The organism is Flavimaricola marinus (assembly GCF_900184895.1).
GTDB lineage: Bacteria > Pseudomonadota > Alphaproteobacteria > Rhodobacterales > Rhodobacteraceae > Flavimaricola > Flavimaricola marinus.
Map to the genome: position 1 here is coordinate 1 of NZ_FXZK01000007.1, position 56,633 is coordinate 56,633.

Here is a 56,633-nt window from a genome sequence, read left to right on the forward strand (position 1 = left end):
CGCACCAACGCAAGTCATTGCGATTGATGAAAATTATGCCGCTCAACACGCGCAAATCATCAACACGCGGCTTGCCATGGCTCTTCGGAAAGAACGGCTTCAACCGCTCAATCTGCTCGTCGGTCAGCCAGAAAAGGTTGCTCATCATCACCCCCGTCAGTTCGGGAGCTTGATTCACGCAGGCCGGGCGGCCTCAAGCCGATTTATGGGTCCTGACACTAGGGAGTCGATGGCTAAACCCAACGGATCGGTTGAAGTCACGAACATAGCACCTTTGCGGAAATGATGGTCGGACTGGCTGCCGGACACTGCGAGAAGCTTAGCGTATTCATCGATGCTATCAACCCGAAGGTACACCGCTCGGCGTCCAGTATGAGCGTCAAAAAGGGAAGCGCGGCCGCCTGATCGGAAGGATTAAAGGCGGCATGTACCGAAACTGCATGCCATCTGCGACAACCCAAGGACGCCCTCACAAGCTGTTGGCATCTGCAGGACAGGTCAGCGACTACTTTGGTGCGCGGGCGCTTTGCGACAGTTTGCCGGATGCCAACTGGTTACTCGGGGATCGCGGCTACGACGCCGACCGGTTCAAACTAGCATTGAGACATAGGGCGCACGGGCCAACATCCCGGGTGGGAGGCAACGTAAGAAACCTGTGGAGTACGACATGAGGCTAGCCAATCGACGCAAATGGATTGAGATCATGTTAGGCAGACTGAAAGACTGGAGGCGCGTGCAACCCGATATGACAGATACCCAAAGGTCTTTTCTCAGCCATCGCTTTGGCGGCAAAAATCAACTGCTGGCCATGAGCCATGACTCTGGTTTTCGATGGTGAAGGGGGCATCTGACAAATTCCCAAATTTGCACTATGTCGCCGAGGACATACCACATCGATGTGCCGTCATCATGCTCGATTTCGCTCTGAGGAACGGCTATTGAAAGGGGATTATTATGCACTCCGGGAAGACTTGGTAAGTTATGGCGATTTTCTGATCGCTGCAGGGGGTCTGTACCTATATTAAGAATTCACTCTCTTGGCAGTCAAAGTTCTGACCACCGACGCCAGAGGCGACACCTGACGGATCACCGTCTCCACCAGACCACCGCCCTGGTTGACCTCCGCCACGGGTCGCTCCGCGTCGTGACGCTCAAAGGCAGCCACAGCGGCCTCGGCCCAGACCGAGGGCGACGACGACGTTACCGTAGCATCCTCCAGCACCCAGACACGCCAATCCTGCACCGGACCACTGGTCTGGGCGCCCACGACCACAATGCCGCATTAGTCAGACTTGCCATGCGCGCTGACGGCTGGGTCGACCGCCACGACGATCCGATCAAGTTCAGGGACAGCGGCGCGTTGACAGCGCGAGATCATCTCGCCGGTCCAGAGCGCGCCCTCCGCATCGGACAGCAAGATCCCATCCATTTCCTGCAATCCCTGCCGAGTGCCGGCATAGCGACGCTGCACTTCCGCCAGAAAGCTGGGTGGCAGATTGGCGGCATTGTCCATCGTGGTGGCGTGAGTGGTCACCGTGGTGGGCTGGGCCAGCAATGATTTCAAAGCCGGTGCATTGCGAGGGGTGGTGGTGACACAGGCCTGCGGATTGTCGCCCAGACGAAGGCAGAACTGGATCATGTCCCATGTCTCCTCGCCCTTCTTCCACTTGGCCATCTCATCGGCCCAGACCAGATCGAACTGAGGACCGCGCAGCGTCTCGGGTTCGTGCGCCGAAAATACCTGAGCGACGGCCCCGTTCGGCCAAAGCAACATCTTTCGGCCTGCAATCCATTCCGGGCGACGATCGGGGGGCGAACTGGCCATGATGCCGCTCTCGCCAAAGATCATGACCTCTCGGACCTGATCGACGGTCTCTCCGATCAAGGCGACCCGTTTGGCTTGCCCCGGATCGGTCGGGCCGGCACCCTCCACCTTGCTGCGAACCCACTCCGCACCGGCGCGGGTCTTGCCTGCGCCGCGTCCGCCCATCAGCACCCAGCTGTGCCAATCGCCGTCGGGCGGCAATTGGTGGTCGAACGCCCAGAAATCAAAGATATAGGGCAGCGCCATCAGCTCCCGCGCCGACAAGTTTTCGAGGAATTCAGTCTGAACGACAGCAGGCGCGGAGGCGAGCCAAGCGGCACCCGATCTCGTTTCGGACGCTGTCGAGGTCAACTGCGTCTGCAGCGGGCTCGCCGTTCTCTTTCTGTTGCCACTCATTGAATGTCCGCTCCATTTCAAACGCGTGTTTCAAAGCGATTTCGAGTTCGAGTTGTTTTGTCGCAATGTCCGGGATGGCATTGAGGCGACCATTTCTGAGGTCCAGTACAAGCGCCGCAAGGGCATCGCGCAGGCTGGTCAAGAGAATGAGGCTGTCCTCGAAGTGCGACTGAGGATCAGGAGACTGGGGTGTCTCGTCAGTGGGGGTTCTGTTCATGGTGCTTTGCCTTCCAAGGGCCATACAGGCTGGGGACGGGAAACAGAAAACGGCCAAAGGGTCGCCCCCATGGCCGTTTCAGGAATACGTCCTGCAAGTCAAAGTTTGCACATCAGACCGTGCGTATGGGACTAGCAAACCGCAAGGCTCGCGCCCGCAACATTATGGCGCCATTAAGAAACCGGCGTTGACACTCTAGTTCGCCGCAGCCTCCAGCGCCCGGTAGGCCGCCACGTTCTCGTTGTGCTCGGCAAGCGTGACTGCAAAGTTGTGCCCGTCTCGGGGATCGAGCGTCTTGGCCACGAAAAACACGTAGTCCGTGTCCTCCGGGTCCATGACCGCCTGAATGCTGGCAAGTCCGGGATTAGCGATCGGCGTCGGCGGCAGGCCGTCGATGACATAGGTGTTGTAGGGAGTCTCCGCCCTCAACTCGCTCTGACGCAGACCGCGGCCCAAGATGCCTTCGCCACCGGTGACGCCGTAGATGACCGTCGGGTCCGTCTGCAGACGCATGCCAGTCCGTAAGCGGTTTTCAAACACGCTTGCGACTGTGCGGACCTCGTCGATCCCACCGGTTTCCTTCTCGACGATCGAGGCGAGGATCAAGGCTTCTTCGGGCGTATCGAATGGCAATCCGTCGACGCGGCTTGCCCAGGCCTCGGCCAACCGTGCCGATTGCGCAGATCGCATCCGGGCCACGAGGGCGGTAACGTCGGTGCCGGGCGACACGTCATAGCTATCGGGCGCCAACGATCCCTCCGGAGGCAACTCGTCAAGGCTGCCCTCGAGCACATCCAACGAATTGAGCGCCGTCACCACCTGCCAGACCGTCGTGCCTTCGATGACGAGGATCGAATACTGAGTATCAGGCGCGTTGCGGACTTCGGTATATTCGGCTGGCGCCTCTTCTGTCAGCGGATCGAACCGGACGATCTCGACGAAACGGTTAGAAGCCGGGTCCAGTTCGCGGACACGGACCGTCGTGGACGTGACACCGACTGAATACACCACTTGCGTGCCGCAGGTGCTCGCACCGCCACGCGTGATGACGTCGACGATCTCCTCCATCGAGGTTTCGGGCGGCACCAGATAGCTCCCGGCCTTCAGTTGCGCCGCCTTTTCGGAATAGTCCGCGCCCATCCGGAACAGCGCAGGCGAGGTAATCGCCCCCTGCTCGGCTAGATCTTCGCTGACACGGCGCATATTCGAACCACTTTCGACGCGCAGGCAAATTGCCTGCTGCAACGGACCGGTTGCCGAATAGGCATTGACGCCCCAGGTCACGAGACCGGCAAGCAGAAACAATGCGACGATGAAGAACGTCAAAGCATTAGAGGCGATATGTCGCCACATTACTGGGCCTTTCGAAAGACGACGCTGGCGTTCGTTCCGCCAAAGCCAAAGGAATTCGACAGGGCGATGTTGATCTCACGCTCTTGCTTGGCGTTCGGCGCCAGAAAGATCGGGCTATCCACAGCCGGATTGTCGAGATTGATGGTCGGCGGAGCGACCTGATCGCGCAAGGCTAGGATCGAAAAGATCGCTTCGATGGCGCCGGCGGCGCCAAGCAGATGGCCCGTCGCGGATTTTGTGGACGACATCGTCACCTTGCTGGCGGCATCGCCCATCATCCGCTCGACCGCGCCCAATTCGATCACGTCCGCCATTGTCGATGTGCCGTGGGCATTGATGTAGTCGACCGCGTCGGGCTCTACCCCGGCATCCGCAAGAGCGGCACGCATGGAGCGTTCGGCACCGTCACCATCCTCGGCAGGTGCGGTGATGTGATAGGCATCGCCCGACATGCCATAACCGATGACTTCGCCATAGATCTTTGCCCCGCGGGCCACGGCGTGCTCGTATTCCTCCAGCACGACGATCCCTGCCCCCTCACCCATGACAAATCCATCACGATCTGAATCGTAAGGGCGGCTGGCTTTCGTCGGGTCGTCAGCGCGTTTGGTCGACAAGGCTTTGCAAGCATTGAAGCCAGCGATGCCGATTTCGCAGATCGCCGCCTCTGCGCCGCCTGCGACCATGACTTCGGCAGCCCCGTATTTGATCAACCGGGCCGCGTCGCCAATCGCATGGGCGCCGGTCGAACAAGCCGTCACGACCGAATGGTTCGGACCCTTGAAGCCGTAGCGGATTCCCACGTGCCCCGAGATCAGGTTGATCAGGGCGCCCGGAATGAAGAAGGGCGAAACACGGCGCGGGCCCTTTTCTTTCAGCAGCAAGGCGGTGTCCTGGATGGATTTCAGCCCACCGATACCCGAACCGATCAACACGCCGGTGCGGATGCGATCGGCCTCGTCCTCGGGCATCCAACCCGAATCCTCGACTGCTTGCTGAGCGGCAGCAACGCCGTAGAGGATGAAGTCATCGACCTTTCGGGCGTCCTTTGGCTCCATGTAGGTATCGGCCAGAAAGCTGCCGTCCGTCCCGTCGCCACGGGGCACTTCGCAGGCGTAGGTGGTGGCCAGATGGCTGGCGTCGAACTGGGTGATCGGCCCGGCGCCCGATTGCCCTGCCAGGAGGCGTTTCCAGGTTTCCTCGACCCCGTCTGCCAAGGGTGTGACAAGACCCAGGCCCGTAACAACTACACGTCTCATGTGACGCCTCCCACTCTGCTCGTTTCTCGGCTCCTGATACCGCGCAAGCACCTGTCGGGGCAAGGGCGGCGAATACCACTCCCGGGCCCTGATCCCCGTGCTAGCGTTCGGCGGGCGGGACCGAGCGTTGTGCATTATGCAGAAAAGTCAGCGCAATCAAGGCAATAAATCCGGTACAGAGGCCGATCCAGCCAAAGTACCAGAACCGCCCGGCAAGGCCGTTTTCCGCAAATGACGCAGCAAAGATTTGCTTGCCGAACCTTGCCGATACGGCCCCAGCGAGAAGGCTTGTAACAGCACCCCCCCAAGCGAGGCTGCGGGACCGCAACGCCAGCGCCGTGAGACAGAGCGCCAGTGCCAACCCGATCCAGACCACCGTTTCGGACCACAAGGGATGTGCCCCGAAGCGACTGGCGATATCGAACGAGACCGCAACAGCGGCGACGACGGCAGCGGCCGCAAAGGCGGTCATGAAGGCAAAAAGCAATCTGGACATCGCGTCGGTCTCCCGTCGGTATCAGGTCGGTGCGGTCGTCGAACCGTCTGCCTCACGAAACGCCCGTGAGAGCGCCGGGGTCAATCCCGCAGCGCCGGGATCACGCAACCGTCAGACGCAAAAACGGCGCTCTCCGTATCGGAGAACGCCGTTCAGCGAGCCCATGGGGCCGATCTCGATCGAGCTTACTGAGCGCTCGAGATAAACTTCACTGCGTCGCCAAACGTCTGGATCGTTTCGGCGGCGTCATCGGGGATCTCGATCCCGAACTCTTCTTCAAAGGCCATGACCAATTCGACGGTGTCGAGGCTGTCAGCGCCCAGGTCGTCGATGAACGAGGCGTTTTCGACCACTTTGGCCTCTTCCACCCCAAGGTGCTCTACAACGATCTTGCGCACACGATCTGCGACGTCGCTCATATCAGGTCCTCACGTTCTTTCGGGACTTTCGCCCGCTAATTGTTGCCCCGAAGGGCGGCTCACCTGCCCCCACCATGGAGGCTTAACCGATCCACAGCCAGTTGGGCTGCAATCGGAAAATCTTGCTGGGCTATAGCAGAGATTTCAGGCAAGGCAAACGCTTTCAAACTGCAATTCGCCTCTGGCCGTTGGCGCTATCACGCATCTCGGATGCCGATCCGACGACACGAATGGCCCGCCCTGTCATCTCTGTGCCGCCCAACGCTTCGTCTCAGAGCATCGCCATGCCGCCATTGACGTGGAGCGTCGCGCCGGTGACGTAGGCGGCCTCCGGGCTGGCCAGATACAGCACCGCCGCGCCGATCTCTTGGGCATCGCCCATCCGACCGGCGGGGATCTGGCCGAGAATCGCGGCCTTCTGCTCGTCGTTGAGCTTTTCCGTCATTGCGGTGGCGATAAAGCCCGGCGCGATGCAGTTTACAGTAATGCCACGGCTGGCGACCTCGTAGGCGATGGATTTCGACATGCCGACCATCCCGGCCTTCGACGCCGCATAGTTGGCCTGTCCGGGATTGCCCGTAGCCCCGACGACGGAGGAAATATTGACGATTCGACCCCAACGCGCCTTCATCATCCCGCGCATCACCCCCTTGCACAGCCGCATGGTGGACGTGAGGTTCACGTCCAGGACGCTGGACCATTCCTCCTCCGACATCCGCATGAAGATATTGTCGCGGGTGATCCCGGCGTTGTTCACCAGAATATCCACACTGCCCATCGCCTCGGCGGCTTGTTTGGGAAGCGCGGTGACGGCCTCGGCGTCACTAAGATTGCAGGGCAAGACGTGGGCCCGGCTGCCCAACTCGGCGGCCAGCGCCTCCAGCGGCTCGACCCGCGTGCCAGAAAGGGCAACAGTCGCGCCCGCGCCGTGCAACGCATGGGCAATACTGCCGCCAATGCCCCCTGATGCGCCGGTGATGAGCGCGTTCTTTCCAGTCAGATCGAACATCTGAGATCTCCTTGTCTTCCGTTAGGAATCGGCCTTTGCCGCTGTGATATCGTCGGGAACGCCGATGTTGCGGCAGACGATGGATTTTTCGATCCGCCGGATCATGCCTGAGAGCGCCTTGCCGGAGCCGATTTCCCACACTTCAGTGACGCCTGCGTCGGCCATCCACAGGACGCTTTCACGCCAGCGAACAGAGCCAGTGACCTGTTCGACAAGCAGATCCCGTATTCTTGCCGGTTCGGAGACCGCCTCGGCCACGACGTTGGCGACCAGCGGAACCGAGGGCGCCTGAATGTCGACACCGTCGAGGGCATCGGCCATGACCTTGGCGGCCGGCTCCATCAGTGCGGAGTGGAAAGGCGCGCTGACCGGCAGGAGCATGGCCCGCTTTGCCCCTTTGGCCTTGGCGATATCGAGCGCGCGCTCGACGGCGGCGCGATGCCCGGAGATCACCACCTGGCTGGGATCGTTGTCGTTGGCGGCCTGACAGACGTCGCCCTGCGCGGCCTCTTCGGCCACCTCCTTGGCTGCGTCGAAGCCAAGCCCGAGAAGCGCGGCCATCGCGCCGACACCGACCGGCACCGCATCTTGCATCGCGGTTCCCCTGATCCGCAGCAGGCGGGCGGTGTCCGACAGGCTGAGAGCCCCGGCCGCACAAAGCGCGGAGTATTCACCCAGAGAATGCCCTGCCACGAAGTACGCCTGATCGATGGTGATGCCCTCGGCCTCGAGCGCGCGCATCGCGGCGATCGAGGTCGCCATCAGAGCGGGTTGAGCGTTCCGGGTGAGGGTAAGCGCATCCGCGTCCTCGCCCCAGATCACATCGGAGAGCGCCTCGCCCAAAGCGTCGTCGACCTCTTGGAACACCGCCCGCGCAGCCGGATAGGCATCGGCCAATGCCTTGCCCATTCCGGGCACCTGTGCGCCCTGCCCCGGAAATACAAATGCCTTCACGAATGTCCCCTCCGCTTGAGATCCAGTTCATCCCGTCTAACGGGTCGGCAGCGTCGGGACAAGAATCGTCAGGGACGAAGTGCAAATTTGCAATTGCTCAGGACAGAATCGGCGGCATACGAAAACGCGACCCTCAGAGAGGGCCGCGCTTGTCGGAAATAGCGTCGTGTCGTGGGGTCAGGCGGCTTGGCCGGCTTCTCCGCCAGACGCCCCTTGCGGGTTCTTCGGCATGATCATCAGATCGCGGCCGAGACGATCCCGCAGCGGTGCGAGCCCCATCAGGCCGCCGGATGCAACGTGCAGAGTCTGCGCCGTATTCCGATACCGCAGGACCAGATTGCCCTTGGACAGGCCGTTGCTCGCGCCGGAGCGGTCGATGAACACGCCCCCGATGGCATCGAACCCATAGCGGCCGACCAGCGAGGCCTTGCCGGCCTTGTTGCGGATCACTTCGCGAACTTCGCCCAAACGGGTGTCGATCTGGATTTCGCTCTGCGTGCCACGGCTTGCATACCACAGCGTCAGCGCCGCGATCGAAGACGTCACGACCGTCGCGCCCAGCTTCAGCCCCAGAGCCGGTCCGTGCGTCACCGTCGACGGCAATACCCAAAGGCCCAAGGTGGCCACGACAAAGGCGATGCCGATCATCCATGCGATGCCCTGTATCAGGACGACATGGACCGGGGTCTGTTCGGACGAACGAACGATATAGCCCCAGTATGTTTCGTCGACTTCAAACAAATTGGTCTCGGCACGCACTGACGAGGCGGCGCCGGCACGGGTAAAACCAGTCATTTCAGGAAGTGCTGTCATAGCTCTGATCCAATTTCCGATTTCGTTAAGTTAAGAAGTGCTTAAAGATCGCGGCACAATCTGGGCGGGAACGAGACAATACCGCGCCGCCTGACGGCTCCAACCACGCCCAAAGCCACAATTGAGAGCGACGATCAGGGTGCGCAGCCCCCGTTTGGCGACGAAAACGGCAATGAATTCCGTGAGTAAGGGTTTGTTAACCATTGTGACGCAGAGCGCGGTTTCAGGCGGCGGCACGGCGAAATTACCCAAGGTCAGCGGGGAAGATCTCCTCGGCTGGCGGGCTCGAAATTCAATCCGGGCCTCGCCCGATCCGGATGATCGCGCAGCAGACTCGGCAAAACGCCGCGGAAATCACCCCGGGCCTTGCACCACGGCGCACACTCTGTATAAGGCCGCATCCTTCCGCGACGTTGAAAACCGCGCAGTCTCTCGTGGATGGGGTGCGGAAGGTCTTACGCCCCGTTCTTTGAAATGCGCCGAGAACAGAAATGGAGCCGACATGCCGCTTTATGAGCATGTGTTTATCTCGCGTCAGGACTTGTCCAGCGCGCAGGCCGAATCCCTCGTAGAACATTTCTCGACAGTGCTTGCCGACAATGGCGGCAAAGTCGTTGAGAATGAATACTGGGGCGTCAAGACGATGGCCTACAAGATCAACAAGAACCGCAAGGGTCACTACGCCTATCTGCGCACCGATGCACCCGCACCGGCCGTGCAGGAGATGGAGCGCCTGATGCGTTTGCACGACGACGTGATGCGCGTCCTGACCATCAAGGTCGACGCCCACGAAGAGGGCCCCTCGGTCCAGATGCAAAAGCGCGACGAGCGTGACCGTGGCGACCGCGGCCCCCGCGAACGTCGCTGATCTGTAGGAAAGGACATACACAATGGCTACCAAACCGTTTTTCCGCCGTCGCAAGTCTGATCCGTTCGAGGGCGATAACGCCCCCAAGATCGACTACAAAGACACCCGCACACTGCAGCGCTACATCTCTGAGCGTGGCAAGATCGTGCCATCCCGCATCACCGCCGTCGGTGCCAAGAACCAGCGTGCGCTGGCCCGTGCCATCAAGCGCGCTCGGTTTCTGGCCCTTCTGCCTTACGCCGTGAAATAAGGAGAACACCCAATGGACGTTATCCTTCTGGAACGCGTGGCAAAACTTGGCCAGATGGGCGAAGTGGTCAAAGTCAAAGACGGCTATGCCCGCAACTTCCTTCTGCCCCAAGGCAAAGCCATGCGCGTCAACGCCGCCAACATGGCGCGCTTTGAAGAGCAAAAGGCCCAGCTCGAGGCGAAGAACCTCGAGACACGCAAAGAAGCCGAATCGATGGCTGAAAAGCTTGGCGGTCAGACCTTCATCATCATCCGGTCGGCTTCCGACTCGGGTGCGCTGTATGGCTCTGTCAGCCCGCGCGACGCCGCCGAGGCCGCTCAGGCCGAAGGCTTTACCTTTGACCGCAAGCAGGTGATCAACCTGTCGCCGATCAAGGAGCTTGGCCTGCACGATCTGACCGTTCGGCTTCACCCCGAAGTCGATTGCACGATCACTCTGAACGTGGCCCGTTCGCCCGAAGAGGCAGAGCTGCAAGCCGCCGGCAAATCGATCCAAGAGCTGGCCGCCGAAGAAGAGGCCGCCGCCGAATTTGAAATCGAGCAGTTGTTCGACGACATGGGCTCCGCCGCGACGGAAGACGACGACCGCGACTGATCGCGCCGTCTGCCACCGAAACAAGAAGGCCGTCCCTCGGGGCGGCCTTTTTCGTTTGGGACCGAACGTCAACCGCCCTGCCCCCTGGGGCCGGAACGCGCGGGGGTTTTGGGTTCTACCATAGCCAAATCGCGCCAAAGCAAGCCGGCAACGAAAAAGGCCGCCCCGAAGGGCGGCCTCTTGTTTGTCAGAACACCGAGGGGTGAACTTATTCGTCTTCGAGTGCTTCGACAGCTTTCTGAAGGTCTTCTTTCGACACTTCTTTCTCTGTCACATCAGCCAGAGAGAAGATGTGGTCGATGACCTTGTCCTCGAAGATCGGTGCTTGGATCTGCTGACGCATCTGGGCGTTTTGCTGCACGAATTCAAAGAACTGGCGCTCTTGGCCGCGATACTGACGGGCTTGGTTCATGATCGCCTGGGTCAGTTCCTGATCGGTCACCTGCACTTCGGCCTTCTGTCCGATCTCTGCCAGGAGCAGGCCCAGCTTCACCCGACGCACCGCCAGAGTGGTGTGCTCTTCCGTGGTTTCGATTTCGGGATGATCGTGACCCTGAACGTCAGGGTTTTCCTCGTGCCACAGCTGGTGCGCGATCTGGCCGGCCTCTGCCTCGACGAGGCTGGGGGGCAGCTCGAACGTCACGGCGGAATCGAGCGCATCAAGCAAGCTGCGCTTGGCGACGGCACGGGCGGCGCCGGCGTATTCGGCCTCGAGACGCTCGGAAATCTGGGATTTCAAAGCCTCCAGATCTTCGGCACCGAACTGCTTTGCCAATTCATCATTGATCTCGGCGGGCTTGGGCTCCTTGACCGCCTTGACGGTGCAGGAGAAGACGGCCGTCTTACCGGCGAGGTTTGGCGCCTGGTAGTCTTCGGGGAAGGTGACTTCGACGTCTTTCTCTTCACCGGCCTTTACGCCGACCAGACCGTCCTCGAAGCCGGGGATGAAGGAGTTCGAGCCGAGGACGAGCGGGTAGTCCTCTGCGGCACCGCCTTCAAAGGCTTCGCCGTCGACCTTGCCGAGGAAGTCGATAACCACCTGATCGCCGTCCTTGGCCTTGGAGCCCTTCTTGCGATCTTCGAAGTTCTGGGCGCTGCCAGCGAGGTTGTCGAGCGCCTCGGTCACCGAAGCTTCGTCCGCCTTGACGGTCATCCGCTCCAGCTTGATCGCGGAGAAATCGACCTCCGGCACTGCGGGCAGAGCCTCGTAGGACACGGATACTTCGACGTCGTCGCCCTCTTTCCAGTCCTCGTTGGTCATCTTGACCTCGGGCTGCATGGCCGGACGATCACCTGATTCCTCGAGATGCTTGTTCAGCGCACCGTCGATGCTTTCCTGCATCGCTTCGCCCATCAGGCGAGGGCCGTGCTGCTTCTTCAGCAGGCTGAGCGGCACCTTGCCCTTGCGAAATCCCTTCATGGCGATCTCGGGCTGTGCTTCTGTCAGCTTTTCCATCACCTTGGCGTCCAGTTCGGAGGCGGGCAGATTGATGGTATAGCCGCGCTTGAGGCCGTCATTGAGGGTCTCGGTGACCTGCATTCGATGTTTCCTTTTCAACGTATCTTGGTGCGGGTGAAGGGACTCGAACCCCCACGCCTTGCGGCGCCAGAACCTAAATCTGGTGCGTCTACCAGTTCCGCCACACCCGCATGATTATAGAGAGCAGTGATCCCGCCCCCCGTGTTGGAGCGCTGTCTAGCAAAGGTCAAAGCCGGATGCGAGCGGAAAAATATCGCAGAAAGGGCGCGACAGTAACGCTTTCTTGCCATATTCTCGCTTCAAGAGTTGAGGCAGACATCAGCAAGAGCGGGAAACACGCCATGCACCAGGGAACAGACATCCGTTTTGCGGACAAGACAACCGTCGACACCGGCCTTGCGGGCCTGACGGCCGGCACGATCGTGCTGACCCTCGACGGCGAACTCCCCGTGGAGCACCTGTCTCCCGGCGACCGCGTCATCACCCGCGACACCGGCGTCGCCGTTCTGCGCGAGATCAAGGTCGAGACCGCGACCGTCGCCCCGGTGCGGATCAAGGCAGGCTCGCTCGGACATACCCGTCCCGATACCGACGTGATCGTCGCCCCCGGAGCCCGCGTCCACATCCGCGATTGGCGCGCCGAGGCACTCTATGGTCAGCCGCAGGCCAATGTGCCCGCCCACCGACTGATCGACCGCGAATTCATCTCTGAGCTTCCTGCGGCACAGATGACCGTCTATTCGCTGGTCTTTGACCACAGCCACATCATCTATGCCGACGGTCTGGAGATCTTCACTGCCTGAGCCGATCCGAATTCGGCTGTTGAAGCACACGGTCTATGGATAATCGCCGCCCTTTCGGGCGGCGTTTTGCCTCCGGCGGGGATATTTAAAACCCAAAGAAGATTACAGACCGAGATCCCGGAAGACCTTCGGGAGTTGTTCGGCCAAATCTTCGGCGATCAGCCCCGGTCCAAACCGTCGGGCGCAGGCCGCATGGAGCCAGGCACCGACCTTGGCAGCCTCTATCGTGCTGAACCCGCGCGCCAACAGACCGGTGACGATGCCCGCCAGCACGTCTCCCGAGCCGGCTGTGGCCAGCCAGGGCGCGGCGTCATGATATTGCGCCGAGTGGATCGCACAAGCGCCGGTTTGATCTGCGATCACTGTGTCGGGCCCTTTCAGCAGGATGGTGCAGCCGGCCCTTTTGGCGGCGTCCCGGACGGCGTCGACCTTTGAATAGGCCGGGCCTGTCGTCGCGGGGCCGGAGAGCTTGTCGGCCAAATCCGGGAACAGCCGGGCAAATTCGCCGCCGTGGGGCGTGAGAACGCAGCCGGCGTGCAGCAGTTTCATCAAAGCCGGGTCTTGGGCGATCAGCGTCAAAGCGTCGGCATCCAGACAGACCGCGAGCGGCTCCGGCTCCGACCCGCCCGGTCTGGTGCGTGCCGGGGCAGTCAACGTCGCGCGGACGAGATCGGATTCGCGAGACGTCGTGCCAAGCCCCGGCCCGACGCAGACGGAAACCACCCGACGATCATCGAGGATGTCTGCCCAACTGGCCCCATCGGGGACAGGGTGCAGCATGATCGCATCGAGCCGGGCGGCATCTTCGGCGAGTGCTGCCAGCGGGCATCCCACGGTGACGAGCCCTGCCCCTGCACGCAGCGCAGCCCGCGCGGCCAGCCGGACTGCTCCACCGCGACCGACACCGCCCGACAGCAGCCATGCGTGCCCATGATCGAACTTGTGACCGTTGGACTTGCCCAGAAGGCTCGAATCCGGCGGCTCGACCAGACCGACGGCTTGTTCAGACGTGGGCTCCTCTTGGGCAAGACCGATGTCGACGATCCCGACCTCGCCGCAGAAAGACGGGCCTTCGGCCAGATAATGGCCGCGTTTTGCCCGGTGAAAGATGACCGTGAGATCGCAGCGCAAGGTCGCGCCGAGGCTACGGCCGCTATCCGCGCAAAGCCCTGACGGCATGTCCACCGCGACCACCGGAATGGCACGTTCGCTCCGGCCCCGCATATTCGCAACGCCGGACAGGACCGTCATCACGTCATCGCTCAGGCGACGGGCGAGCCCGGTTCCGAATAGCGCATCGACAATGAGAGCGGGAGCCTCCCCGCTCGCCCCTTCGGCCCATTCGCCGAAACGACGCGTCGGGCCGGCCTCGCTCCAGCGATCATACATCCTGCGGGCATCCGGCGGCATTCGGGCGGGATCACCCAGAAGACATACCTCGACCCGCCAGCCCAGATCGTGCAGCAGACGCGCAATGACGAAACCATCGCCGCCGTTGTTTCCGGGCCCGCAAAGGACGAGAACCTGCCCCGGTGCGGTGGCGAGATCGGGCCAGCGGGCCAGAACCGCGTCGACCACGCCCTGTCCGGCCCGTTGCATCAACGTCAGCCCACTGACCGCTCCCGTCGCTATTGCCTCGGTTTCGATGGCGCGCATCTGTGCGGCGGATAATAAAGTCGTCATTCCCGGATCACCCTGAATTTTCATTTCGCACAATTTCTCGGCATTCTGCACATTTCTTAATCGCTCTCTCTGGATTCCCGGTGCGGCACATGCGATCCCTTTCCTACTGAATTGTGAAGGCCCCTCAGAAGTGGTCTCACGCCCCATAAGTGTGATGCAAGGGAGACGGCGCATGAAGAAGATCGAGGCTATCATCAAGCCCTTCAAACTCGATGAAGTGAAAGAGGCGCTGCAGGACGTTGGAGTTCAGGGGCTCTCGGTGATCGAGGTCAAGGGCTTTGGACGTCAGAAGGGTCATACCGAATTGTATCGCGGTGCCGAGTATGTCGTCGATTTTCTGCCCAAGGTGAAAATCGAGGTCATCCTCTCTGACGATCAGGCGGAAGCCGCGATCGAAGCGATCATGGGCGCCGCCAAGACCGACAAGATTGGCGACGGAAAGATCTTCGTCTCCAACATCGACCAAGCCATCCGCATTCGCACGGGCGAAACGGGCGAAGACGCGCTCTGACGTTCGCCGCCGACCAACAACTGCTTATCTGCAAGGGGAAGAGACCACTATGAGCAAAGAAAATGTCCTTAAAATGATCAGTGATGAGGGCGTCGAATACGTTGACATCCGCTTTACTGATCCGCGCGGCAAGTTGCAGCACGTCACCGTGATGGCCGATCAGGTGGACGAGGATTTCCTCGAAGAGGGCTTCATGTTCGACGGCTCGTCGATCGCCGGCTGGAAATCCATCGACCAGTCCGACATGAAACTGATGCCGGATACCAACAGCGTCTATGTCGATCCGTTCTATGCCGAGAAAACGATCTGCCTGCATTGCACCGTGGTCGAGCCCGACACCGGCGAGAGCTATGACCGTGACCCGCGCGGCACGGCCGAGCGCGCCGAGGCCTATCTGAAATCGACCGGCATCGGCGACACCTCCTACTGGGGTCCGGAAGCCGAATTCTTCATCTTTGACGACGTTCGTTTCAGCGTGTCGATGAACAAGGTTTCCTATCAGGTCGACGCCATCGACGGCGCGTGGAACTCGGACACCGAGTACGAAATGGGCAACACCGGCCACCGCCCGGGCATCAAGGGTGGATACTTCCCGGTCAACCCGATCGACGATGCACAAGACATGCGCTCCGAGATGCTCTCCACCATGAAGCGCATTGGGATGAAAGTCGACAAGCACCACCACGAAGTGGCGTCCTGCCAGCACGAGCTGGGCTTGATCTTTGGTTCGTTGACCCATCAGGCCGACGAGATCCAGAAGTACAAGTATGTGATCCACAACGTGGCGCAGGCCTACGGCAAGTCGGCGACTTTCATGCCCAAGCCGATCGCCGGCGACAACGGCACCGGCATGCACGTGAACATGTCGATCTTCAAAGACGGCAAGCCGCTCTTTGCAGGCGACAAATATGCTGATCTGAGCCAGGAAGCGCTGTATTTCATCGGTGGTATCCTCAAGCACGCCAAGGCGCTGAACGCGATCACCAACCCGTCGACCAACAGCTACAAGCGTCTGATCCCCGGATTCGAAGCCCCTGTGCTGCGCGCCTATTCGGCTCGTAACCGGTCTGGTTGTGTGCGTATTCCGTGGGCAGAGAACCCAAAGGCAAAGCGCGTCGAGGCTCGTTTCCCCGACCCGGCCGCAAACCCCTATCTGGCGTTCTCCGCGCTGCTGATGGCTGGCCTCGACGGCATCAAGAACAAGATCGATCCCGGCGCCGCTTCGGACAAGGACCTCTACGATCTGCCCCCCGAAGAGCTGGCGTCGATCCCGACGGTCTGTGGCTCGCTCCGCGAGGCGCTCGAAGAACTCGAGAAAGATCACGAGTTCCTGCTGGCCGGCGACGTGTTCACCAAGAGCCAACTCGAGGGCTACATGGCGCTCAAGTGGGAAGAGGTCTACGCCTACGAGCACACGCCACACCCGATCGAGTACAAGATGTACTACAGCTGCTGATCGGCACACATCAAAGGGCGCCCCAACGGGCGCCCTTTTTCGTTCGGACAAGAGGCCCGGTTGATGGACGGGCGTGTCTTCGGTATCATCGAGCGGCAAGTTTCGAATAGCCCTGTCGATGTCATGATGTCTCGTGCCCCTACCGTCCTTCGCGTTTTCCTCTGTCTGGCCCTGCTGATCGTGCTGGTGCTGCCTCTCGGGGCCGCCGCGCAGGACTATCCACGCGGCATGTCCGAAGGACGCAACAGCGCCCGCAGCCCGACCGTCAGTGGCGGGGTCGTCAGCTTCACCGTTCTGCCCGGCGACTGCCAGTCGCGCACCTACGGCGATGGCCGCGGTGAAAGCGACTGCAGCAATCTGAACTCGAAATCCTATCTCACCTCCCGCGATGTGCCGGTGGGCACCTCGATGCTGTATGCGTTCGACGTGCGGGTCGCAGGCGGGCTGACCCACGATGCCTTTCGCAACCCCCACGTGACCTACGCCCCCGGCGGCGCCGATAGCCGCCTCAGCGTCGCGATCTGGCAAGGGGAGTTGATCAAGAATCATCTCCTGACCCTCGATCTCGACAGAACCCGGGGACTGACGGTGTTTGGCCGGACCTGCGCCCCCGCCTCCAGCCTCGGCGACTGGACACAGGTGCAGTTGCTCTTGCGCTGGTCGGCCGGCAGCGACGGGCTGCTGCAACTGAGCTGCAATGACCGCCCGGTCTATGCGGTGAGCGGACAACCGACCGATCAACAGCCTTACTGCATCATCTCCAACCACTGCGAGCCCGGTGTGGAAAAGCATCCACGCATGATCAACGCGGGCTTCGGCATCTTTTTCGATGCGGAAGTCGTCAACGGCGTCCCGACAAGGCCCCGGGTCCCCGCGTCCGGGCTCTCGGTCCAGATGCGCGACTTCGATATCCGTCGGGTTCAGCTTCGCTGATTGGTTGGGAGCCGATCAACAATCCTGCGGCCTGAGCCGAATTGTAACTGTGGCGGAAACAGGGCGCCGCAGTGTGGATTTTCCCTGATCTGATCACAATCCGCCCCAATACGCGCCACAATCGCCATGCAGGCTACAATGGTCTCTGAACTGGATCATCTTATGACCTGCACACGCAAAGCCGCGCCGACAAGCACCATCGTTCAACTGCTCTACGCAGACGCTCCGCCGATCAGCTTTCCCAGCCTGCTGGGGCATCTGTGCGAAACACTTTGCAGCCGCATGGGGCAGAAAGCCCGGTTGGCGGTGGTCAATGACGATACCGCTCATCTGGATATGACCCACCACCGGCTGACGATCGCGCTGCACGTCGATCTTCCGGGTGCTGCCAAAACCTGCCTGACGCTGGGTATCGGTCCACGCCCACAGGCTCCGGAGCATGAGCACGACCTCAACGATGCCCAGAATATCGCCTATCAGACCGACATCGCGCGCAAGCTGTCCGACGTGATCACCAGCCGGCTCCCGGCGGATCAGGTGCTTTGGCACATTGCGCCGAGGACCCTGACAAGCGCCATGATCGAGGACCTGCTGGAGCACCTGCCCCATTCCCTGCCCAAACCGTCCGACAACAGCTCCGACATGGTCGATCTGTCCCGTGTGATGGATCAGGTGCAGGTCACGCTGTCCGGTCGCAAACCGGCGCGCGCCAAGGCCCCGGTGCGCCAGCACGGCAATCTGCCGGGGTTCTCAGGGCGCGTGTCCGCTGGCCAAATGGCCGTCGGCACCCGCGCCGTGCAGGAACGCCGCCGGTCCAACATCGCGACGCTCCGGCCAATGGCGCCCATCGCGCCGCCCGCCAACGATATTCCCGCTGTCCCGCAGCCGAACGAGAAGGGATTGCTCCGCGCCCATTCGGCTCTGCATCACGGCCGGACCCGTCCGGCCACGCGGTTGATCCTCAGCGCGGGTCAGTCCTCAGAGCGGGTGATTGCGTTTCTCTCTCACGCCTGCTGATCGCGCCGCACCACGCTGGTGTGAATGGTGAAGGCGATCGCACCGCTGCGCGGCAACCGCCGCAAGGTTTGCCGTTCGCTCCGCAGATACGGGCTGCCCGGATGGCCCACTGGCCGGGGCGCGGCTTCGCTATGCGGCTGATAGAGCGTCGGATCATCGTATCGCAGCAGGTTGGCCCGCAACAGCACCCGCCCCACCGGCAGATGGTCAAACATCCGCTGCACCCGCACAGCGACGCCCGTGTCATAGGGCGGCACAGGACTGTGGATACGTCGCATCGGGTGGCCGATCTTTTCGGCCAGGGTCCATCCGGCAGGAAAACAGAGCAGCGCCGCGGTGAGCACCGCCTCACCATTCATGGTCTGCAGGATGCAGATGTCTTCCTGAACCAGCTGCGCGACACGGGCAAAGCCATGTTTGCCGGCCTCTGCCACCACACGCCCGTCCGGGCAACGAATGCCACCCGCGACCGCGCCGAACTCCGGACGCGCCAGAACCGCGGCCTCGATCATCTCGGACAGTTCCGCCACAGCAGCCTCGGCCGACGGCAAGACCGCCACGACATCCCTGGGCCGCAGCGCCATCAATCGGGCCTTCTCGGCGAGCTGTTCGGGGTAGGCGTCGTCGACGTGCAGCCAGTCCTCCACCGGGATCGACCGCATCGCAGGCAAGCGGGCACCGGCCAGTTCGGCCTGCCCTTCCGGCAAAGCATGCTGCAAAATCGGTTTCACGCGCGTCCCGTTCCCGTCGGTCGGATATTGGGGCCCGACCCGTTTCCTCCTGAATAGTGCATCCTGCCAAGACGCGGAACAGGTCGCGGCCGCCAAACCGACGTCGTTGACGAAAACGATGATTTCGGCCCGCCAAGTCCCCGATTTGCCGAAACCGGCCGTCGAAAACGACGCCTTTTCATGTCGGCAACAGACAGGAATCGCCCTTGGACCGGGCGCAGGCTCCTCTCACATCAGGTTGAAGAGCCATGCCATGAACACCCATTACAGCCAGACCCGCAAGATCGACCCAGCCCAAGGCGCCACCCTCGGGGACGGCAGCCCAAACGACAATGACCGGCTCGAGATAGGTCCAACCCGGCTGGCCTTTGCCGAATGGGAGGCGGCAGGGCTGATCCTTCCCGACCTACCCGCCATGCGGGCCTTTCGGCACCAGCGGCTGACCAACGCGGTCAACGCCCGTGACTGGGGCGGCATCCTGATGTTCGACCCACTCAACATCCGCTACGCCACCGACAGCACGAACATGCAGCTCTGGAACACCCACAATGCGTTCCGCGCCTGCCTTGTCTGCGCCGATGGCTACATGGTGATGTGGGATTACAAGAACGGCATGTTCCTCAGCGAATTCAATCCGCTGGTGCGCGAGCAACGCTCCGGCGCGGACCTGTTCTACTTTGACAGAGGCGACAAGGTCGGCGTGGCGGCGGATGTCTTTGCAGCCGAGGTGCGTGATCTGATCGTCAGCCACTCTGGCGGCAACATGCGGCTCGGCGTCGACAAGATCATGCTGCACGGATTGCGGTCGCTCGAACGGATCGGGTTCGAGGTGATGGAGGGCGAGGAACTCACCGAAAAGACCCGCGCCATCAAGGGCCCTGACGAAATCCTCGCCATGCGATGCGCCAGCCACGCCTGCGAGGTGGCCTGCGCCGAGATGGAGCGTTTTGCGCGGGAAAACGTGCCGCTCGGGCAAACCTGCGAGGATGACATCTGGGCCGTTCTGCATGCCGAAAACATACGGCGCGGCGGCGAATGGATCGAAACCCGGCTGCTCTCCTCCGGCCCCCGGACGAACCCTTGGTTTCAGGAATGCGGCCCGAGAATCGTGCAAAACAACGAGATCGTCGCCTTCGACACCGATCTCGTCGGCGCCTACGGTATCTGCGTCGACATCAGCCGAACATGGTGGATCGGCGATCGGGCGCCGCGGCCCGACATGATCGACACGATGAAGATCGCCCGCGAGCACATCGACACCAACATGCAGATGCTCAAGCCCGGCGTGCACATGCACGACCTGACGTTCAACACGCATGTCCTGCCACCACATCTGCAAAAGCTCAAATACGGCTGCCTGATGCACGGCGTCGGGCTCTGCGACGAGTGGCCGTTGATCGCCTACCCCGACAAATTCGTCGAAGGCGCCTATGACTACGTGCTCGAACCCGGCATGTGCCTCTGCGTCGAAGTGCTGGCCAGCCCCGAAGACGGCGACTTCTCGATCAAGCTCGAAGATCAGGTGCTGATCACCGAGGACGGTTTCGAGAACCTCACGCGCTATCCCTTTGATCCGGTGCTGTCGGGGGAAGTGCACTAGGTTTCAATCCGTCAACAAGCCGCGACCGCCCCGCCCCGCGCCTTGTCTATCGGGCCGCAAAGGATCAGGTTGGCCAGACCTCACATCAACCCAAGGTCGCCGCCATGCCCACAGAACGCTTTACTTTTCCCGGTCATGCGGGCGACGCCCTCGCCGCACGGCTCGACCTGCCCGAAGGGCCGCATCTGGCAACGGCGATTTTTGCGCATTGCTTCACCTGCGGCAAGGATATCACCGCGGCACGGCGGATCGCTGCACGGCTCGCCGGTATGGGAATCGCGGTGCTGCGGTTCGATTTCACCGGGCTCGGGCATTCCGATGGCGAGTTTGGCAACACCGATTTCACCAGCAACGTCAGCGATTTGGAAAGTGCCGCCGCGGCTCTGCGGGAAAAAGGCATGGAGCCGTCCCTCCTGATCGGTCACTCCCTTGGCGGCTCTGCGGTGCTCAAGGCGGCCGGCACGATCCCCGGCATCAAGGCCGTCGCCACCATCGGTGCGCCCTTCGACCCCGGCCACGTCACCCACCACTTCGCCGAGGCCGTGCCGCGTATCCGGGCCGAGGGCAGCGCGACGGTGGACCTCGGGGGCCGACCGTTCCAGATCGGCCGGCAATTCCTCGACGATGTGGCTCAGTCGGCCCTCGCGCCCGCGATCCGCGGGCTGAAAGCCTCCCTTCTGGTGATGCACGCGCCGCGCGACATGACGGTCGCCGTCTCGAACGCCTCCGACATCTTCGGAGCCGCCAGACACCCCAAGAGCTTTGTCACCCTCGACGGCGCCGATCACCTGCTCTCGAACGCAGCCGATGCGGAATACGCGGCAACCGTCATCGCCACATGGGCGGGGCGCTACCTCGACCTGCGGCCGCCGGCGCCGCCCCCCGGCGCTCCCGAAGGGATCGTCCGCGTCTCCGAGGCCGACCCGAACGGCTTTCTGCAAGATGTCCAATCCGGGCCCAAACACCACACCTATGCCGACGAACCGCTCGCCTACGGCGGCACCGACAAGGGCATGTCACCCTACGGTTTTCTCGCCGCCGGTCTCGGGGCCTGCACGGCAATGACCATCCGGATGTATGCCCGGCGCAAGGGCTGGCCCCTTTCGGACGTCAGCGTCGACGTGAGCCACGACAAGGTCCACGCTCAGGACGCCGGCGGTCGAACGGCCAAGGCCGACCGGTTCCAGCGTCAGATCAGGCTCACCGGCCCGCTCGACGCCGAGCAACGGCAAAAACTGCTCGAAATCGCCGACAAATGCCCGGTTCACCGGACCCTCGAAGGCGCATCCGAGGTCGAAACCACGCTGGTCGCCCTCTAACTTCATCTTGGCCAGAAAACTCCCCCCGGAGGGCCGCTCCAGCAAGGGTCCGACCGACAGCCAATCTGGCTCACAATCGTTAAACAGCACCAGAAAAGAAACGAGGCGCGCCCCGCAAGGGACGCGCCTCTCAATGTCGAAAACCTGTTTCGGATCAGGTGCGGGCCGATCCGATCAGCTTCCACAGCGCGGGCAGGAGCAGAGCGGCGAGCGCGAGCTTCAGCGCGTCGCCGATGAGGAACGGATACAGGCCCCACTGCAGGATCGGCTGATCGAAGCCATAGAGCTGACCAAGCCACAGAACACCGGGGATATACATCACCGCATTGGCGGCGAGCATGGCCAGTGCCATCTTGCCGACCGAACGGTCCCAGCCAGCGCGCGCGGCATAGCCCATGAGCACCACAGCCAGCACATAGCCGACCAGATATCCACCGGTGCCGCCCATCATGTAGGTCAGGCCATTGACCTCGGCCGAGGAGTTCTGGAACAGGTCCATCCCAAGCGCGCCGAGGATCATGTAGCCCATGATCGTCACGAGGCCCAAACGCGGCCCGTATGCAGCGCCGATGGTCAGGACGGCAAAAGTGCCCATCGAAATCGCGACCGGCCACATCGGGATCTTGATCTTGGCCATCACCGCCAAAAGCGCGATACCGGCGACCACCAGAGCCGCCTGCTTGATCAGCCGGACGGTGCCTTCTGCCGGAGCGTAGGCTTCGACGAGAACCTTGTTGTTGGATGATACTAGGGCCATGCGGGCCTCCACTGCTCAAATTCAGATGAAATTGTTTTGCCCCAAGCAACCGGTCAGCGCAAGGCCGCAGCGTCAAGCCCGCTGATAACGGCTGTGCATCGCATAGTTTTTGCGCGGTCCGGTAACTGTCCATACCGTGGTCCAGATCGGCCAGCCCGTCAGGTCATAGGCCACCTGATAATAGTCTGCGCCGCACGGGTGATCCGTCCCCGGCCCCGCCCCGTCGGCGACAAAGCTGTGAAAGGGCCGACCATCGTCGAAGCTGACGGCAACTCGGGTAGGCTCGAAGCGCCAGAGATAGGTGCGGGTCGCTTGCATCGGCGGCCCTCCGGCCAGCCGCAGCAGGCCGGACTCGGAATAGCGCAGACCGTCCGGTCCGTCCGTTGTCAGTCGTGCCACGCCGTCGAACCGGCCTTCCGCCGACGCGAGGCGATCCTCGATCCGCCGCGCGATCTGCCAGTCCCCAGCAAAGTCCGCCGGCCCCATCATCGCCCTGTCTCCCCGCCACTGGACCGACCGTTGACGTCGGGTCTCTTGCCCCCCGGCCAGCATCGGCCTAAACCGCAGCCGAACCCCGCTGCCATATCCCTGCCTGAAAGGTGCCTGCTCATGATCCCTCGTTATTCCCGTCCAGACATGGTGTCCATCTGGTCGCCCGAGAGCAAGTTCCGTATCTGGTACGAAATCGAAGCGCACGCCTGCGACGCTCAAGCCGCCATCGGAGTGATCCCTGCCGAAAACGCCGCCGCAGTCTGGAAGGCCAAGGACGTTCCGTTCGACGTGGCCCGCATCGACGAGATCGAAGCCGTCACCAAACACGACGTCATCGCCTTTCTCACGCATCTGGCCGAGATCATCGGCCAGGACACCGCCCGCTTCGTGCATCAGGGGATGACGAGCTCGGACGTGCTCGACACCACGTTCAACGTTCAATTGGTCCGCGCTTCCGATCTGCTTTTGTCGGGCATGGATCGCGTTCTGGCCGCGCTCAAGACACGCGCCTACGAGCACAAGGACACCGTTCGCATCGGCCGCAGCCACGGCATCCACGCCGAGCCTACGACGATGGGCCTCACCTTCGCGCGCTTCTACGCGGAGATGGACCGCAACAAGAACCGGCTCGAAAAGGCCAAGTGGGAGATCGCGACGGGTGCGATCTCTGGCGCCGTCGGCACGTTTGCCAATATCGATCCTTCCGTCGAAGAGCACGTCTGCGAACAGATGGGGCTGCGGGCCGAGCCGATTTCGAATCAAGTCATCCCTCGCGACCGGCATGCGATGTTCTTTGCCACTCTGGGGGTCATCGCGTCGAGCATCGAGAATATCGCCACCGAGATCCGGCACATGCAACGGACCGAGGTGCTTGAGGCCGAAGAGTTCTTTTCCCCCGGCCAAAAGGGCTCCTCCGCGATGCCGCACAAGCGCAACCCGGTGCTGACTGAGAACCTGACCGGCCTCGCCCGTCTGGTTCGGATGTCCGTCACACCGGCGCTGGAGAACGTGACGCTCTGGCACGAGCGCGACATCTCGCATTCCTCGGTGGAGCGGACGATCGGCCCCGATACCACGATCACGCTGGATTTCGCGCTGCACCGGCTCGCCGGGGTCATCGAAAAGCTGGTGATCTATCCCGAAAACATGCTCGCCAACATGAACAAGTTCCGCGGCCTCGTGATGAGCCAGCGCGTGCTTTTGGCGCTGACTCAAGCCGGGGTGAACCGCGAGGATTCCTATCGGCTCGTCCAGCGCAACGCGATGAAAGTCTGGGAGCAAGGCGCGGATTTCAAAACCGAGTTGCTGGCCGATCCCGAAGTCACGGCAGCGCTCTCGGTCGAGGAAATCGAAGAGAAATTCGATCTGGGCTATCACACCAAACACGTGGACACGATCTTTGCCCGTGTCTTCGGCGAAAGCGCCTGATCGTCCGGTCGGGTGGTGAGGTGAAGGGGGTGGCGCCTGCGTGCGGTTAACGTTCTGTTAACCTTTTGCCGCAGGATACGCGGATGGGGTTCCAGCGGCAGCGTTCGCTGGACCGGGTATCCGTTCCCCGGTTATGGCCTCGAAAGGCCGGTCGGCTAGGCCTAGGCGACGGCGGGCGCGTGCAGGGCCGCCGGCTGGGTCAGATGCGTCGTGCGTGGCAGACGTGGCGTGGCACGTGCGGCCGGCATCGACAGCACGGCATATTGGCGACCGTCATCGTTGCGATAGGGCTCGCCGATCCGATCCGCCGCAAAACCCAGCTGGCGCAGAGCGCGCATCAAGGCGAGCGGTGACAGAGACATCAACTGGTCGGCCCCGTTCTCTGCTGCGACCTCGACCAATCCGCCCACGATCAGAGACAGGCAGGTGGAGCGTTCGGCATGGGTCTTAAGATCGTCGGACATCACCAGACGGGTGCATTCCCACATGTTCGACTGGCTGACTTCGACGGCCATGATATCGGCAGGGATATCACGGAGCTTGCCGCAAACGGCATCGCGCAACATGTAGGTGTGTTCGCCCCACTTGGTCGTGGTCGCCATGGCGCGTGCGCCGCCGATCACCACGCCGTCGCGCAAGACCAGAGAGTAGTGCGCTTCGGGGTTGTCGTATTGATCCATCTCGACCGAATCGTTGTGCGGGATATCCCACCCAAGCTGGTCGACGAAGAACTTCTTTCGCAGGGCCAAGAAATCAAAGAATGCAGACCCGTAAAGGTGCATGTTGGCAAGGGTAAAGGTGACGTTTTCCATGGTGCTCTCCTTATTGGAGAGTCCATCTAGCGGCATTTCCCTGAGGTTGTTAATGCACTGTAAACCATGTTTTTTTGCATGGATCTGTGCATAACTTCTCAAATCTACATTCAGATCAGACCGTAATCGCTTGCTTTCGTTGACGCTTGTGCACTCGTCGAGGCGCCCAGCTTCAGCTTTGCATTCTTGAGCCTTTGTTTGATCGCACCTTCGCTGACACCCAAAAGATGTGCCATTTGTTTAAGCCGCATGCCATCCTTGACCATCCGCAACGCCTCGAGCTCCGCCATGGTGAGATTCGTCGGTGGGGCCTTGTCGTGGTGTAGCCGGGTGACATGGCGGATGAGAATATCTATTTCTTTCTCTTCGAATTCGCGGTCACTTCGCGCGAAGGTCCCGAAGGAGCGCTGCCCCTCAGGGTTGTTGTCAAAGCAGCAGACAGCCACGCCATGATGCAAACCGTAGGCCTTTGCCTGGTTGAGTATGTCCAGCGGATCGGCAATATCGATTTCGCTCCAGCGCGCGGCACCTGTGTTGGCGTAAATCCATTGAATGACGGGGTCATAGAGCATAAATCGTTGCAGGGTATAGTGCTCGACCCAAGGGGCTGGAAGGGCGTTGAATTCCTCCATCGGAAAGGCGAAACCGACCCGCAAGGCAATATAGTAACCAGCCGGTGCAAGCGCCTTCACTGCCTCTGAGTCTAGACTGACGGTCATCCGTGACGAGGACCCCTTGGATGTGGCCTAACTATTTTGCATTTTGCAGTTCGGTACATCGAGACTTGATCCATACTAAGACTGCAGACACACTAGTGTTTGCGGACCTGATCTAGCAACCATAAAGCGAGTAAACAAGACAATGGCCCCAAAAACGGAGATCCAGACAAGGCTGGAATCGCTCAAGGAATTGGCGCCTGCTGGCTTCGCGATGGCACTACATGTTCGGTTCACAACGCCCGCATACCTGTTTCAAACATACCCTAAAGCGTGGATCGATTACTACAACAAGAATGGTCTGGTGATGCGCGACCCGACTGTCCGCTGGGGTTTTCAGAATGTCGGTCTTGCCCATTGGCGGGATCTGATGGCCGAGGATGCCGACGGCGTCATCGAAGCGGCCGCAAAACACGGCATGAAGCACGGCATAACCTACGTTCTGGAACGTGGAGAAAGCCGTTCCCTATCAAGTTTTACGCGTTCGGACCGTGAATTCACCCCAGCGGAGATCGCCGAGGTCTCGGCCCACGTGGACGCGCTCCACGATCAGACCGCGTCGCTGGAAAGCCTCCCGCCGGAAACCCGCGAGGAGCTGGTGCGGATGTCGATCATGTTCACGCACCCGTGAGGGCCGATACGGGCCAAGAACGTTGACGCAACGTCAAACACGTCTACGATCAAGGCAGCGACACTGTTCGCATCCAAAAGGAGGACAGCAAGATGACCTTGAAGACCTTCGTTGCGGCGATGATTCTCTCGCTTTCGCCCCTCGCGGCCATTGCCGAATGCGGACACAGCGCCGCGCAACAACAAGCCATGTCTTGTATGGAAGGCAGTCAGTTCGATACCGCCACCGGGACATGTGTTCCGATCGCGTCGACCTGACGCGACCGCCAGTAAGTGCAATAGTGAAACGGGCGATCCATCGGGTCGCCTGTTTTTCTGTCTGCATATGATCAGACGCGGCGCACCATTCGGACACTAAGTATCGAGCATTTTAGTGGTTTTGGACCTAGCGAGCTAACCTGCTGTTCACCTTTCGGACCGATGACTGAGTCAACAGCCGCAGAAGGGGTCCCGACACCATGACAACCTCCGCCGTTCCGGTATCTGGCAATTCACCGGCCGAGCAGGCCCGCCCGCCCGGCCTCTCGCGGCGGCGCAAGGCCGCCGTGGTCTTGCAGATGCTGCTTGCGGATGGAAAGAAGCTGTCTTTGACCAGCCTTCCCGAAGACGTGCAGTTGAACCTCACGCGGGAGCTGGCCAGTCTGCGCCTTGTCGACCGGGACACGCTCTATGCGGTCGCGACCGAATTCGCCGACGATCTGGAACGGGTCGGGCTCACGACCCCCGGCGGGGTCGACAGCACGCTCAAGGCGCTGGCCGATCAGATCAGCCCGGAAACCGCCTCTCGGTTCAAGTCCGAGGCGGGCTCCCGTCGTGGCGCGGTCGATCCCTGGGCGCAGATCGTCTCGATGGAATGCAAGGACCTCGTGCCGATCATGACGCAGGAAAGCACCGAAGTCGCCGCCGTCGTCCTGTCCAAACTCCCGGTCGCCAAGGCGGCCGAACTGCTGGGTCTTCTGCCCGGCGAAACAGCCCGCCGGATCACCTATGCCGTGTCTCAAACCGGCGCGGTCAAGCCCGAGGCGGTGAAACGGATCGGCGTGGCTCTCGCCGCGGCCCATTGCTCAAAACCCGTGCCCGCCTTCGCCCACCCGCCCGTCCAACGTGTCGGCGCAATACTGAATTCCAGCCTCGCCGCCACGCGCGACGCCGTGCTCGAGGGGCTGGGCAGCGACGATCCCGCCTTTGCCGAAGAGGTGCGCAAAGCCATCTTCACCTTCCCCGACATCCCCGAGCGTCTTGAAAAAGTCGACGTGCCTAAGGTGATCCGCGCCGTCGACAACGATGTCCTCGTCACTGGGTTGACCTTTGCTCTGGCCGCTGGTGGCGGCGATGCGGAGGCTGGAGAGTTCATTCTGTCCAACATGTCTCAGCGCATGGCCGACAGCCTTCGCGAGGAAATCGGCGAGCGGGGCCGCGTTCGCAAGGCCGATGGTGAGGGCGCTCTGGGTCAGGTCGTCACGGCAATCCGATCGGCGGTCGACAGCGGTGAGATCACGCTCGTCGTGGCCGAGGAGGACGAGGAGGATTACTGATCCCGAGCTTGCTGGGGCTGGACGATGGCAGCCGTGGGCAATAGCTTGCGCACATGAACAGAACACCCGCCTCCGCCGGTCAGACATACGGACAGGTCCGGTCGACGGACCAGCCCGTCCAAAGCGAAAATCGTCCCCTCGCACGGTCTCCGGCGACGGCGGTTCCACGCAATAGCGAACCGACCCCGGCCGGCAACAGGCCCGAAACCGCCGTCTTGCCGCGTGCCAATGTGTCCTTCGGCCCCTCGTCGAACGTGGCTGAAGATCGGACGACGCCTAAGTCGCCTGGTTCCCCCTCTGCCCAATTCAACGCGGCCGCGCGGTCACTTTCCGCCACTCGCGTCAGCAGGCCCCTGCCCGCTCCGGCACGACGGCCGAGCTGAGAGACGATGGCGAAACCTCGCGAAAAGGGCACCGCCACCGACTGGCTATCGGACAAGGCGATCAAGGCGCTCTTGGCGATTGCGATGGCGCGCCCTTATGAAAAACGCATTCCGCTCATGGCGCAAATGGCGCAACGGATCGTCGCCCCTCTGGCCGGGTTCAATCGTCGGGTCCGCAGTGGTCTCGCCCATGTCCGCCCCGATCTGAGCGAGGCGGAGATACAATCGATTTGCCGTGAGGTGGCGGACAATTTCGGGCGCACCGTGGCCGAAATCTATTCCGGTCAGGAATTTGTCCGGCGTGTCGCCGCCTCCAATGCACTCACCGGGCCCGGTCTGGCGGTCTTGAAGGACACGCAAGCGCAGGGCAAACCGGTGATCCTCGCCGTTGCGCATTTTGGAAATTACGACGCCATGCGCGCCGCCCTTGTCGCCGAGGGGCTGACCGTGGGCGCGGTCTACCGCCCCATGGACAACCCCTATTTCAATGCCCACTACGCCGACGCGATCCACAAGATCGCGGAACCTCTGTTCCCCCGCGATCGCGCCGGAACAGTCGGGTTGGTCCGGTTCATCCGATCCGGCGGGATGGTGGCGCTCGGGTTTGACCAATACAGCCATCAGGGGGCGGATCTGACGTTCTTCGGCAAATCCGCTCCGACGATCCTGAGCCCAGCGGAATTCGCGCTGAAATACGACGCCCCGCTTATCCCGATCCATGCGATCCGGCAATCCGATGGGCTGTCATTTCAGGTGTTGGTCGATGCGCCGATCCCGCCGGGCCGCCCCGAGGAGATGATGCAGGCGGCCAACGATCGTTTGGAACAGATCGTGCGCGCACATATGGGTCAGTGGTTCTGGGTGCACAGACGCTGGAAGCCGGACCTGCCGCGCAAGTCTACCGCAGACGCGCCGCCGCCAGAATAGCGCCGGCCCCGGCCTCTTGGACGATCACCGCGCCGGGCTGCGAACCGCTCAGCGTGGCGTTGAGTTGCAGCGGCGCAGCACCGTCCCAACTGGCGACCTGATCCCAAGCCGTGACGATGTTGGCATAGACTATGGTGCGCCCCGCGTTCTCGCCGCGCAGCACGTCCACGGTTGCCTGCGGATCGAACCGGACGATCTGCACCACCATGTTCTGGCGGCGTGGCGCCGTGGCCGAAATCCGCAGCGACGCCCCGCTCTGGTCGACCGTCAGGTCGACGCCGCTGTCGGACTGCGCGTGATCCCGGATATGGGCCAGCACATCCATCGGCTTGGCGCCGACCACGTGATCGACCCCGCCAATGATGAATTGCGGCGTATAGACCGTGCGCGACCCCGCGGCGCGGGCATAGGCATTCTGCCGGGCGGTAAAGGCTGGCGAGCCGAATTCGTCCCGCCATCCGAGGTAATCCCAGTAGTCCACGTGCAACGCCAGCGGCAGGACGTCGTCGTTGGCGACCAGATCGCGCAAAAGCATGTCTGCCGGCGGACAGGACGAACAGCCCTGCGATGTGAACAGCTCGACAACCACCGGGCCATCGTCGGCCAAAGCCTGTTCCGCGCCTGCAAATGAGGCAGCCAAACTTATAGCAGCGATGAAATTGCGCATCCCGATCTCCGAATTTCTGACCTTTCCGGTCTAGAGGGATCGCGGCATAATAGCCAATCAACCAATTGCGAGACGTCCGCAACAAACCTGCTAGACTGTCGCAAAGGTCACACCGATTCAGGGCTTGGAAAGTATTGTGTGCAATGGTATACCGCGCCCCAAATCGTTGACCGTTCGCGGCAACGCTTCGCCAATTTCTTCGCCAACCTAAGGGATCTTATCCATGCCCATTACCGTCGGACACGACAGCGCCAAGACCCGCAAGACGCTTACCGTAGGCAGCTCCAGCCTCGCGTATTATTCGATCCCGGCCGCAGAGGCCGCGGGCCTGGGCGATTTCGCCCGCCTGCCCGCCGCTCTCAAGGTCGTGCTTGAGAACATGTTGCGCTTCGAGGATGGCAAAACCGTCAGCGTCGACGACATCAAGGCCTTCTCCGAATGGGCCGACAATGGTGGCCAGAACCCGCGTGAAATCGCGTATCGCCCTGCCCGCGTGCTGATGCAGGATTTCACTGGCGTCCCCGCCGTGGTCGACCTTGCCGCCATGCGCGACGGGATCGTGGCCCTCGGTGGCGATCCGCAAAAGATCAACCCGCTGAACCCCGTCGATCTCGTCATCGACCACTCGGTGATGATCGACGAATTCGGCAACCCCCGCGCGTTTCAGATGAACGTCGACCGCGAATACGAACGCAACATGGAGCGTTACGTCTTCCTCAAGTGGGGCCAGAACGCCTTCAACAACTTCCGCGTCGTGCCGCCCGGCACCGGCATCTGCCACCAGGTCAACCTTGAGTATCTGGCGCAGGTCGTCTGGTCCGACAAAGACCAGAACGGTGAAGAGGTCGCATACCCCGATACGCTCGTCGGCACCGACAGCCACACCACCATGGTCAACGGCGCAGCCGTCCTTGGCTGGGGCGTCGGCGGGATCGAGGCCGAGGCCGCGATGCTCGGCCAGCCGATCTCCATGCTGATCCCCGAGGTCGTAGGCTTCAAGCTCACCGGCCAGATGGTCGAAGGCACGACCGCCACCGACCTCGTGCTCAAGGTCGTCGAGATGCTCCGCGCCCACGGCGTCGTGGGCAAATTCGTCGAATTCTACGGCGAAGGGCTGGATCACCTGCCGCTGGCCGACCGTGCCACCATCGGCAACATGGCCCCGGAATACGGTGCCACCTGCGGCTTCTTCCCGATCGACGCCGAGACGCTGCGCTACATGCGCACGACCGGCCGCGACGAAGAGCGGATCGCTCTGGTCGAAGCCTATGCCAAGGAAAACGGCTTCTGGCGTGGCGCGGACTACAACCCGGTCTACACCTCGACGCTGGAGCTCGACATGGGCACCATCGTGCCCGCCATCTCCGGCCCGAAGCGGCCGCAGGACTACGTCGCCCTCGACGTCGCCGCACCGACCTTTGCCCAATGGGTCGAGGGTCAGCGCAGCGCCAAGGATGCGAGCCCGAAAGAGGAAGTGCGCTGGGAAGGCGAAGGTGGTCAGCCAGAGCCGGCCGACATTCCCGGCGATACCGGCCACCACAAGCGCGGCTACGTCAAGACGGACGAGGGTCACTACCAGCTGCACGACGGCTCCATCGTGATTGCCTCGATCACCTCCTGCACCAACACGTCGAACCCCTACGTGATGATCGGCGCCGGCCTCGTGGCGCGCAAGGCGCGTGCCTTGGGCCTGACCCGCAAGCCTTGGGTCAAGACCTCGCTCGCTCCTGGATCTCAGGTCGTCAGCGCCTATCTCGAAGCGGCCAACCTGCAAGAGGATCTGGATGCCATCGGCTTCAACCTCGTCGGCTACGGCTGCACCACCTGCATCGGCAACTCCGGCCCGCTAGAGCCCGAGATTTCCAAGGCAATCAACGACTACGACCTGATCGCCACGTCGATCCTGTCGGGCAACCGGAACTTCGAGGGCCGGATTTCGCCGGACGTTCGGGCCAACTACCTCGCCTCCCCGCCGCTCGTCGTGGCCTATTCGCTGGTCGGTGACATGAACGTCGACATCACCCGCGAACCGCTTGGGCAGGATCAGAACGGCAAGGATGTCTACCTCAAGGACATCTGGCCATCTCAGGCCGAAATCGCCGAACTCGTCGAAGCCACCGTCACCCGCGAAGCCTTCATGTCGAAATATGCCGACGTGTTCAAAGGCGACGAGAAATGGCAGGGCGTCGAAGTCACCGACAGCCAGACCTACGACTGGCCGCCCTCCTCGACCTACGTGCAGAACCCGCCCTATTTCAAAGGGATGAGCAAAGACCCCGGTGTCATCACCAACCTTGAGAACGCAAAGGTTCTGGCGATCCTCGGTGATATGGTCACCACCGACCACATCTCTCCGGCCGGCTCGTTCAAGGAAAGCACCCCTGCCGGGCGCTATCTGGTCGAGCGGCAAGTGCCGGTGCGTGAGTTCAACTCCTACGGCTCACGGCGCGGCAACCACGAAGTGATGATGCGCGGCACCTTCGCCAACATCCGGATCAAGAACGAGATGCTGGACGGCGTCGAAGGCGGCTACACCAAGGGCCCCGACGGCGAGCAGGCCGCGATCTATGACGCCGCCATGGCGCATCAGGAAAACGGCACGCCACTGGTGATCTTTGCTGGCGAGCAATACGGCGCAGGCTCCTCGCGCGACTGGGCCGCCAAAGGCACGGCGCTTCTGGGCGTCAAGGCCGTCATCGCCGAGAGCTTCGAGCGTATCCACCGCTCCAACCTCGTCGGCATGGGCGTCATCCCGTTCGAGTTCACCGGTGGCGACAGCCGCAAATCGCTTGGCCTGACAGGGGACGAGACGGTGTCCATCTCCGGTCTCGACACGATCCAGCCGCTGCAAGAGGTGCCCTGCACCATCACCATGGGTGACGGCTCGGTCAAAGAGATCATGATCAAGTGCCGGATCGATACCGCGATCGAGATCGAATACATCGAGCACGGCGGCGTTCTGCACTACGTGCTGCGCAACCTCGCAAAGGCCTCTTAATGTAAACGCCCCTGCCCGCCCCCGGTGGTGGGCGGGGGCTTATCCACCAATTCGGGCGAGATCAACTGCGTTGTCTTCATGCCCAGATGCTTGTGCAGCGCATCGACTGACAGACGCTCGCCCTTGCGAGCCGAATCGAATTCCATTTGCATCAAAGAGCCTTCGGCCTCGTCGCTCACGAACTGGGTTTGGTTCTTGACCACCAGATTGACCTTCGGGCGCATCCACGCGGTAATGATCGGATTGGCCTGCGGGTCAAATTCTTCTCCCATGATCCCGGCGGCATAGGTGCGATACCCCCAACGCAGATCGTGGTCGCGCATCAACGGGAGCTGCCTGGATTGGCGTCTCCGGTTTTCAGACCAATAGGACTTCAGCATCCGCTCGACAGCCGGCGCAAATGTCGGGGCCAGGGGATCCGCAGGCACGTTGAAATATTTCATAACCTGCGCGTAGAGCTTTGGATCGCGGCCATCGGTCGTCTGATCCTTCGCCACGTCCCGCCAGAGCCGCTTGAGGACCATCGTCTTATAGCAGGCCCCGAGCACCACGAATTGCAGGATAAAACCCGGTATGACGATGAGCGCGATCAACCATCCCGGCAATGCAGACGACAACACAGCCACAAGCAGCGCAGTCACCGCCACCGCAATCAACACAAGCATAAATCACCTCAGTTCTTACTCTTGGCCGGGTCGATTAGACCCCTGAACTGAGACGATTTCTTGGCAGCGCCGCGACGAAAAGAGGTTGTGTTCCTACGGCTATATGCGGCGCAAACAAGCAAAAGGCCCAAGTCGACGCCCTTGCGTCTGTGGAAAATCAGCTAAATCAGCAGCGCCATAACTACCACTCAGGGCGGCGTTGTACGGTATCCGGCAAAAGAGGCCAAAGTAGCTGAACTGAGTGAGCTTCTACTCCACACACATTCATTATGAATGTCAGTCGGGACCAGAACCAAGAAGTGAGAGCGTGTCCGATTGAAATCGGGCACACTCATTCTGTCAGACTCAAGTCTTGTTGCGTCAGGCCGCGCGCTTGCGACGCAAAAGTGCGATCCCGCCGAGTGCTGTCAACAAGAGCGGCAGACCTGCGGGAAGCGGGACAGCAGCGGTGACAAAAGACCCCGACAAAACCGTTCCCGGCCCAATAAAGCCCGTGCTGGAATAGGTGAACACGACGCTATCGTCCGTAATCGTCCAAGCCAGATCGGTCAGCAGGGTCTCATCCAAAGAGAAATCGATAAGCAAGCTGCCATCATCGAAATCCAGATCTGTAAGACTGATCCCGATCGACCCGGCAAGCGAGCCTGAATCCGACGCCGACCAGATGAACTCATCGCCGCCGACTCCCGCATCGAAATCGAACGAGAAAGCGCCTGCGGTTGTATCCACACCAGCCCCGACCAGCACATCGGTTGCCGCGAATACCCCTACGTCTGCAGTGAAGTCGATCGTGTCGCCAGTCAAAGTTGCCGCTGCGCCTAGCGTGGGCAAGCTCGCAATCGCAACGGCGCCTAATAATTTAGTCAGCATTTTAGTCCCCCAAGTTACAGAAAATTCTAGTCAACATGGCAATGAATCGTCGCTGAGGAAGGAAATTTAAAATACGGCCCCCAGCTAGATGGCAAGAAGCTTAAGCAAATGAACGAATTTTGCAACAAAGTTGAATAAAGCGATGAAATCTCGGAATATAATTACACCCGAACTTGATAAATCTGAAGCCGACGATGTGCTGTAGCGGTTTGGGTGATTCTCGATTTGGATCGACGGCCCGTGGAAACAAACGAACAGGTTTGCGCAAGTCATCTGTTCTAAATGGAACGATCTACGAGGCTCTCTTCGATTTACAAACGGGCGCTAATCACTTAGGGCGGCATCCAGCGCAGGCCGAAACCGCTGCTCGTAATCGCTGCCGATCATCGGACCGGTAAAGCGAAAGAGCACCGTGCCATCGCCATCGATGATGAAGGTCTCCGGCGGCGCGGTCACGCCCCAGTCGATCGACACCCGGCCGCGCGGATCGAGGCCGGTGGCAAAGAAGGGGTCGCCCTCGTCGGCCAAATAGCTTTGGGCGTTCCCCACATCGTCGCGGAAATTGATCCCCGCCACGCGGATACCCTCTTCGGTCAGCGCATGCAGCGTCGGATGTTCGGCCCGACACGGCGGACACCAGCTGGCCCAAAAGTTGACAACTGTCACCTCTCCGCTCTCCAGATCGGCGCGAGTCAGCATCGTCGTGCCCGGCAGGGCCTCGTCCGGCAGGCCGGGGGCGGGCCGACCGATGAAGGTCGAGGGCAACTCGTCCGGATTGTCCCGCATCATGCCCGCAAAGAACAATCCAGCCAGTGCCGCGAAAATCGCGGGTGGGATTACGACGAGGGGCGAGATCTTAGCCATCGGTGCGGCCCTCCACCTCGGCCAACCGCTTGCGCACCGACACCGCCTTGCGCCAGCTCAGCCACACGATCAGCACCAGCAGAACGATACTCGCCGCATAAGCACCCAGCACCGCGTCGGCGTATTTCCCAAGATCAGGCATCATGCAGACACTCCCGTCCGACGTGCACGCATCTCGAGCGCGCGTATACGGCGCAGGCGGATCTCTGTGCGGGTGCGCAGGACCACCAGCGCCAGAAACAACAGCACGAACCCCGCGATACACACCAACAAAGGTTGATAGAACACGTCGGCCACGTTTTCTTCCTTGTCCAGCGACAGGGACGCCCCTTGGTGGAGGCCCTGATTCCAGAAGTTCACCGCATACCGGCTCAGCAGCGCAAAGACGCTGCCCACGATGCACAGCACGCTTGTCAGATCGGCGGCGGTATCGGGGTCGCTGATCGCCTCCCACAGGGCGACATAGCCAAGGTAGAACAGGAACAGGATCAGAAACGAGGTCAGGCGCGGATCCCACGCCCAATAGGTGCCCCACATCGGCTGGCCCCAGATGGCGCCGGTGGCTAGCGCGATCAGCGTCATGGTGATGCCCACAGGGGCCGCCGCCTTGGCCGCCAGCGCGCTCACATGATGGCGGCGCACCAGCCAGATCAGCGAGGTCACCAGCATCATCAGCCACGCGTTGATGGCCATCAACGCACTGGGCACATGCAGGTAAATGATCTTGACGGTCGACCCTTGGCGGAAGTCATCCGGGGTGAAAAAGAACCCCCAGACAAGGCCGACCACGAGGCTCAGCCCCGCCAGCGCAAAGAGCCACGGCAGGATCGGCGTCGTCGACTCGACGAACTTCTTCGGATTGGCATATTCCCAGATCGACATAAGCTCTCCTACCCCGCCGCGCCGGTGCGCTCAATGGGCCTCAATGGCGCACTCACCGTAGATTGATCCGCAACACGAGGGCCGCGGCAAATGGCATCACCGCCAGCGTCCCCGCCGTGATACCGCCCAACATCAGCATCGGCACCGTGGCCGCCAAGCCCTCGCCGCCGCGTCGGACGGCCTCGGCGCCGAAGATCAGCGTCGGCACATACAACGGCAGCACCAGCAGCGACAGCAGCAGCCCACCGCGCCGCAACCCCACCGTCAGGGCCGCACCGAAAGTGCCAATTAGCGACAACGCCGGCGTGCCGAGGGCCAGCGCCGCCAAGAGCCAAGCGTATGCCTCGGGAGCAAGGTTGAGCAACACACCCAACGGCACCGCAACCAGCGTCAGCGGCAGGCCCGTGGTCACCCAATGGGCAGCGGCCTTGGCCAACGCCACCGCCTCCAGAGGCAGCGGCGAGGTCGCCAGCAGAGGCAAGGAACCATCCTCGAAATCCAGCGCAAAAATCCGGTCGAGCGACAACAGGGCCGCCAACAGGGCCGCGACCCACAGGATGCCCGGCGCGATCCGTCGCAGTATGTCGGCCTCCGGCCCCACACCAAACGGGACCAGCACCACCACGATCAGAAAGAACGCCAAACCAAGGCCAAAGCCGCCCCCGGCCCGGACCGCAAGACGCAGATCGCGCAAGACGAGGGCCTTCACAGAAACGCCTCGTCCGACCCGCCGGTGGCCTCCGGCGCGGCAACAAAAGGTGACAGCTCCAGAACAGGCGCGTCAAGGCCCAGATCGATATGGGTGGCAATGACCGCCACTCCGCCCGCGGCCAAATGCACGTCACGCAGCCAATCGGCAAACATCCTGACGGAGAAAGCGTCGAGCGAAATCGTCGGCTCGTCCAGAAACAACACCCTGCGACCGATGACGCCCAAACGGGCAAGCCCCAAGCGGCGGGATTGGCCAGAGGACAGCGTGCCGGCAAAGCGGGCCCGCAGCGGCTCCAGATCAAAGGCGGCATATACCTCTTCCGGCACGGCGCGCCCGTAGACTTCGGCCCAGAAAGCGAGGTTCTCTTCCACGGTCAGCGCGGCTTTGACGCCATCCGCATGGCTCGCATAGGCGGACTCTTCGCCCGCGCCGGTCACGGTGCCGGACAGTGGCTCCTGAAGCCCCGCAAGACTGCGCAGCAAGGTCGTCTTGCCGATGCCGTTGGGGCCACGCAGGATCAGCGCCGTCCCGTCAGGCACCTTAAAAGACACCCCCTGCAAAACCGGAACGCCCCCACGGGCAACGGCTAGGGCGTCCACCGTCAGCATCAGACCGGGATCAAGGCCAGGCCGACCCGGCGGCCCTCGCTAAGCAGGATGTTGTAGGTGCGGCAGGCCGCGGGCGATGCCATGGCCTCTACACCCAAGCCCGCCTGATCCAGCGGATCGCGCAGCGCCTTGGGCAAATGCGCCACTTCCGCTCCGGTCCCGATGAAAAGAACATCCAGGGCGTCCGTCATGGCCAGAAGCGGCTCCAGATCGTCGAACCCGCCCCATGACTTCACGCCTGTCGGCAACACCAGAACCGGGCCCTCCAAGACCTTGCCGCCGATCCGGAAAAAGCCCGGGCCGTAGCCGTCGACCGGCACCGCGTCGGTATAGGTGATCTCGTTCAATCGCATACCGGTCTCCGCTTCTTTTGGCTCCAAATACGGAAAATCCGCAGGTCGACGCCCCGCTCAGGCGTCGATATCGGAGAACTTGTTGCCCGTCGGCTTCTTGACGCCCGACCAGTCACGTTTCACGCCCAGCATCAGCACCACGTTCTTGGCCACATAGATCGACGAATAGGTGCCGACGAGAATGCCCCATGTGATCGCAAAGACAAAGCCCCGGATCACGTCGCCGCCCAAGGCGAGCAGCGCAATCAGCGCCAGCAAGGTCGTGCCACTGGTCATCAAGGTCCGGCTGAGGGTTTCGTTGGCAGACAGGTTCAGCACTTCGACCAGCGGCATCACCTTGTATTTGCGAAGGTTCTCGCGGGCGCGGTCAAACACCACCACCGTGTCGTTGATCGAATAGCCCACGATGGTCAGCAGTGCGGCGATGATCGCAAGATCGAACTTGATCTGCAACAGCGAGAACAGACCGATGGTCAGGCCCACGTCATGGACCAGCGCAGTCACCGCACCGACCGAGAACTGCCATTCAAAGCGCAGCCAGATATAGATCACGATGGCGACGAGCGCCCCGACCACGGCCAGAATCGCCGACTGGATCAACTCGCCGGAAACCTTCGGGCCGACGCTTTCCACCGCCGGAAAGGTGATCGACGGGTCCACGGTCTGAAGCGCGGCCTCGACCGCCAGAACCGTCTCGCCTGCCACAGCCTCCTCGCCCTCCTGGGCCTGGATGCGGATCATCGCGACGTGCTGATCCTCGCGGAAGGTCGGGTCGAACACTTCGGTGATCGAGACGTCGCCCAGTTGCAGCGGATCGATGGCGGCGCGATAGGCACCCACATCGACCTGAGCCGCACTCTCCGTGCGGATCGTGGTGCCACCCTTGAAATCGATGCCGAAGTTCAGGCCCATCACGAGGAACACCGCGATGGAGGCCACGAACAGCACCACCGACGCGCCGAAGGTCACTCCGGCATAGCGGAAGAAATCGAAATTGGTGTTGTCTGGAACAAGACGCATCCGCATGGCTCAAACCTCAATCGTTTTGGGGCGACGGCGGGCGAACCACCAGACAATCAGAAGACGGGTGACGAAAATCGCGGTGAACACGGATGTCAGAATGCCCAGCCCCAAGGTGATCGCAAATCCACGCACCGGGCCGGAGCCCACGGCATAGAGGATGGTGGCGGTGATCAGGGTGGTGATGTTGCTATCGAGGATGGCCGACAAGGCGCGCTCATAGCCCAGCTCGATCGCTCTGGCCGGGCCCTTGGCGGTGCGCAACTCTTCCCTGATCCGCTCGAAGACAAGCACGTTGGCGTCTACCGCCATGCCGACGGTCAGCACGATCCCTGCGATGCCGGGCAGCGTCAGGGTCGCCCCGAGAAGCGACAGAACGCCGAAGATCAGGCAGAGGTTGATGGCGAGGGCGATATTGGCGAACCAGCCGAACAGGCCGTAGGTCAGCGCCATAAAGACCACGACCAGAGCCGCGCCGACCATAGCGGCCAGCTTGCCCTTGTCGATGCTGTCTTGGCCCAGTTCCGGGCCGATGGTGCGCTCTTCGAGGAAGGTAAGCTCCGCAGGCAGAGCCCCGGCCCGCAGCAGAACCGCGAGGTTGGTCGTCTCTTCGACGGTAAACTGGCCGGTGATGATCCCGGAGCCGCCGGCAATATGGCTCTGGATGGTCGGGGCAGAGATCACCTCGCCGTCCAGCACGATCGCAAAGGGCGCCCCGATGTTCTCGGCGGTATAGTCGCCGAAGGCACGGGCACCGTTGGGGTTGAAGCGGAAATTCACCGCGGGGCGGCCGTTCTGGTCAAACGCGGGCTGGGCATCGACAAGCTGCTCGCCGGTCACCACGGGCGACCGCTCGATCACATAATAGACACCCTCCTCATCCAGCGACGGGGCAAGCACATTGCCCGACCCGGCGGGTGTGGCGGGATCGTTGGTGCGGGTGACGACGGGGTTGAAGGTCAACTGAGCGGTCGTGCCGATCAGGTCCTTCACCTCCTGGGCCGAACCGACGCCGGGCACCTGAATGAGAATGCGGTCCTCGCCCTGACGCTGGATCGTCGGCTCGCGGGTGCCGGCCTCGTCGATCCGGCGGCGCACGATCTCCAGCGCCAACTGCATGGTCAGATTGTCGGTCGCCACGCGCTCGGCCTCGCTCAGGGCAACCGTGAGCAACGGGCCATTGGCGGTGACCACGATATCGGAGGCGCCCGCGCCGGTCAGGCTGACGACCGGCTGGGCCAGACCGCGGATCAACTCGACGGCACGTTCGACACCCGAGGCTTGCGAGATACGAACCACCAGCGTGTCGGGGGCGCTGTCCTCGCGGGTGACGAACCCGACGGTATCGCGCTCCTCGGCCAGCACGTCGCGGACTTCCGGCCAAAAGGCGTCCATGCGGGTCTCGTAGACGTCCTCGACGGCCACTTCGGCCAGCAGATGCGCACCACCACGCAGATCGAGCCCCAGATTGACGAGGTTCGACGGCAGGAACGACGGCCACTGACCGGCCTGAGCCTCCAGCTCCGGGTTGGTCACACCGGACTCGATCACCACGCGGGCATCGTTCGATTGCTCGACACGATTGTAAAAACCGTTGGGCAGAGCCAGCGCCAAACCAAACAAGACCACCGCAACGATGGAAAGCTGTTTCCACAGACTGAACTGGAGCATCAAGAGGCCTCTCAGGCGGATCGGTCAGGAGCAAAGCGGACGCGCGCCCCGATCAAGGGCGCGTCCACCGTCGGCAGAAGGGATCAGGCCTTGGCGGGCTCGGTCTTGCTGGTCACGGTCGCGATGGTCGAACGGACGACGCGGACGTTGACGCCAGAGGCGATCTCGATCTCGACCTCGTTGTTGTCGTCCTTCACCTTGGTCACCTTGCCGATGATGCCACCTTGGGTGATCACCTGATCGCCACGGCGCAGCGCGGCAACCATCGCCTGATGCTCCTTGAGCTTCTTCTGCTGGGGACGGATCAGCAGGAAATACATGATCGCAAAAATGAGGATCAGCGGGACGAGGGATTCTAGGCCTTGCATGGCGGTCCTTCTTGTTGGTCAAAGGGCAGCGCGCCCGTGGCGAAAATTCAAGGGCCTTGTAGTGTCGGGCGATGGGATTGGCAACTGCACGCAAAGCCCAAAAGCCGTTCCCAAAAGAGCCGGTTTCTGGCCATATGGGGGCGGACGAGTGCAGTGCAAAGGGGTAACGAGGCGAATGGACGCAGGAACAGTCACCTTGAACATCGCGCCCGAGTGGTTCTGGGGCGGAGTTACCCTGCTCGGGCTGGCGCTGTCGTCAGCCCTCGTGTTTCTCGCCACAAGCCCCGCTCGTCGGGCCAAACCCTTGGCGATCATGCCCTCAATCATCGCGGCAGCAAAGCTACTCACCCCGATCTGGATCTTGATCTTTTGCGCCGTCCTCTATGGCCTCTGGCTGGTCATCTTCCAATTCCGACAGGAAATGGAGGGCGACAACCTGCGCTGGCACGTCCTAGCTCTCGTCGGCTTGATCACAGCACTCGGCGGGATCATCGGCGCACCGCTCGCTTTGATCCGTGTGTTCACCACCGAACGGCAGACCAAGGCGACAGAAGAAGGGCTGCTCACAGACAGAATCAATGCAGGCATCATCGGGCTGGGCACAGAAAAGACTGTTAAACTGCCGAAATACGATCAGGAGGATCATGTCGGCTACGTCGAACAGACCCAACCCAACATCGAAGTCCGCATCGGCGCGATCCTTGCCCTCGAACGGTTGGCGAAAAACAACCTCGATGTGCACATCCAGATCATGGAAATCCTCACCGCCTATATCCGCGAGAATGCCAAAGCATCCGATGCACCCCCACTACTCGCCCCAGATGGGGAACCACTGCCCGAATGCCCGCGCTTCGCGGCAGACAAGGCCAAGGGCTACAAACAAGAGCTTGAGGATTGGAAAGAAGCGCACACCACTGCGCTCGAGGACGAAAAATCACGCGCCGACATACAAATGGCGATCAACGTGATCGGACGTCGCACCGAGCCGCAGAAATCGGTGGAACGCGGCGGCCTCCCTGCCTTTGCCAAACTCGGCCTCATCTTTCCGGCCTACCCCAAAGGCGGCGATAAAGACTCGCTCGAACAATGGCATAGTGCGCGCCAAACCTACCGCGATAAACTATCGGCGTGGCGCACCCAACCAAGGCCCTATGTCCTCGACCTGCGCAACTGCAACCTCCGCAACGCTCATTTTGAATCCGGCGATCTTGAAAATGCTCGCTTCTACCAAAGCGACCTGCAAGGCGCGCGTCTGAGGAACGCACGGCTTAATGGCAGCGATCTGGCACAGGCGCGTCTGGAGGGGGCAAACCTCAGGGGGGCGCATCTGGAGGGGGCAGACCTCAGGAGGGCGCATCTGGAGGGGGCAGACCTCTGGGGGGCGCGTCTGGAGGGGGCAGTCCTCGGGGAGGCGCATCTGGAGGGGGCAGACCTCAGGGAGGCGCATCTGGAGGGGGCAGACCTCAGGGAGGCGCATCTGGAGGGGGCAGTCCTCGGGGAGGCGCATCTGGAGGGGGCAGTCCTCACGGAGGCGCAGCTGGAGGGGGCAGTCCTCGGGGAGGCGCATCTGGAGGGGGCAGACCTCAGGAGGGCGCATCTGGAGGGGGCAGACCTCAGGAGGGCGCATCTGGAGGGGGCAGACCTCTGGGGGGCGCATCTGGAGGGGGCAGTCCTCGGGGGGGCGCATCTGGAGGGGGCAGACCTCAGGGAGGCGCAATTCAGCGACCGCACACTTCTCACCGCTGCTACTCTTCGAGGTGCAGCGGTGAGAAGTGTGGATTTTACCAACATACCACAAATCGCGGATCACGTCGCAGACGTCTTCGGAGACGCCTCTGTCACCCTACCCGGCGGACACGGCGCGACCAGTGACGATTGGCCCGACCATTGGCCAAAGACCGAACTCGACTACGACGAATTCGAGACTGCATGGCACTCATGGCAGGCCACCCTGCCGCCAGCCACCGACAAATGACACCGACGCGATACCGACGGCAGACCGACGTGATACCCCACCCAAATTCGCGGTTCCCAATCAGGGCGTCCTGCGGCATATGAGGGCATCCGAAACCCAAGCCCATTGGTGAGCCAAATGCACGATATCCGCGCCATCCGAGACAACCCCGCAGCCTTTGACGCGGGGCTTTCCCGCCGTGGTCTCTCTGCGATGTCGTCGGAAGTGCTGGCGCTGGACGAAGCCCGTAGGGCATTGATCCTAAAGGCGGAAACCGCGCAGGCCGAGGCCAACAAGGCCGCCAAAGAGGTCGGCGCCGCCAAAGCGCGTGGTGACGAGGACGAATTCCAACGCCTCCGCGCCCAAGTGGCCGAAAACAAAGCACAAATCGCGAGCCTCAACGACGGGGCCAAGGCAAAGGACGCCGAATTGCAGGCGCTGCTTTTGGGCATCCCCAACATCCCCTACGACGACGTCCCCGACGGCAAGGACGAGGCCGACAACGTCGAGATCCACCGCTACGGAAACCCGCGCAACTTCGCCTTCCAACCCCTTGAACATTATGACATTCCCGCTGTCCAAGACGGGATGGACTTCGAGACGGCCGCGAAACTCAGCGGCTCCCGCTTCGTCCTGCTTTCGGGCTCCGTCGCCCGTCTACACAGGGCCTTGGCGCAGTTCATGCTCGACACCCACGTCGAAGAGCATGGCCTGACGGAAACCATCACCCCCGTGCTGGTGCGCGAGGAAATGATGGTCGGCACCGGGCAGCTTCCCAAGTTCGGCGAGGACAGCTACCAAACGACCAACGGTTGGTGGCTCATCCCCACTGCCGAAGTCACTTTGACCAATATCGTCAACGGCTTGACCATCGAAGAGAGCTACCTGCCGCGCCGCTACGCCGCCCACACGCTCTGCTTCCGCTCCGAGGCCGGGTCCGCCGGGCGGGATACGTCCGGGATGTTGAGGCAGCACCAATTCGAAAAGGTCGAGATGGTCACCGTCTGCACCCCCGAAACCTCGGACGCCGAGCACACTCGCATGACAACTCAGGCCCAGAACATATTGGAAAAGCTGGAACTTCCCTACCGGACAGTGATCCTATGCTCCGGCGACATGGGGGCCGGCGCACGGCGGACCCACGATATCGAAGTCTGGCTGCCGGGGCAGAACACCTACCGCGAGATCAGCTCGATCTCCACCTGCGGCGCCTATCAGGCGCGCCGGATGAACGCCCGCTACAAACCCAGCGCCGGGGGCAAGCCCGAATTCGTGCACACGCTCAACGGCTCCGGCCTCGCCGTCGGGCGGACGCTGATCGCGGTGCTCGAGAACGGGCAGGAAGAAGACGGCTCCGTCACCCTGCCCGCCGTCCTGCACCCCTATCTGCGGGGGAAAACCCGGATCGACGCGTCAGGCTCTCTGGTCTGACGGCAACGGCGCATTGCGCGGCGGCTCCCAAGGGCGCGGCCGCGTCACCTCGTCTGGCTCGTGCGTCGGACCACCGTCACGGGCGACCATCATGTCGCGCAGCGCCGCGACCTCCGACGCCGGACGGTCGAGCAACTCGTCACGCACAAAGCGCAGCCCGGCTGGGCGATAGCCCGAATCGCGCTGCACCCGGTCCAGCAAGGCAACCGATACATCACGCACCTCCTTCAGGCCCTCGCGATCCGTCTTGATCGCGTTCAGAAACGCTCCCGTCAGGCCGACCGGGCCGAATTTGTTGGTCAAATGCTCGCCCACCGGATCAAAGCGGGGCGTCACCCGGTCGAATTCCGGCCACGACAGGCGCAGGCCGGCGCGCTCCGCCCCCTGCGCGATCCACATCAGCGGCACCGACGACAGGCCGACACGCGCACCGCCGCCTCCGACAGAGCCGTGGTCGCCCGGAAACCACTGCTGCGCATAGGCGGGCACCTCACCCTTGGCGTGACCGCCCTCCTCGGCGTTGAGCGTCTCGACATTGCCCCAGCGCAGCGAGGGAAAGGTCTTGCGGCGCTCGTCCATCGCCACCGCATGACGGGCAGACAGCACCGACGAGCTAAGCTGATCGTCGTGGAACTCGTATTGCGCGTTGAACCGGGCGGCCATCGGGACAAAGCCGGGCAGACCCAGGGCCTTCACCGTGTCCCACACGCCCAGATAGGCGATCGTCAGCCTGATCGCCTCGTCGCCGCGGCCCAGGCGCCACTGCAATTCCTTGGAACTGGTGGCGGTATAAGGGGCGAAATCGGCACGAAATTCGTAGCTCGACGGATCTTCGGGATGAAACGTCTTTCCCCTCGCGACATAGCGGGCCATCGCCTCGGGAATCCGGGCCAGATGGCGGCGCGGCGGGATACCGCAACAGCGGATCAGCCCTGCCAGAGAGCGGGCAGCAAAGGCGCCCCGAGAAAAGCCGAAAATGTAGATCTCGTCGCCCGGCTCATAGGCAAACACGAGATTGCGATAGCTCTGCTCAATGATATCGGTCAGGCCCCAGCCCAGAGCGCCGCCAAGCATCCTGTCCATCCGGCGGGCCAGCCTGTTGTTGCCCTGCCCCGCCCCGACACCCGGCGAATAGATCACACATTGAGGATAGCCCTCGGCGTCCGAGTGCATCACACAGCGCGACAATCGCACCACATTCGTCGGATGCTCGGCGTCAGGACGATTCCATGTTCCGTCGATAAAGATGGCAATTCGCTTCATATTCACGATTACAGGGCTAAGGTAACCCTAGGTCAAGGCGGGAAAACCAGTCCTTCATGGACCTTTTCGCGCCGATGTGAGTTAAGGGGCCATGCACACAAAATCCATCCTGACACTTTTGTTCACCGCCAGCTTCGTGCTGTCGCCCCTCGTCACACCGCCGTTCAGCGGATTCGAATCGGGGCAACTGCCAATCCCGCAGATCGATCCGCCGATCCAGCCGGCGGGCTACGCCTTCTCGATCTGGGGGCTGATTTACGGCTGGCTGGTGGTTTCGGCGGTTTTCGGCATCGCGAAACGGGCCGACAGCGCCGATTGGAACCGGGCGCGCGGGCCGTTGATCCTCAGCCTTGCAATCGGCACACCGTGGCTCTGGGTCGCGGGAGAGAGTGCGGTCTGGGCAACGGTGCTCATCTTTGCGATGGCGGTCACCGCAATCGGCGCTCTCTGGAGCGCACCACGGCGCGACAAATGGTGGTTCCGCGTGCCGGTGGCGATATATGCGGGCTGGTTGACGGCCGCCTCCTTCGTCTCGTTGGGCAGCACCATGGCCGGCTACGGCCTGGTGACGGATGCGCAGGGCTGGGCCTATATCGGGATTGGGCTGGCTCTGGTGGTGACCCTGCTGACGCAGCGCCAGGCCTACAACGCACCGGCCTACGGATTGACGGTGATCTGGGCGCTCGTCGGGATCATTGTGGCCAATCAGACCGACAACCTCAGCATCTCGATGACCGCAGGCGCAGGCATCGTCATCCTGCTCGGCGCTCTGATCGTAGAACGCCGGTCGCGACAGGCGGCCTGAGCGGCCCCCGTCAGGGGGCTCGCGCACAAAGGTGTCGCGCCCTAGGCGCGGCCTTCAGGTCACTTCTTGAGGTGCTTGGACAAGCGTGACGGCTGCGCCTTCTTGCGCCCCTTGAACGGGTTCTTTTGCCCCTGATCGCGCAGGGTCAGACGGATCGGCGTGCCGGGCATGTCGAAATCCATACGCAACCCGTTGATCAGATAGCGCGAATAGCTCTCGGGCACCGCCTCCGGATAGGAGGTCATGACCACGAAAGCCGGCGGCCGGGTCTTGACCTGCGTGGCATAGCGCATCTTGATCCGCTTGCCGCCCGGCGCGGGCGGCGGATGCTGTTCCAGCATTCCGGCCAGCCAGCGGTTCAGGTTGGCGGTCGAAATGCGACGATTCCAAACTTCGTGAGCCTTCAGGATCGCGCCGTGCAGCCTGTCCAGCCCCTTGCCGGTCTTGGCCGAGACAGTGACCAGCGGCGCGCCGCGCAACTGGGGCAGCAACCGCTCGAAGGCTTCGCGCAATTCCTTGAGCTTGTCCTGCTTGTGGTCTTCCGTATCCCATTTGTTGACGGCAATCACGACCGCGCGGCCCTCGCGCTCAGCCAGATCGGCAATGCGCAGATCCTGCTGCTCGAACGGGATCTCGACGTCCAGCAACACAACGACCACTTCGGCAAAGCGGACCGCACGCAGACCGTCCGACACGCTCATCTTCTCGAGCTTGTCCTCGATCCGGGCCTTCTTGCGCATTCCCGCCGTGTCAAAGATACGAACGGGCGTGCCTTCCCAGTCGATCGCGAGCGAGATTGCGTCACGGGTGATCCCGGCTTCCGGGCCGGTCAGCAGCCGCTCCTCGCCCAAGATCTTGTTGATCAGCGTTGACTTGCCGGCATTCGGACGGCCGACCACGGCGATCTGCAAAGGCTTGGCCTTGGTCGGCACCCTCGGGGCCAGCTCCTCGTCGCCATCCTCGACATCCACATCGGTCTCGGGCTCAAAGGACGGCTGGTCCTCTGCGGCCTTTTCCAGCTCGTCGGCAATCGGCATCAGCACCTGAAGCAGATCGGTGATGCCCTCACCATGCTCGCCCGACAGGCGAACCGGCTCGCCAAGGCCCAGCGAAAACGCCTCCAGATAGCCCGCATCGCCAGCCTTGCCCTCGGATTTGTTGGCGGCCACGATCACGTGGGCATTCTTGCGGCGCAAAATATCGGCAAAGACTTCGTCCACCGGGGTCACGCCGACACGGGCGTCGATCAGGAACAGACAGATGTCCGCCATCTCGACGGCGCGCTCGGTCAACCGGCGCATCCGGCCTTGCAGGCTGTCGTCTGTGGCGTCTTCCAGCCCGGCGCTGTCGATCACGGTAAACTTCAGGTCACCCAGACGGGCAGCCCCTTCGCGCAAGTCGCGGGTCACACCGGGCTGGTCGTCGACCAAAGCCAGCTTTTTGCCCACTAGGCGGTTGAACAGTGTGGATTTGCCCACATTCGGGCGGCCCACAATGGCGAGGGTAAAGGTCATGGCATCCATATCCCGGGATCAGGTTATGGCCGATACACCCAAACGGCGCTAACGAAAAGCCATCAGTTGACCATCGGCCGAGACAACGTACAAAACGCCGCCCGCAACGACGGGGTGCGAAGCGGCCCCGCCGGGCAGCGGAACTGCGCTCACCAAGGCGCCCGACACCGGGTCGAAACTGCGCAAGACGCCGTCCGACGACGCCACGACAAGGCGGCCACCCGCAAGGATCGGTCCAAAATGGACGAACCGGCTGGTCCGGCGGGTCAAACCACCGCTTTCTTCGGACTGCGGCAAAGGCTGACGCCAAATCGGCGTGCCGTCGCTCGCATCGAGACGAACCAATTCATTGATATCGTTGACCAAGAAGAGCGATCCACCCACCGGCACGACCGGCGACAGGGCACCCTCCGTGGCGGTCCAGAGGCGCTCTCCTGTGGTTGCCTGCATGGCGACAACGCGGCCAGACAGGTTGCCCACATAGACGGTATCGCCCAGAATGACCGGGTCGGACGAGATGTCATTGGCCGAAAGCGATCCGGCCTCGCCGGGACGAGCCCCCGCGATCACGCTTGACCAGCGGCGCAAGCCGCCTTGCGGAAATGCGCCCAGAACCTCGCCGGACGGAAACGGGAATATCGCCACGTCATTATTGACGGCAGGTCCGGCACCGCCGGCGAAATTTGCCGTGGACGGGGTGCCGTCCAGCGTCCAGGCAACCCGGCCCGAGGATCGCTCAATGGCCCAGGCGCGGCTGTCGCGGGCAACGACATAGACCAGATCACCCGCCACCGTGGGAGCACCTCCGCTGGCATCCAGGTCCTGCACCCAGCGCTCGCCGCCGGTCGCGACGTCCATCGCGACCAACCGGCCAAAGCCCGTCGTGGCATAGACCGTCTCTCCGGCGGCTGCCAAGCCGCCGCCCGAGGCTTCTCCCGCGCGGTCTGTCGGCGGGATCAGGCTGCGCGACCACAACGGCTGTCCGCCGGTCGTAAAGGCCGACACCACACCCAGCGCATCCATCGTGAACACCCGGCCGTCCAGCACCACGGGATCGGCGGTGATACGATTGCGGCGTGTATTGCCCTCACCGATCGGGGCCGAAAAGGCGAGGGTCAGCGACGCGCCGAGCGCGGGATGGGTCAATTGGTGCGTGGCACTCCCGGCACGATGGGTGAAATTCGCATTGGTCCTGGCGGCAGGCAGCGCAATCGGTCGGGCGGCGTTGACAAAGGGCGCCTCAGCCCCCGGCATACCGTCGCGCAGGTCAAGGCGCTCGCCGGGAAGGATCACGTCCGGTTCGGCACAGGCGGCGACGAACGAAAGGGCCAGAAGCGCCAAACCGGCCTTGGATCGGAGAAATGTGCTGTGTGCCACTGCCATGCCCTATCGTCTTTTTCTTCGTTCCGGGTCCGCGGTCAGTCAGCTCAGTTGGCCGCCGGATCGGAGGCCAACTCGCCCCCCAAGGCCACAATCAGGCCAACAGCTCTTTCGCGCAAGCTTTCCGTGGCCTCCGCATCCTCGATCATGGTCGTCAGACGCGCCAGAGCAGCGTCGGTTTCACCGGCTGCAACCTCTGCGAGCGCCAGTTGCTCCAACGCCAGCATGCGATAGGGATTGCCGGGAACGGCAAGCGCCTCGAGCCCGGCGCGGCGGCTGTCCTCATCCATGATGCCCGCACCCAGCATCAACGATTTCAGCGACGCGAGCGCACGATAATCCTGCGGCACGTCCGCCGCGATAGCGACTCGATCGAGCGTCGCGATCGCGGCCTCGGTCTGACCGGCGATCTGCTGTTCGTTGGCCGTCATCAGGGCGACGAGAGCCGCGGCACTGCCCTCGGCGTCGATCTCGGCCAGCGCGGCCACCCGGGCGTCGACGTCATCGTCCTCGAGGGCGGTCAGCAAAGCGTCGCCCACAGCCTGCGCGGCGGCTTCGCTCTGCGAACGGCTGTATTCGTTCCACGCGGCACCGCCGACAATCGCCAGCACGACGACAACGGCAATCCAGCCATACCGACGAAAGGTGGCATAAAGCTGGTCGCGGCGAACCTCTTCGGTTACCTCGTTGATAAAGCTGTCAGAATCGCTCACGCGTCGTCTCCCCCAAGCGGCCCGGGCCACCGGGGCCTGCCATCGTTCCGCCCCCTCATATCGCGAAGCATGGCGGATTGCCAAGACCCGGCCCCTTGCAGGGGGAAAAGCGGCGGATCCGGGGCCCTCGGGGCCGGTGAAATCGCGGCCGAACGCGGCTTTTCTGCGACTGCGAAGTCTTTCTTGCGAAAAACGCAAAGAATCTTTAATCTGAACTGGTCAGTTTAGCGTAATAAACAACGATCGAATTAGTCCAAGCCGGATGCCCCATTGGCGCGTAGCACGGTGCGACGACCTGAAAGCTGATTGCAAAGAGGCCGAGAATGAAGTTGATGCCCCTCCTGACCGCCGTGCTCGTTTCGGCGTTCCTCTACTTTGCGGTGTTCGAACGGGATCGGCTTCTGGCGTTTGCGCAGGTGACGAGCGACAACACGGAAGAACAGATCGAGAGTATCGACACCGATCGCAGCCAGCACACGATCAGCGTCGTCGCCCAGCATTCCGAAGCGCAGACCGTCGACAGCGTCGTCGTCCTGCGTGGGCGCACCGAAGCGGCCCGTTCGGTCGAGATCCGCGGCGAGACATCCGGCCAGATCATTTCCGAACCGTTGCGCAAGGGCGCCTTCGTCAATGCCGGCGACCTGCTCTGCGAGCTCGATCCTGGCACCCGCGAGGCGTCGCTTGCCGAAGCCCGCGCCCGGCTGAGCGAGGCGGAGTCGCGTGTACCAGAGGCCGAGGCCGGTCTCGCCGAGGCCCGCGCCCGCGTCCGCGAGGCGGAAATCAACGTCAACAATGCCCGGCGCCTGTCGGAAGGTGGGTTTTCCAGTGAAACCGCACTGATCAGCGCGGAGGCTACCGCCGAAGCCGCACTGGCCGGGGTGAGCCGGGCGAACTCGGCTGTCATCTCCGCACAATCGGGGATCGAGGCCGCGCAGGCCGCCGTGGCGGCGGCAGAACGTGAAATCGAGCGTTTGACGATCACCGCCCCCTTCCCCGGCTTGCTGGAGACCGACGCCGCCGAGCTTGGCTCGCTCATGCAGGCGGGCGGTCTTTGTGCAACCATCGTCCAGCTCGACCCGATCAAGCTGGTAGGCTTCGTCCCCGAGGCGGATCTCGACAAGATCGAACTCGGCGCCCTGGCCGGTGCGCGTCTGGCCTCCGGGCGCGAGGTGCAGGGCCGGGTCACCTTCCTGTCTCGGTCCGGCGACGAAACCACGCGCACCTTCCGGCTCGAAGTCGAGGTCGCAAATCCGGATCTGGCGATCCGCGATGGTCAGACCGCTGACATTCTCGTCGCCGCCGAAGGGCGACAGGCGCACCTGCTGCCGCAATCCTCGCTCACGCTCGACGACAACGGCGTGCTGGGCGTGCGGGTGGTAGACGATGAGAATACGGCAAGGTTCATGCCGGTGACCCTCCTGCGGGATACGGTCGACGGGGTCTGGGTCGCCGATCTGCCAGAGACGGTCGACGTGATCGTCGTGGGTCAGGAATACGTGATTGACGGGGTGCCGGTCGCGCCCACCTTCAAAGAGGCAAACGGATGACTGGTATCGTTGATTGGGCCGCGTCCCGGGCGCGGATGGTGATTGCCTTTGTGATCCTGTCCCTCGTGGCGGGCGGCGCGGCCTATGTAGGTCTGCCGAAAGAGGGCGAGCCGGATATTGAAATCCCGGCGCTCTTCGTCTCGGTCCCCTTCCCCGGCATCTCGGCCGAGGATTCCGAAACCCTGCTCGTGCGTCCGATGGAAACCGAGCTGTCCGATCTCGACGGGCTCAAGAAGATGACCTCGACCGCCGCCGAAGGCTATGCCGGGGTGGCGCTCGAATTCGAATTCGGCTGGGACAAGACGCGCATCATGGCCGATGTGCGCGACGCGATGAACAACGCCGAGGGACAATTCCCATCCGGCGCAGACAACTACTCGATCAACGAGCTGAATTTCTCCGAGTTCCCGATCATCATCGTCAACCTGACCGGCGATCTGCCGGAACGGACGCTCGTGCAGGTGGCCAAGCGGCTGCAGGACCGGCTCGAAGGCATCGACGCGGTGCTCGAGGCGCAATTGACCGGGCAGCGCGACGAAATGCTCGAAGTGACGATCGACCCGCTTCGGCTCGAGGCCTACAACGTCACCGCGGCGGAGCTGATCAACGTCGTCGCCAACAACAACCTGCTGATCGCGGCGGGCGAAGTCGAAACGGCGCAAGGCACCTTCGCCGTCAAGATCCCCTCCTCCTTCGACGAGCCTCGGGACGTCTATGACCTTCCGGTCAAGACAGAGGGCGACCGCGTCGTCACGCTCGGCGATCTCTCGACCATCGCGCTTACCTTCGAAGATCGGGTCAGCACGGCGCGCTACAACGGCGAGACGACCGTCGCCCTGCAAGTCGTCAAACGGCGCGGGTTCAACCTGATCGACACCGCCGCCGTGGTGCGCGAAGCCGTCGAGGCAGAGCGGGCATCCTGGAGCCCGGATCTGCAAGCGGCCATCGAAGTCGGCACGTCGAACGACCAAAGCCGGCAGGTGGCTTCGATGGTCAGCCAGCTCGAAGGGTCGGTTCTGACCGCCATCGCATTGGTGATGATCGTGGTGCTGGCCTCGCTCGGAACCCGGCCGGCGCTCTTGGTCGGCTTCGCCATTCCGACGTCGTTCCTGCTGTGCTTTGCGCTCCTCGCGATCATGGACGTCACGATTTCCAACATCGTGATGTTCGGGCTGATCCTCGCGGTCGGGATGCTGGTCGACGGGGCCATCGTCGTCGTGGAATACGCCGACAAGCGGATCCGGGAAGGCACCGGCCCGATGCACGCCTATGTCGAGGCGGCCAAGCGGATGTTCTGGCCCGTGGTGTCGTCCACCGCAACGACGCTCTGCGCCTTCCTGCCGATGCTGTTCTGGCCCGGCGTGGCGGGGCAGTTCATGGGGATGCTGCCGGTCACGCTGATCTTCGTGCTCTCGGCCTCTCTCGTCGTCGCGCTGGTCTATCTGCCGGTCCTCGGCGGTGTGACGGGGCGGCTCAGCCGGACGTTCGGCTTTGCCTCCGATGCCCTGCGGCGCAGGTTGCCCTGGGTGATCCGGGCGATCCTCGTGCCGCCGGCACTGATGGTCGTCTTTGCGGGCGCGATGCTCACGCTCAACCCCGGCTACCTCAGCGGCGAGGACGTTCAGACGACCGGCATCGTGGCATCACTGCCCGGAATGATCCTGTTCCTGGTGGGGGCGACGCTTGCCTCGATCACGGTCGGGGCCGCGCGGATCGAACGCAAACCCAAGAAGATCAAGGCAGGCTACCGGCGCTCGATCTTTGGCAAGGTGATGCACTTCATCACCGGCAATCCGATCATGCCGCTGGTGACGATCGGGGCCGTCGGCTTCTTTGTGATGTCGACCTTCACCTACTACGGGGCCAACAACAACGGCGTCGAATTCTTTGTCGCCACCGAACCGGAGCAGGCGATCATCTACGTGCAGGCGCGGGGCAACCTCAGCCTCGAGGAAAAGGACGACCTCGTGCGTCAGGTCGAAGAGGCCGCGCTCCAGACACATGGCATCCAGTCGATCTTTTCCTTTGCCGGGGCCGGCGGGCTGAATGCAAACACCGCCGGCGCGGGCGGGCCTGCCGACGCCATCGGGCAATTGCAGATCGAACTGGTGCCGTGGGAAGACCGGCCCGCCTATGCAAGGCAGCAGGATATCCCGCTTGAGGAGTTGTCGGGCTCGGCCGTCATCGCCGCTCTGCAGGCGCGGATGGATCAGATCCCCGGCATCCGGACCGAGATACTCGACCTTGCCATGGGGCCCGGCGCGGCCAAGCCGCTGCACCTCCGGCTGACCGGCAACAACTGGGTCGAGCTTCAGGAGGCCACACAGATCGCCCGCGAGAAGTTCGAGGCGACACCGGGGCTGACCCTGATCGAAGACACTCTGCCCCTGCCGGGTATCGATTGGGAAATCACCGTCGACGTGGAAAAGGCCGGGCGCTTCGGGGCCGACGTCGCCACCGTCGGGGCGATGGTGCAGCTCGTGACACGGGGCATCCTGCTCGACACCATGCGGGTCGACAGCTCTGACGAAGAGATAGAGATCCGGGTGCGCCTGCCCGAACAGGACCGGGTGCTCTCGACCCTCGATAGTCTGCGCGTGCGCACGCCCTCCGGTCTGGTGCCGCTGTCGAACTTCATCACCCGGACACCGGTCAAGAAGCTGGCCGAGATACAGCGGATCGACCAGGAGCGCTACTTTGACGTTCTGGCCGATGCCGAGGCCGGGCTCGTCACCATAGCGAACACCGAAACCGGTGAAGAGCGGGTGATGACGCGCGACGCCGCCGAAGCGGACGCGACCATTGCCGCCGGGATCGAAGACGGGTCCCTGAGCATGGTCCTGATCAACCCCAACGAACGGATCGGGGTTCTGACCGAGTGGCTCGAAACCAACCCCTTCCCCGATTCCGTCGGTTGGGAATGGACCGGCGACCAGCAAGACCAGGAAGAAAGCGGCCAGTTCCTGATGACCGCCTTCGCTGGGGCGCTCGGGTTGATGTTCATCATCCTGCTCGCGCAATTCAACTCGGTCTACAATTCGGTGCTGGTGCTGCTTGCCGTGGTGATGTCGACCGCTGGCGTTCTCATCGGGATGCTGGTCATGGATCAGTCGTTCTCGATCATTATGACCGGGACAGGCATCGTGGCGCTCGCCGGGATCGTGGTGAACAACAACATCGTTCTGATCGACACCTATCAGGAATACAGCCAGTACATGCCGCGCTCCGAAGCGATCACGCGCACGGCAGAGGACCGGATCCGTCCGGTGCTGCTGACCACGATCACCACGATGGCGGGTCTTGCGCCGATGATGTTCGGGCTCAGCCTCGATTTCATCAATGGCGGCTACACCATCGATAGCCCGACCGCCATGTGGTGGAAGGAACTGGCGACGGCCGTGGTCTTCGGGCTGGGGATCGCCACGATGCTGACGCTCGTGTTCACACCGTCGATGCTGGCGCTGCGGGTCTGGGTGACAACCTACGCCCGCTGGATCGGGCAGCTGCTGGCAAAACTGTCCTTCGGGCGCGGCAGCCGGGCGGCTCAGGATTGGGCATTGGCGCGTGAAGCACGGCGGATCAAGGCACCTGAATTCATCTGGGCCGATCCCGAAGAGCTGGAACAGGGGACGGTGCCGATCTCGCCTTTGCGGGCGGCGGAATAATCGGTCGGGCGGGTCACCCCGCCCGCCGCTTCTCTCAGGCCGGGTTTCCGGTCGGCTGGTCCAGTTCGGCCATCTTCGGAAAGACCCACAGGGCCATCGCCAGCGACAGCACGCCACACAGCGCGATACAGGCGACCATCGGCAGCGCCGTGCCGTCGAAGAACGGGCCAGTCAGGGCGATCATGGCGCCGCCAACCACCAACTGGATGGTGCCGCCAAGCGAGGATGCCAAGCCGGCATGCTCGCCATGGCCGTCGAGCGCGATCACCATGGCGGTCGGGATCACCAAGCCGAGGCAGGCATTGGCCAAAAGCAGCATCCCGACGATGACATAAAGGCTGCCGAAGCCCGCAAGCGTGAGCACGAACAGTGCCGCGGACAGGACGGCAAAACCGATGACGGCCCGGCGCATCACCGGCAACATGCCATAGCGCTGGCCCAGCGGCCCGGCCATCTGCGACGCCCCGATAAACCCGACCGCGTTCACCGCAAAGGCGATGCTGAACTGCGTCGGAGACAGGCCAAAGCTCTCCGCATAGACAAAGGACGCGCTGGCGATAAAGACGAAGAAGCTCGAAATGCCAAAGCTGCCCACAAAGGTCAGGCCCATGAAGATCGGGTCCCGAAATAGGGTGCTCATGCCTTTGCGCATCGCGGCCACGCGCACCGGGGTGCGGCGCTCGACGGCAAGGGTCTCGGGCTGGGCAATGGTGGTCAGCGCCATGCTCGCGACCGCGGCCACGGCCAGCACCCAGAAGATGCCGCGCCAATGGCCCAGCGCGATCAATCCAGACCCCGCCAACGGGGCCAGCATCGGCGACACCGACGACACCAGCATGATCAGGGCCATCAGCTTGGTCGCGTTGGGGCCGGTATACATGTCGCGAATAATCGCTCTGGGGATCACCATGACCGCCGCACCGCCAAGCCCCTGCAAAAAGCGAAACGCAGTCAGCGCCTCGACGGTCGTCGCGACCGCGCATCCGACAGAGGCGACGGTAAAGATGCTCAACCCCA

At 62.4% G+C, this 56,633-nt stretch carries 53 protein-coding genes, 1 tRNA gene and 3 pseudogenes (1 of these 57 running past the window's edge); 22 read left to right on the top strand and 35 right to left on the bottom strand.

What is annotated here, in order from left to right; translation table 11 throughout:
• Positions 1-145, bottom strand: a pseudogene (locus tag LOM8899_RS15870) (IS5/IS1182 family transposase); the annotation flags it as partial.
• Positions 146-261: 116 nt separating this feature from the next.
• Here LOM8899_RS15870 and LOM8899_RS23730 point away from each other — a divergent pair.
• A pseudogene (locus LOM8899_RS23730) lies at positions 262-812 on the top strand (IS5 family transposase); the annotation flags it as partial.
• A 254-nt stretch (positions 813-1,066) separates the two neighbouring features.
• On the opposite strand, the pseudogene LOM8899_RS15875 reads toward LOM8899_RS23730, so the two are convergent.
• From LOM8899_RS15875 to LOM8899_RS15915, 9 genes and pseudogenes are all read right to left on the bottom strand, one after another.
• A pseudogene (locus LOM8899_RS15875) lies at positions 1,067-2,071 on the bottom strand (DNA-packaging protein); the annotation flags it as partial.
• 31 nt (positions 2,072-2,102) lie between these two features.
• The gene (locus LOM8899_RS15880) at positions 2,103-2,438 is read right to left on the bottom strand and encodes a hypothetical protein (protein ID WP_133065049.1); all 336 of its coding nucleotides are present in this window, start codon (positions 2,436-2,438) and stop codon (positions 2,103-2,105) included.
• A 195-nt stretch (positions 2,439-2,633) separates the two neighbouring features.
• Positions 2,634-3,791, bottom strand: a complete 1,158-nt coding sequence (gene mltG, locus LOM8899_RS15885; RefSeq protein WP_093993241.1) for an endolytic transglycosylase MltG — start codon at positions 3,789-3,791, stop codon at positions 2,634-2,636.
• The gene (gene fabF, locus LOM8899_RS15890; RefSeq protein WP_093993242.1) at positions 3,791-5,050 is read right to left on the bottom strand and encodes a beta-ketoacyl-ACP synthase II; all 1,260 of its coding nucleotides are present in this window, start codon (positions 5,048-5,050) and stop codon (positions 3,791-3,793) included. Before fabF ends, mltG begins: the two co-directional genes overlap by 1 nt.
• 100 nt (positions 5,051-5,150) lie before the next feature.
• Entirely contained in the window at positions 5,151-5,546 is a 396-nt protein-coding gene (locus LOM8899_RS15895; RefSeq protein ID WP_093993243.1) for a hypothetical protein, read from the bottom strand.
• A gap of 185 nt (positions 5,547-5,731) precedes the next feature.
• Positions 5,732-5,965 carry an acyl carrier protein gene (locus LOM8899_RS15900; protein ID WP_093993244.1) on the bottom strand — a complete coding sequence of 78 codons (234 nt, stop codon included), beginning with the start codon at positions 5,963-5,965 and terminating at the stop codon, positions 5,732-5,734.
• A gap of 271 nt (positions 5,966-6,236) precedes the next feature.
• On the bottom strand, positions 6,237-6,974 hold the full coding sequence (gene fabG / locus LOM8899_RS15905) for a 3-oxoacyl-[acyl-carrier-protein] reductase (protein ID WP_093993245.1): 738 nt from the start codon (positions 6,972-6,974) through the stop codon (positions 6,237-6,239).
• Between the two features lie 21 nt (positions 6,975-6,995).
• Positions 6,996-7,928: an ACP S-malonyltransferase gene (gene fabD / locus LOM8899_RS15910; RefSeq protein ID WP_093993246.1), complete on the bottom strand. Its 933-nt coding sequence runs from the start codon at positions 7,926-7,928 to the stop codon at positions 6,996-6,998.
• 177 nt (positions 7,929-8,105) lie between these two features.
• Positions 8,106-8,741, bottom strand: coding sequence for a hypothetical protein (locus LOM8899_RS15915; protein ID WP_133065050.1), 636 nt, complete (start codon positions 8,739-8,741; stop codon positions 8,106-8,108).
• Positions 8,742-9,243: 502 nt separating this feature from the next.
• Here LOM8899_RS15915 and rpsF point away from each other — a divergent pair.
• Genes rpsF through rplI form a run of 3 tightly spaced genes read left to right on the top strand, consistent with a single transcriptional unit; the run spans position 9,244 to position 10,453 of the window.
• Positions 9,244-9,609, top strand: a complete 366-nt coding sequence (rpsF, locus tag LOM8899_RS15920; RefSeq protein WP_093993248.1) for a 30S ribosomal protein S6 — start codon at positions 9,244-9,246, stop codon at positions 9,607-9,609.
• 22 nt (positions 9,610-9,631) lie between these two features.
• Entirely contained in the window at positions 9,632-9,859 is a 228-nt protein-coding gene (gene rpsR, locus LOM8899_RS15925; RefSeq protein ID WP_093993249.1) for a 30S ribosomal protein S18, read from the top strand.
• 12 nt (positions 9,860-9,871) lie between these two features.
• Positions 9,872-10,453, top strand: a complete 582-nt coding sequence (rplI, locus tag LOM8899_RS15930; protein ID WP_093993250.1) for a 50S ribosomal protein L9 — start codon at positions 9,872-9,874, stop codon at positions 10,451-10,453.
• Between the two features lie 208 nt (positions 10,454-10,661).
• Here the strand turns inward: rplI and tig are convergent, their stop codons facing one another.
• Positions 10,662-11,993 carry a trigger factor gene (gene tig / locus LOM8899_RS15935; RefSeq protein WP_093993251.1) on the bottom strand — a complete coding sequence of 444 codons (1,332 nt, stop codon included), beginning with the start codon at positions 11,991-11,993 and terminating at the stop codon, positions 10,662-10,664.
• A gap of 25 nt (positions 11,994-12,018) precedes the next feature.
• Positions 12,019-12,103 (bottom strand) — tRNA-Leu (locus tag LOM8899_RS15940).
• A gap of 171 nt (positions 12,104-12,274) precedes the next feature.
• On the opposite strand from LOM8899_RS15940, the gene LOM8899_RS15945 reads away from it, so the two are divergent.
• On the top strand, positions 12,275-12,736 hold the full coding sequence (locus tag LOM8899_RS15945; RefSeq protein ID WP_093993252.1) for a Hint domain-containing protein: 462 nt from the start codon (positions 12,275-12,277) through the stop codon (positions 12,734-12,736).
• A gap of 102 nt (positions 12,737-12,838) precedes the next feature.
• Here LOM8899_RS15945 and LOM8899_RS15950 read toward each other — a convergent pair whose 3' ends face one another.
• Positions 12,839-14,419: an NAD(P)H-hydrate dehydratase gene (locus LOM8899_RS15950; RefSeq protein ID WP_093993253.1), complete on the bottom strand. Its 1,581-nt coding sequence runs from the start codon at positions 14,417-14,419 to the stop codon at positions 12,839-12,841.
• Between the two features lie 172 nt (positions 14,420-14,591).
• On the opposite strand from LOM8899_RS15950, the gene LOM8899_RS15955 reads away from it, so the two are divergent.
• The 4 genes from LOM8899_RS15955 to LOM8899_RS15970 all read left to right on the top strand — a co-directional run bounded on the left by LOM8899_RS15955 (position 14,592) and on the right by LOM8899_RS15970 (position 18,336).
• Entirely contained in the window at positions 14,592-14,930 is a 339-nt protein-coding gene (locus LOM8899_RS15955; protein ID WP_093993254.1) for a P-II family nitrogen regulator, read from the top strand.
• A 49-nt stretch (positions 14,931-14,979) separates the two neighbouring features.
• Positions 14,980-16,386: a type I glutamate--ammonia ligase gene (glnA, locus tag LOM8899_RS15960; RefSeq protein WP_093993255.1), complete on the top strand. Its 1,407-nt coding sequence runs from the start codon at positions 14,980-14,982 to the stop codon at positions 16,384-16,386.
• A 63-nt stretch (positions 16,387-16,449) separates the two neighbouring features.
• The gene (locus LOM8899_RS15965; protein WP_093993256.1) at positions 16,450-17,319 is read left to right on the top strand and encodes a hypothetical protein; all 870 of its coding nucleotides are present in this window, start codon (positions 16,450-16,452) and stop codon (positions 17,317-17,319) included.
• A 162-nt stretch (positions 17,320-17,481) separates the two neighbouring features.
• Complete coding sequence (locus tag LOM8899_RS15970; RefSeq protein WP_133065051.1) at positions 17,482-18,336, top strand: hypothetical protein; 855 nt, start codon at positions 17,482-17,484, stop codon at positions 18,334-18,336.
• On the opposite strand, the gene LOM8899_RS15975 is transcribed toward LOM8899_RS15970, so the two are convergent.
• Entirely contained in the window at positions 18,324-19,067 is a 744-nt protein-coding gene (locus LOM8899_RS15975) for a heme-dependent oxidative N-demethylase family protein (RefSeq protein ID WP_093993258.1), read from the bottom strand. The genes LOM8899_RS15970 and LOM8899_RS15975 overlap by 13 nt on opposite strands.
• A 253-nt stretch (positions 19,068-19,320) precedes the next feature.
• Between LOM8899_RS15975 and dddP the strand changes: the two genes are divergently transcribed.
• Together dddP and LOM8899_RS15985 are read left to right on the top strand one after the other, a co-directional pair.
• A complete protein-coding gene (gene dddP, locus LOM8899_RS15980; protein ID WP_093993387.1) occupies positions 19,321-20,667 on the top strand; it encodes a dimethylsulfonioproprionate lyase DddP in 1,347 nt (448 codons plus the stop codon).
• 104 nt (positions 20,668-20,771) lie between these two features.
• Positions 20,772-21,986 carry a bifunctional alpha/beta hydrolase/OsmC family protein gene (locus LOM8899_RS15985; protein ID WP_093993259.1) on the top strand — a complete coding sequence of 405 codons (1,215 nt, stop codon included), beginning with the start codon at positions 20,772-20,774 and terminating at the stop codon, positions 21,984-21,986.
• A gap of 154 nt (positions 21,987-22,140) precedes the next feature.
• On the opposite strand, the gene LOM8899_RS15990 is transcribed toward LOM8899_RS15985, so the two are convergent.
• Together LOM8899_RS15990 and LOM8899_RS15995 are read right to left on the bottom strand one after the other, a co-directional pair.
• Positions 22,141-22,743, bottom strand: coding sequence for a biotin transporter BioY (locus LOM8899_RS15990; protein ID WP_093993260.1), 603 nt, complete (start codon positions 22,741-22,743; stop codon positions 22,141-22,143).
• Positions 22,744-22,815: 72 nt separating this feature from the next.
• A complete protein-coding gene (locus tag LOM8899_RS15995) occupies positions 22,816-23,232 on the bottom strand; it encodes a DUF6314 family protein (protein WP_093993388.1) in 417 nt (138 codons plus the stop codon).
• A gap of 120 nt (positions 23,233-23,352) precedes the next feature.
• On the opposite strand from LOM8899_RS15995, the gene purB reads away from it, so the two are divergent.
• Positions 23,353-24,663 (top strand): adenylosuccinate lyase, encoded by a 1,311-nt coding sequence (gene purB, locus LOM8899_RS16000; RefSeq protein ID WP_093993261.1) that lies wholly within the window; start codon positions 23,353-23,355, stop codon positions 24,661-24,663.
• Positions 24,664-24,824: 161 nt separating this feature from the next.
• On the opposite strand, the gene LOM8899_RS16005 is transcribed toward purB, so the two are convergent.
• Both LOM8899_RS16005 and LOM8899_RS16010 read right to left on the bottom strand, forming a co-directional pair.
• Positions 24,825-25,475 (bottom strand): acyl-homoserine-lactone synthase, encoded by a 651-nt coding sequence (locus LOM8899_RS16005; RefSeq protein ID WP_093993262.1) that lies wholly within the window; start codon positions 25,473-25,475, stop codon positions 24,825-24,827.
• 110 nt (positions 25,476-25,585) lie between these two features.
• Entirely contained in the window at positions 25,586-26,194 is a 609-nt protein-coding gene (locus LOM8899_RS16010; RefSeq protein WP_245820577.1) for a helix-turn-helix transcriptional regulator, read from the bottom strand.
• A gap of 142 nt (positions 26,195-26,336) precedes the next feature.
• Here LOM8899_RS16010 and LOM8899_RS16015 point away from each other — a divergent pair, with 142 nt between their 5' ends.
• The 4 genes from LOM8899_RS16015 to LOM8899_RS16025 all read left to right on the top strand — a co-directional run bounded on the left by LOM8899_RS16015 (position 26,337) and on the right by LOM8899_RS16025 (position 29,666).
• Complete coding sequence (locus tag LOM8899_RS16015; RefSeq protein ID WP_245820578.1) at positions 26,337-26,822, top strand: autoinducer binding domain-containing protein; 486 nt, start codon at positions 26,337-26,339, stop codon at positions 26,820-26,822.
• A gap of 92 nt (positions 26,823-26,914) precedes the next feature.
• On the top strand, positions 26,915-27,079 hold the full coding sequence (locus tag LOM8899_RS23450; protein WP_168770568.1) for a hypothetical protein: 165 nt from the start codon (positions 26,915-26,917) through the stop codon (positions 27,077-27,079).
• A 200-nt stretch (positions 27,080-27,279) separates the two neighbouring features.
• The gene (locus LOM8899_RS16020) at positions 27,280-28,356 is read left to right on the top strand and encodes a flagellar motor switch protein FliG (protein WP_093993263.1); all 1,077 of its coding nucleotides are present in this window, start codon (positions 27,280-27,282) and stop codon (positions 28,354-28,356) included.
• A gap of 389 nt (positions 28,357-28,745) precedes the next feature.
• A complete protein-coding gene (locus tag LOM8899_RS16025; protein WP_093993264.1) occupies positions 28,746-29,666 on the top strand; it encodes a lysophospholipid acyltransferase family protein in 921 nt (306 codons plus the stop codon).
• Here the strand turns inward: LOM8899_RS16025 and LOM8899_RS16030 are convergent.
• The gene (locus LOM8899_RS16030; protein WP_093993265.1) at positions 29,638-30,333 is read right to left on the bottom strand and encodes a DUF1223 domain-containing protein; all 696 of its coding nucleotides are present in this window, start codon (positions 30,331-30,333) and stop codon (positions 29,638-29,640) included. The genes LOM8899_RS16025 and LOM8899_RS16030 overlap by 29 nt on opposite strands.
• Positions 30,334-30,556: 223 nt before the next feature.
• On the opposite strand from LOM8899_RS16030, the gene acnA reads away from it, so the two are divergent.
• Entirely contained in the window at positions 30,557-33,331 is a 2,775-nt protein-coding gene (gene acnA, locus LOM8899_RS16035) for an aconitate hydratase AcnA (protein ID WP_093993266.1), read from the top strand.
• Here acnA and LOM8899_RS16040 read toward each other — a convergent pair.
• From LOM8899_RS16040 to yajC, 11 genes are all read right to left on the bottom strand, one after another.
• Positions 33,328-33,996 carry a hypothetical protein gene (locus LOM8899_RS16040; RefSeq protein ID WP_093993267.1) on the bottom strand — a complete coding sequence of 223 codons (669 nt, stop codon included), beginning with the start codon at positions 33,994-33,996 and terminating at the stop codon, positions 33,328-33,330. The genes acnA and LOM8899_RS16040 overlap by 4 nt on opposite strands.
• A 360-nt stretch (positions 33,997-34,356) precedes the next feature.
• Positions 34,357-34,866 carry a VPLPA-CTERM sorting domain-containing protein gene (locus tag LOM8899_RS23735; protein ID WP_093993268.1) on the bottom strand — a complete coding sequence of 170 codons (510 nt, stop codon included), beginning with the start codon at positions 34,864-34,866 and terminating at the stop codon, positions 34,357-34,359.
• 324 nt (positions 34,867-35,190) lie between these two features.
• Positions 35,191-35,730 (bottom strand): DsbE family thiol:disulfide interchange protein, encoded by a 540-nt coding sequence (locus tag LOM8899_RS16050; protein ID WP_093993269.1) that lies wholly within the window; start codon positions 35,728-35,730, stop codon positions 35,191-35,193.
• On the bottom strand, positions 35,723-35,875 hold the full coding sequence (gene ccmD / locus LOM8899_RS16055) for a heme exporter protein CcmD (protein ID WP_093993270.1): 153 nt from the start codon (positions 35,873-35,875) through the stop codon (positions 35,723-35,725). The genes LOM8899_RS16050 and ccmD overlap by 8 nt, the downstream gene beginning before the upstream one ends.
• Complete coding sequence (locus tag LOM8899_RS16060; RefSeq protein ID WP_093993271.1) at positions 35,872-36,612, bottom strand: heme ABC transporter permease; 741 nt, start codon at positions 36,610-36,612, stop codon at positions 35,872-35,874. The genes ccmD and LOM8899_RS16060 overlap by 4 nt, the downstream gene beginning before the upstream one ends.
• Positions 36,613-36,664: 52 nt before the next feature.
• On the bottom strand, positions 36,665-37,321 hold the full coding sequence (gene ccmB, locus LOM8899_RS16065) for a heme exporter protein CcmB (RefSeq protein ID WP_093993272.1): 657 nt from the start codon (positions 37,319-37,321) through the stop codon (positions 36,665-36,667).
• A complete protein-coding gene (gene ccmA / locus LOM8899_RS16070) occupies positions 37,318-37,932 on the bottom strand; it encodes a heme ABC exporter ATP-binding protein CcmA (RefSeq protein ID WP_093993273.1) in 615 nt (204 codons plus the stop codon). Before ccmA ends, ccmB begins: the two co-directional genes overlap by 4 nt.
• The gene (locus LOM8899_RS16075) at positions 37,932-38,285 is read right to left on the bottom strand and encodes an Mth938-like domain-containing protein (protein ID WP_093993274.1); all 354 of its coding nucleotides are present in this window, start codon (positions 38,283-38,285) and stop codon (positions 37,932-37,934) included. The genes ccmA and LOM8899_RS16075 overlap by 1 nt, the downstream gene beginning before the upstream one ends.
• A 57-nt stretch (positions 38,286-38,342) precedes the next feature.
• Entirely contained in the window at positions 38,343-39,311 is a 969-nt protein-coding gene (gene secF, locus LOM8899_RS16080; RefSeq protein ID WP_093993275.1) for a protein translocase subunit SecF, read from the bottom strand.
• Between the two features lie 3 nt (positions 39,312-39,314).
• On the bottom strand, positions 39,315-40,976 hold the full coding sequence (gene secD, locus LOM8899_RS16085) for a protein translocase subunit SecD (RefSeq protein WP_093993276.1): 1,662 nt from the start codon (positions 40,974-40,976) through the stop codon (positions 39,315-39,317).
• An 83-nt stretch (positions 40,977-41,059) separates the two neighbouring features.
• Complete coding sequence (yajC, locus tag LOM8899_RS16090) at positions 41,060-41,344, bottom strand: preprotein translocase subunit YajC (RefSeq protein WP_093993391.1); 285 nt, start codon at positions 41,342-41,344, stop codon at positions 41,060-41,062.
• 175 nt (positions 41,345-41,519) lie between these two features.
• Here yajC and LOM8899_RS16095 point away from each other — a divergent pair, with 175 nt between their 5' ends.
• Together LOM8899_RS16095 and serS are read left to right on the top strand one after the other, a co-directional pair.
• Positions 41,520-43,319, top strand: coding sequence for a pentapeptide repeat-containing protein (locus LOM8899_RS16095; protein ID WP_133065052.1), 1,800 nt, complete (start codon positions 41,520-41,522; stop codon positions 43,317-43,319).
• Positions 43,320-43,436: 117 nt separating this feature from the next.
• Positions 43,437-44,729 (top strand): serine--tRNA ligase, encoded by a 1,293-nt coding sequence (serS, locus tag LOM8899_RS16100; protein ID WP_093993278.1) that lies wholly within the window; start codon positions 43,437-43,439, stop codon positions 44,727-44,729.
• On the opposite strand, the gene LOM8899_RS16105 is transcribed toward serS, so the two are convergent.
• Positions 44,712-45,992: a T6SS phospholipase effector Tle1-like catalytic domain-containing protein gene (locus LOM8899_RS16105; protein ID WP_093993279.1), complete on the bottom strand. Its 1,281-nt coding sequence runs from the start codon at positions 45,990-45,992 to the stop codon at positions 44,712-44,714. The two genes, serS and LOM8899_RS16105, sit on opposite strands and share 18 nt — an antisense overlap.
• 91 nt (positions 45,993-46,083) lie before the next feature.
• On the opposite strand from LOM8899_RS16105, the gene LOM8899_RS16110 reads away from it, so the two are divergent.
• Positions 46,084-46,797, top strand: a complete 714-nt coding sequence (locus LOM8899_RS16110) for a TspO-related membrane protein (RefSeq protein WP_093993280.1) — start codon at positions 46,084-46,086, stop codon at positions 46,795-46,797.
• A gap of 59 nt (positions 46,798-46,856) precedes the next feature.
• On the opposite strand, the gene der is transcribed toward LOM8899_RS16110, so the two are convergent.
• From der to LOM8899_RS16125, 3 genes are read right to left on the bottom strand one after another with little or no spacing between them, the layout of a single operon-like run.
• Positions 46,857-48,311: a ribosome biogenesis GTPase Der gene (der, locus tag LOM8899_RS16115; protein WP_093993392.1), complete on the bottom strand. Its 1,455-nt coding sequence runs from the start codon at positions 48,309-48,311 to the stop codon at positions 46,857-46,859.
• A 48-nt stretch (positions 48,312-48,359) separates the two neighbouring features.
• Positions 48,360-49,694, bottom strand: a complete 1,335-nt coding sequence (locus tag LOM8899_RS16120; RefSeq protein ID WP_093993281.1) for a PQQ-like beta-propeller repeat protein — start codon at positions 49,692-49,694, stop codon at positions 48,360-48,362.
• Positions 49,695-49,738: 44 nt separating this feature from the next.
• On the bottom strand, positions 49,739-50,404 hold the full coding sequence (locus tag LOM8899_RS16125) for a tetratricopeptide repeat protein (protein ID WP_093993282.1): 666 nt from the start codon (positions 50,402-50,404) through the stop codon (positions 49,739-49,741).
• A gap of 323 nt (positions 50,405-50,727) precedes the next feature.
• On the opposite strand from LOM8899_RS16125, the gene LOM8899_RS16130 reads away from it, so the two are divergent.
• Both LOM8899_RS16130 and LOM8899_RS16135 read left to right on the top strand, forming a co-directional pair.
• A complete protein-coding gene (locus LOM8899_RS16130) occupies positions 50,728-51,951 on the top strand; it encodes an efflux RND transporter periplasmic adaptor subunit (RefSeq protein WP_093993283.1) in 1,224 nt (407 codons plus the stop codon).
• The gene (locus LOM8899_RS16135; protein WP_093993284.1) at positions 51,948-55,616 is read left to right on the top strand and encodes an efflux RND transporter permease subunit; all 3,669 of its coding nucleotides are present in this window, start codon (positions 51,948-51,950) and stop codon (positions 55,614-55,616) included. The genes LOM8899_RS16130 and LOM8899_RS16135 overlap by 4 nt, the downstream gene beginning before the upstream one ends.
• Positions 55,617-55,650: 34 nt before the next feature.
• On the opposite strand, the gene LOM8899_RS16140 is transcribed toward LOM8899_RS16135, so the two are convergent.
• Positions 55,651-56,633, bottom strand: partial view of a multidrug effflux MFS transporter gene (locus tag LOM8899_RS16140; protein WP_093993285.1) — the 3' portion only. Its footprint extends 229 nt past the window's final position; only the last 983 of its 1,212 coding nucleotides appear in the window; its start codon lies beyond the right edge, outside the window — the gene reads right to left on this strand; it ends in the stop codon at positions 55,651-55,653.

Bases quoted from the DNA above. Each gene is read 5' to 3' on its own strand.
- LOM8899_RS15880 (WP_133065049.1), bottom strand. From the start codon at position 2,438: ATGAACAGAACCCCCACTGACGAGACACCCCAGTCTCCTGATCCTCAG.
- mltG (WP_093993241.1), bottom strand. From the start codon at position 3,791: ATGTGGCGACATATCGCCTCTAATGCTTTGACGTTCTTCATCGTCGCA.
- fabF (WP_093993242.1), bottom strand. From the start codon at position 5,050: ATGAGACGTGTAGTTGTTACGGGCCTGGGTCTTGTCACACCCTTGGCA.
- LOM8899_RS15895 (WP_093993243.1), bottom strand. From the start codon at position 5,546: ATGTCCAGATTGCTTTTTGCCTTCATGACCGCCTTTGCGGCCGCTGCC.
- LOM8899_RS15900 (WP_093993244.1), bottom strand. From the start codon at position 5,965: ATGAGCGACGTCGCAGATCGTGTGCGCAAGATCGTTGTAGAGCACCTT.
- fabG (WP_093993245.1), bottom strand. From the start codon at position 6,974: ATGTTCGATCTGACTGGAAAGAACGCGCTCATCACCGGCGCATCAGGG.
- LOM8899_RS15915 (WP_133065050.1), bottom strand. From the start codon at position 8,741: ATGACAGCACTTCCTGAAATGACTGGTTTTACCCGTGCCGGCGCCGCC.
- rpsF (WP_093993248.1), top strand. From the start codon at position 9,244: ATGCCGCTTTATGAGCATGTGTTTATCTCGCGTCAGGACTTGTCCAGC.
- rpsR (WP_093993249.1), top strand. From the start codon at position 9,632: ATGGCTACCAAACCGTTTTTCCGCCGTCGCAAGTCTGATCCGTTCGAG.
- rplI (WP_093993250.1), top strand. From the start codon at position 9,872: ATGGACGTTATCCTTCTGGAACGCGTGGCAAAACTTGGCCAGATGGGC.
- tig (WP_093993251.1), bottom strand. From the start codon at position 11,993: ATGCAGGTCACCGAGACCCTCAATGACGGCCTCAAGCGCGGCTATACC.
- LOM8899_RS15945 (WP_093993252.1), top strand. From the start codon at position 12,275: ATGCACCAGGGAACAGACATCCGTTTTGCGGACAAGACAACCGTCGAC.
- LOM8899_RS15950 (WP_093993253.1), bottom strand. From the start codon at position 14,419: ATGACGACTTTATTATCCGCCGCACAGATGCGCGCCATCGAAACCGAG.
- LOM8899_RS15955 (WP_093993254.1), top strand. From the start codon at position 14,592: ATGAAGAAGATCGAGGCTATCATCAAGCCCTTCAAACTCGATGAAGTG.
- glnA (WP_093993255.1), top strand. From the start codon at position 14,980: ATGAGCAAAGAAAATGTCCTTAAAATGATCAGTGATGAGGGCGTCGAA.
- LOM8899_RS15965 (WP_093993256.1), top strand. From the start codon at position 16,450: ATGGACGGGCGTGTCTTCGGTATCATCGAGCGGCAAGTTTCGAATAGC.
- LOM8899_RS15970 (WP_133065051.1), top strand. From the start codon at position 17,482: ATGACCTGCACACGCAAAGCCGCGCCGACAAGCACCATCGTTCAACTG.
- dddP (WP_093993387.1), top strand. From the start codon at position 19,321: ATGAACACCCATTACAGCCAGACCCGCAAGATCGACCCAGCCCAAGGC.
- LOM8899_RS15985 (WP_093993259.1), top strand. From the start codon at position 20,772: ATGCCCACAGAACGCTTTACTTTTCCCGGTCATGCGGGCGACGCCCTC.
- LOM8899_RS15990 (WP_093993260.1), bottom strand. From the start codon at position 22,743: ATGGCCCTAGTATCATCCAACAACAAGGTTCTCGTCGAAGCCTACGCT.
- LOM8899_RS15995 (WP_093993388.1), bottom strand. From the start codon at position 23,232: ATGATGGGGCCGGCGGACTTTGCTGGGGACTGGCAGATCGCGCGGCGG.
- purB (WP_093993261.1), top strand. From the start codon at position 23,353: ATGATCCCTCGTTATTCCCGTCCAGACATGGTGTCCATCTGGTCGCCC.
- LOM8899_RS16005 (WP_093993262.1), bottom strand. From the start codon at position 25,475: ATGGAAAACGTCACCTTTACCCTTGCCAACATGCACCTTTACGGGTCT.
- LOM8899_RS16010 (WP_245820577.1), bottom strand. From the start codon at position 26,194: ATGACCGTCAGTCTAGACTCAGAGGCAGTGAAGGCGCTTGCACCGGCT.
- LOM8899_RS16015 (WP_245820578.1), top strand. From the start codon at position 26,337: ATGGCCCCAAAAACGGAGATCCAGACAAGGCTGGAATCGCTCAAGGAA.
- LOM8899_RS23450 (WP_168770568.1), top strand. From the start codon at position 26,915: ATGACCTTGAAGACCTTCGTTGCGGCGATGATTCTCTCGCTTTCGCCC.
- LOM8899_RS16020 (WP_093993263.1), top strand. From the start codon at position 27,280: ATGACAACCTCCGCCGTTCCGGTATCTGGCAATTCACCGGCCGAGCAG.
- LOM8899_RS16025 (WP_093993264.1), top strand. From the start codon at position 28,746: ATGGCGAAACCTCGCGAAAAGGGCACCGCCACCGACTGGCTATCGGAC.
- LOM8899_RS16030 (WP_093993265.1), bottom strand. From the start codon at position 30,333: ATGCGCAATTTCATCGCTGCTATAAGTTTGGCTGCCTCATTTGCAGGC.
- acnA (WP_093993266.1), top strand. From the start codon at position 30,557: ATGCCCATTACCGTCGGACACGACAGCGCCAAGACCCGCAAGACGCTT.
- LOM8899_RS16040 (WP_093993267.1), bottom strand. From the start codon at position 33,996: ATGCTTGTGTTGATTGCGGTGGCGGTGACTGCGCTGCTTGTGGCTGTG.
- LOM8899_RS23735 (WP_093993268.1), bottom strand. From the start codon at position 34,866: ATGCTGACTAAATTATTAGGCGCCGTTGCGATTGCGAGCTTGCCCACG.
- LOM8899_RS16050 (WP_093993269.1), bottom strand. From the start codon at position 35,730: ATGGCTAAGATCTCGCCCCTCGTCGTAATCCCACCCGCGATTTTCGCG.
- ccmD (WP_093993270.1), bottom strand. From the start codon at position 35,875: ATGATGCCTGATCTTGGGAAATACGCCGACGCGGTGCTGGGTGCTTAT.
- LOM8899_RS16060 (WP_093993271.1), bottom strand. From the start codon at position 36,612: ATGTCGATCTGGGAATATGCCAATCCGAAGAAGTTCGTCGAGTCGACG.
- ccmA (WP_093993273.1), bottom strand. From the start codon at position 37,932: ATGCTGACGGTGGACGCCCTAGCCGTTGCCCGTGGGGGCGTTCCGGTT.
- LOM8899_RS16075 (WP_093993274.1), bottom strand. From the start codon at position 38,285: ATGCGATTGAACGAGATCACCTATACCGACGCGGTGCCGGTCGACGGC.
- secF (WP_093993275.1), bottom strand. From the start codon at position 39,311: ATGCGGATGCGTCTTGTTCCAGACAACACCAATTTCGATTTCTTCCGC.
- secD (WP_093993276.1), bottom strand. From the start codon at position 40,976: ATGCTCCAGTTCAGTCTGTGGAAACAGCTTTCCATCGTTGCGGTGGTC.
- yajC (WP_093993391.1), bottom strand. From the start codon at position 41,344: ATGCAAGGCCTAGAATCCCTCGTCCCGCTGATCCTCATTTTTGCGATC.
- LOM8899_RS16095 (WP_133065052.1), top strand. From the start codon at position 41,520: ATGGACGCAGGAACAGTCACCTTGAACATCGCGCCCGAGTGGTTCTGG.
- serS (WP_093993278.1), top strand. From the start codon at position 43,437: ATGCACGATATCCGCGCCATCCGAGACAACCCCGCAGCCTTTGACGCG.
- LOM8899_RS16105 (WP_093993279.1), bottom strand. From the start codon at position 45,992: ATGAAGCGAATTGCCATCTTTATCGACGGAACATGGAATCGTCCTGAC.
- LOM8899_RS16110 (WP_093993280.1), top strand. From the start codon at position 46,084: ATGCACACAAAATCCATCCTGACACTTTTGTTCACCGCCAGCTTCGTG.
- der (WP_093993392.1), bottom strand. From the start codon at position 48,311: ATGACCTTTACCCTCGCCATTGTGGGCCGCCCGAATGTGGGCAAATCC.
- LOM8899_RS16120 (WP_093993281.1), bottom strand. From the start codon at position 49,694: ATGGCAGTGGCACACAGCACATTTCTCCGATCCAAGGCCGGTTTGGCG.
- LOM8899_RS16130 (WP_093993283.1), top strand. From the start codon at position 50,728: ATGAAGTTGATGCCCCTCCTGACCGCCGTGCTCGTTTCGGCGTTCCTC.
- LOM8899_RS16135 (WP_093993284.1), top strand. From the start codon at position 51,948: ATGACTGGTATCGTTGATTGGGCCGCGTCCCGGGCGCGGATGGTGATT.